General features: G+C 53.3%; 53 protein-coding genes and 1 other RNA gene (2 of these 54 cut by a window edge). 9 read left to right on the top strand and 45 right to left on the bottom strand.

The genetic code is table 11. The features are described from left to right. From F605_RS0107335 to F605_RS0107325, 3 genes are all read left to right on the top strand, one after another. A protein-coding gene (locus F605_RS0107335; protein WP_022865237.1) for a ribulokinase crosses the window boundary here: on the top strand, positions 1-322 show its 3' end. It extends 1,343 nt beyond the left edge of the window; only the last 322 of its 1,665 coding nucleotides appear in the window; its start codon lies beyond the left edge, outside the window; the stop codon is at positions 320-322. Positions 323-332: 10 nt separating this feature from the next. Beyond that, the gene (locus tag F605_RS0107330) at positions 333-1,043 is read left to right on the top strand and encodes an L-ribulose-5-phosphate 4-epimerase (protein WP_022865236.1); all 711 of its coding nucleotides are present in this window, start codon (positions 333-335) and stop codon (positions 1,041-1,043) included. Positions 1,044-1,159: 116 nt separating this feature from the next. Next, positions 1,160-1,522, top strand: a complete 363-nt coding sequence (locus tag F605_RS0107325; protein WP_022865235.1) for an RNA polymerase-binding protein RbpA — start codon at positions 1,160-1,162, stop codon at positions 1,520-1,522. A 99-nt stretch (positions 1,523-1,621) separates the two neighbouring features. Here the strand turns inward: F605_RS0107325 and F605_RS0107320 are convergent, their stop codons facing one another. Genes F605_RS0107320 through F605_RS10480 form a run of 4 tightly spaced genes read right to left on the bottom strand, consistent with a single transcriptional unit; the run spans position 1,622 to position 7,078 of the window. Next, on the bottom strand, positions 1,622-2,359 hold the full coding sequence (locus F605_RS0107320; RefSeq protein WP_022865234.1) for a polyprenol monophosphomannose synthase: 738 nt from the start codon (positions 2,357-2,359) through the stop codon (positions 1,622-1,624). 16 nt (positions 2,360-2,375) lie between these two features. Then, the gene (lnt, locus tag F605_RS0107315; protein ID WP_027723693.1) at positions 2,376-3,968 is read right to left on the bottom strand and encodes an apolipoprotein N-acyltransferase; all 1,593 of its coding nucleotides are present in this window, start codon (positions 3,966-3,968) and stop codon (positions 2,376-2,378) included. Beyond that, positions 3,953-6,751: a DEAD/DEAH box helicase gene (locus F605_RS0107310; protein ID WP_027723692.1), complete on the bottom strand. Its 2,799-nt coding sequence runs from the start codon at positions 6,749-6,751 to the stop codon at positions 3,953-3,955. The genes lnt and F605_RS0107310 overlap by 16 nt, the downstream gene beginning before the upstream one ends. Beyond that, complete coding sequence (locus F605_RS10480; protein ID WP_040765434.1) at positions 6,752-7,078, bottom strand: hypothetical protein; 327 nt, start codon at positions 7,076-7,078, stop codon at positions 6,752-6,754. 64 nt (positions 7,079-7,142) lie between these two features. Between F605_RS10480 and F605_RS10475 the strand changes: the two genes are divergently transcribed. Next, positions 7,143-8,273 carry a DUF3866 family protein gene (locus tag F605_RS10475; RefSeq protein WP_051132142.1) on the top strand — a complete coding sequence of 377 codons (1,131 nt, stop codon included), beginning with the start codon at positions 7,143-7,145 and terminating at the stop codon, positions 8,271-8,273. A gap of 86 nt (positions 8,274-8,359) precedes the next feature. Here the strand turns inward: F605_RS10475 and hisG are convergent, their stop codons facing one another. From hisG to F605_RS0107165, 27 genes are all read right to left on the bottom strand, one after another. Continuing rightward, on the bottom strand, positions 8,360-9,205 hold the full coding sequence (hisG, locus tag F605_RS0107295; protein WP_022865233.1) for an ATP phosphoribosyltransferase: 846 nt from the start codon (positions 9,203-9,205) through the stop codon (positions 8,360-8,362). Positions 9,206-9,213: 8 nt separating this feature from the next. Further along, positions 9,214-9,477 carry a phosphoribosyl-ATP diphosphatase gene (locus tag F605_RS0107290; protein ID WP_022865232.1) on the bottom strand — a complete coding sequence of 88 codons (264 nt, stop codon included), beginning with the start codon at positions 9,475-9,477 and terminating at the stop codon, positions 9,214-9,216. Between the two features lie 141 nt (positions 9,478-9,618). Further along, the gene (rpe, locus tag F605_RS0107285) at positions 9,619-10,278 is read right to left on the bottom strand and encodes a ribulose-phosphate 3-epimerase (RefSeq protein WP_022865231.1); all 660 of its coding nucleotides are present in this window, start codon (positions 10,276-10,278) and stop codon (positions 9,619-9,621) included. Positions 10,279-10,292: 14 nt separating this feature from the next. Further along, the gene (locus F605_RS10470) at positions 10,293-11,807 is read right to left on the bottom strand and encodes an RsmB/NOP family class I SAM-dependent RNA methyltransferase (protein WP_022865230.1); all 1,515 of its coding nucleotides are present in this window, start codon (positions 11,805-11,807) and stop codon (positions 10,293-10,295) included. Further along, positions 11,807-12,760: a methionyl-tRNA formyltransferase gene (gene fmt, locus F605_RS10465; protein WP_022865229.1), complete on the bottom strand. Its 954-nt coding sequence runs from the start codon at positions 12,758-12,760 to the stop codon at positions 11,807-11,809. Before fmt ends, F605_RS10470 begins: the two co-directional genes overlap by 1 nt. A gap of 42 nt (positions 12,761-12,802) precedes the next feature. Beyond that, positions 12,803-14,881: a primosomal protein N' family DNA-binding protein gene (locus F605_RS0107270; RefSeq protein ID WP_022865228.1), complete on the bottom strand. Its 2,079-nt coding sequence runs from the start codon at positions 14,879-14,881 to the stop codon at positions 12,803-12,805. Continuing rightward, on the bottom strand, positions 14,878-16,089 hold the full coding sequence (gene coaBC, locus F605_RS0107265) for a bifunctional phosphopantothenoylcysteine decarboxylase/phosphopantothenate--cysteine ligase CoaBC (RefSeq protein WP_022865227.1): 1,212 nt from the start codon (positions 16,087-16,089) through the stop codon (positions 14,878-14,880). The genes F605_RS0107270 and coaBC overlap by 4 nt, the downstream gene beginning before the upstream one ends. A gap of 7 nt (positions 16,090-16,096) precedes the next feature. Further along, complete coding sequence (rpoZ, locus tag F605_RS0107260) at positions 16,097-16,372, bottom strand: DNA-directed RNA polymerase subunit omega (protein ID WP_022865226.1); 276 nt, start codon at positions 16,370-16,372, stop codon at positions 16,097-16,099. Between the two features lie 55 nt (positions 16,373-16,427). Continuing rightward, the gene (gmk, locus tag F605_RS0107255; protein ID WP_022865225.1) at positions 16,428-16,979 is read right to left on the bottom strand and encodes a guanylate kinase; all 552 of its coding nucleotides are present in this window, start codon (positions 16,977-16,979) and stop codon (positions 16,428-16,430) included. An 89-nt stretch (positions 16,980-17,068) separates the two neighbouring features. Then, complete coding sequence (gene mihF, locus F605_RS0107250) at positions 17,069-17,380, bottom strand: integration host factor, actinobacterial type (protein ID WP_022865224.1); 312 nt, start codon at positions 17,378-17,380, stop codon at positions 17,069-17,071. A 99-nt stretch (positions 17,381-17,479) separates the two neighbouring features. Next, entirely contained in the window at positions 17,480-18,334 is an 855-nt protein-coding gene (gene pyrF, locus F605_RS10460; RefSeq protein ID WP_022865223.1) for an orotidine-5'-phosphate decarboxylase, read from the bottom strand. A 9-nt stretch (positions 18,335-18,343) separates the two neighbouring features. Continuing rightward, positions 18,344-19,642 (bottom strand): dihydroorotase, encoded by a 1,299-nt coding sequence (locus F605_RS0107240; protein ID WP_022865222.1) that lies wholly within the window; start codon positions 19,640-19,642, stop codon positions 18,344-18,346. 71 nt (positions 19,643-19,713) lie between these two features. Continuing rightward, entirely contained in the window at positions 19,714-20,163 is a 450-nt protein-coding gene (nusB, locus tag F605_RS0107235) for a transcription antitermination factor NusB (RefSeq protein ID WP_022865221.1), read from the bottom strand. A gap of 6 nt (positions 20,164-20,169) precedes the next feature. Next, the gene (gene efp, locus F605_RS0107230) at positions 20,170-20,733 is read right to left on the bottom strand and encodes an elongation factor P (protein WP_022865220.1); all 564 of its coding nucleotides are present in this window, start codon (positions 20,731-20,733) and stop codon (positions 20,170-20,172) included. 71 nt (positions 20,734-20,804) lie between these two features. Next, positions 20,805-21,344, bottom strand: a complete 540-nt coding sequence (locus tag F605_RS11100; protein ID WP_022865219.1) for a shikimate kinase — start codon at positions 21,342-21,344, stop codon at positions 20,805-20,807. Between the two features lie 4 nt (positions 21,345-21,348). Next, entirely contained in the window at positions 21,349-23,043 is a 1,695-nt protein-coding gene (gene aroB, locus F605_RS10450) for a 3-dehydroquinate synthase (protein ID WP_022865218.1), read from the bottom strand. Continuing rightward, positions 23,040-24,251 carry a chorismate synthase gene (aroC, locus tag F605_RS0107215; RefSeq protein WP_022865217.1) on the bottom strand — a complete coding sequence of 404 codons (1,212 nt, stop codon included), beginning with the start codon at positions 24,249-24,251 and terminating at the stop codon, positions 23,040-23,042. Before aroC ends, aroB begins: the two co-directional genes overlap by 4 nt. An 89-nt stretch (positions 24,252-24,340) precedes the next feature. After that, the gene (locus tag F605_RS0107210) at positions 24,341-24,991 is read right to left on the bottom strand and encodes a prepilin peptidase (protein ID WP_022865216.1); all 651 of its coding nucleotides are present in this window, start codon (positions 24,989-24,991) and stop codon (positions 24,341-24,343) included. A 4-nt stretch (positions 24,992-24,995) separates the two neighbouring features. Continuing rightward, positions 24,996-25,829 (bottom strand): shikimate dehydrogenase, encoded by an 834-nt coding sequence (locus F605_RS0107205; protein ID WP_022865215.1) that lies wholly within the window; start codon positions 25,827-25,829, stop codon positions 24,996-24,998. Next, positions 25,817-27,073 (bottom strand): endolytic transglycosylase MltG, encoded by a 1,257-nt coding sequence (gene mltG, locus F605_RS10445; RefSeq protein ID WP_022865214.1) that lies wholly within the window; start codon positions 27,071-27,073, stop codon positions 25,817-25,819. The genes F605_RS0107205 and mltG overlap by 13 nt, the downstream gene beginning before the upstream one ends. Next, complete coding sequence (ruvX, locus tag F605_RS0107195; RefSeq protein ID WP_022865213.1) at positions 27,073-27,549, bottom strand: Holliday junction resolvase RuvX; 477 nt, start codon at positions 27,547-27,549, stop codon at positions 27,073-27,075. Before ruvX ends, mltG begins: the two co-directional genes overlap by 1 nt. Further along, entirely contained in the window at positions 27,549-30,230 is a 2,682-nt protein-coding gene (gene alaS / locus F605_RS0107190; RefSeq protein ID WP_022865212.1) for an alanine--tRNA ligase, read from the bottom strand. The genes ruvX and alaS overlap by 1 nt, the downstream gene beginning before the upstream one ends. A gap of 53 nt (positions 30,231-30,283) precedes the next feature. Then, positions 30,284-30,460: a hypothetical protein gene (locus tag F605_RS11425; RefSeq protein WP_022865211.1), complete on the bottom strand. Its 177-nt coding sequence runs from the start codon at positions 30,458-30,460 to the stop codon at positions 30,284-30,286. Further along, complete coding sequence (locus F605_RS0107180) at positions 30,460-30,813, bottom strand: DUF948 domain-containing protein (protein ID WP_022865210.1); 354 nt, start codon at positions 30,811-30,813, stop codon at positions 30,460-30,462. The genes F605_RS11425 and F605_RS0107180 overlap by 1 nt, the downstream gene beginning before the upstream one ends. 129 nt (positions 30,814-30,942) lie before the next feature. After that, positions 30,943-31,566: a 30S ribosomal protein S4 gene (rpsD, locus tag F605_RS0107175; protein ID WP_022865209.1), complete on the bottom strand. Its 624-nt coding sequence runs from the start codon at positions 31,564-31,566 to the stop codon at positions 30,943-30,945. Positions 31,567-31,678: 112 nt separating this feature from the next. Then, a complete protein-coding gene (locus tag F605_RS0107170; RefSeq protein WP_022865208.1) occupies positions 31,679-33,031 on the bottom strand; it encodes a replication-associated recombination protein A in 1,353 nt (450 codons plus the stop codon). Continuing rightward, on the bottom strand, positions 33,031-33,654 hold the full coding sequence (locus F605_RS0107165) for an L-threonylcarbamoyladenylate synthase (protein ID WP_022865207.1): 624 nt from the start codon (positions 33,652-33,654) through the stop codon (positions 33,031-33,033). The genes F605_RS0107170 and F605_RS0107165 overlap by 1 nt, the downstream gene beginning before the upstream one ends. A 114-nt stretch (positions 33,655-33,768) precedes the next feature. Between F605_RS0107165 and rnpB the strand changes: the two genes are divergently transcribed. Continuing rightward, positions 33,769-34,119, top strand: an RNA gene (rnpB, locus tag F605_RS11120) — RNase P RNA component class A. Between the two features lie 51 nt (positions 34,120-34,170). Here rnpB and F605_RS0107155 read toward each other — a convergent pair. The 3 genes from F605_RS0107155 to F605_RS0107145 form a co-directional block, all read right to left on the bottom strand. Beyond that, complete coding sequence (locus F605_RS0107155; protein ID WP_022865206.1) at positions 34,171-35,988, bottom strand: AMP-dependent synthetase/ligase; 1,818 nt, start codon at positions 35,986-35,988, stop codon at positions 34,171-34,173. Positions 35,989-36,113: 125 nt separating this feature from the next. Next, a complete protein-coding gene (gene uvrA / locus F605_RS0107150; RefSeq protein WP_022865205.1) occupies positions 36,114-38,948 on the bottom strand; it encodes an excinuclease ABC subunit UvrA in 2,835 nt (944 codons plus the stop codon). A 47-nt stretch (positions 38,949-38,995) separates the two neighbouring features. Continuing rightward, the gene (locus F605_RS0107145; RefSeq protein WP_022865204.1) at positions 38,996-40,342 is read right to left on the bottom strand and encodes a DUF5692 family protein; all 1,347 of its coding nucleotides are present in this window, start codon (positions 40,340-40,342) and stop codon (positions 38,996-38,998) included. Between the two features lie 217 nt (positions 40,343-40,559). On the opposite strand from F605_RS0107145, the gene F605_RS0107140 reads away from it, so the two are divergent. The 4 genes from F605_RS0107140 to F605_RS10435 all read left to right on the top strand — a co-directional run bounded on the left by F605_RS0107140 (position 40,560) and on the right by F605_RS10435 (position 47,444). Further along, complete coding sequence (locus F605_RS0107140) at positions 40,560-41,606, top strand: hypothetical protein (protein WP_022865203.1); 1,047 nt, start codon at positions 40,560-40,562, stop codon at positions 41,604-41,606. A gap of 3 nt (positions 41,607-41,609) precedes the next feature. Beyond that, the gene (locus F605_RS10440) at positions 41,610-42,569 is read left to right on the top strand and encodes a DUF5692 family protein (protein ID WP_022865202.1); all 960 of its coding nucleotides are present in this window, start codon (positions 41,610-41,612) and stop codon (positions 42,567-42,569) included. A gap of 254 nt (positions 42,570-42,823) precedes the next feature. Further along, entirely contained in the window at positions 42,824-45,511 is a 2,688-nt protein-coding gene (valS, locus tag F605_RS0107130) for a valine--tRNA ligase (protein WP_022865201.1), read from the top strand. A gap of 46 nt (positions 45,512-45,557) precedes the next feature. After that, complete coding sequence (locus F605_RS10435; RefSeq protein WP_231725768.1) at positions 45,558-47,444, top strand: AMP-dependent synthetase/ligase; 1,887 nt, start codon at positions 45,558-45,560, stop codon at positions 47,442-47,444. A 52-nt stretch (positions 47,445-47,496) separates the two neighbouring features. Here the strand turns inward: F605_RS10435 and F605_RS0107120 are convergent, their stop codons facing one another. From F605_RS0107120 to whiA, 11 genes are all read right to left on the bottom strand, one after another. Then, the gene (locus F605_RS0107120; protein ID WP_022865199.1) at positions 47,497-47,817 is read right to left on the bottom strand and encodes a chorismate mutase; all 321 of its coding nucleotides are present in this window, start codon (positions 47,815-47,817) and stop codon (positions 47,497-47,499) included. Positions 47,818-47,951: 134 nt separating this feature from the next. Beyond that, positions 47,952-49,193, bottom strand: a complete 1,242-nt coding sequence (gene clpX, locus F605_RS0107115) for an ATP-dependent Clp protease ATP-binding subunit ClpX (RefSeq protein WP_022865198.1) — start codon at positions 49,191-49,193, stop codon at positions 47,952-47,954. 85 nt (positions 49,194-49,278) lie between these two features. Continuing rightward, a complete protein-coding gene (locus F605_RS0107110; RefSeq protein ID WP_022865197.1) occupies positions 49,279-49,944 on the bottom strand; it encodes an ATP-dependent Clp protease proteolytic subunit in 666 nt (221 codons plus the stop codon). Positions 49,945-49,949: 5 nt separating this feature from the next. Continuing rightward, the gene (locus tag F605_RS0107105) at positions 49,950-50,645 is read right to left on the bottom strand and encodes an ATP-dependent Clp protease proteolytic subunit (RefSeq protein WP_022865196.1); all 696 of its coding nucleotides are present in this window, start codon (positions 50,643-50,645) and stop codon (positions 49,950-49,952) included. 178 nt (positions 50,646-50,823) lie between these two features. Beyond that, entirely contained in the window at positions 50,824-52,158 is a 1,335-nt protein-coding gene (gene tig / locus F605_RS0107100; protein WP_022865195.1) for a trigger factor, read from the bottom strand. Positions 52,159-52,360: 202 nt separating this feature from the next. Further along, the gene (locus F605_RS10430; protein WP_022865194.1) at positions 52,361-53,680 is read right to left on the bottom strand and encodes a CapA family protein; all 1,320 of its coding nucleotides are present in this window, start codon (positions 53,678-53,680) and stop codon (positions 52,361-52,363) included. Between the two features lie 50 nt (positions 53,681-53,730). Further along, on the bottom strand, positions 53,731-53,979 hold the full coding sequence (secG, locus tag F605_RS0107090) for a preprotein translocase subunit SecG (RefSeq protein ID WP_022865193.1): 249 nt from the start codon (positions 53,977-53,979) through the stop codon (positions 53,731-53,733). Between the two features lie 129 nt (positions 53,980-54,108). Beyond that, positions 54,109-54,882, bottom strand: a complete 774-nt coding sequence (gene tpiA / locus F605_RS0107085; RefSeq protein ID WP_022865192.1) for a triose-phosphate isomerase — start codon at positions 54,880-54,882, stop codon at positions 54,109-54,111. A gap of 4 nt (positions 54,883-54,886) precedes the next feature. After that, entirely contained in the window at positions 54,887-56,077 is a 1,191-nt protein-coding gene (locus tag F605_RS0107080; protein WP_027723686.1) for a phosphoglycerate kinase, read from the bottom strand. A 114-nt stretch (positions 56,078-56,191) separates the two neighbouring features. Continuing rightward, positions 56,192-57,199 (bottom strand): type I glyceraldehyde-3-phosphate dehydrogenase, encoded by a 1,008-nt coding sequence (gene gap, locus F605_RS0107075; RefSeq protein WP_022865190.1) that lies wholly within the window; start codon positions 57,197-57,199, stop codon positions 56,192-56,194. A 221-nt stretch (positions 57,200-57,420) separates the two neighbouring features. Beyond that, positions 57,421-57,671: the 3' end of a DNA-binding protein WhiA gene (gene whiA / locus F605_RS0107070; RefSeq protein ID WP_022865189.1), read on the bottom strand. It continues 727 nt past the right edge of the window; only the last 251 of its 978 coding nucleotides appear in the window; the start codon falls outside the window, past its right edge — the gene reads right to left on this strand; it ends in the stop codon at positions 57,421-57,423.

The raw sequence follows: 57,671 nt of genomic DNA, 5'->3' as shown, positions 1-57,671 counted from the left end.
CCTAAAGAATAAGTTGTACATGCAGATGTACGCGGATATTACCGGACTGCCGATTTCCATTTCTGCCACTGACCAAGCGGGCGCCTTGGGCTCCGCGGTATTCGCGGCGGTTGCCGATGGACAATACCCAGATATTTTTGCGGCTTCCGCGGCCATGGGTAAGAAGATTTCCCATGCCTACGAGCCGATCCCTGAAAATGTGGAAGCCTATCGTGAACTCTATGCCGCCTTTAAAGAAATGCATGACTTCTTCGGCCGGGGCGGCACTAAAGTGATGCGCAACTTGAAAGCGATTAGAGCGCAGGTACACCGCGGAAACTAAAGGAGAAAATATGCCTCACGTAAATGAACTACCCGCGGAGATTCGTCAGCAGGTAGCAGCTACCCGCGAAGTAGTTGCCGCTTTACACGCGGAACTGCCCGCCAATGACCTGGTGGTTTGGACTGCTGGGAATGTTTCGCAGCGGGTGGAGGGCGCCGATTTATTCGTAATCAAACCTTCGGGGGTACGTTACGATGAGCTATCGGCCGCTACCATGGTGGTCTGCGATCTAGAGGGTAACAAGCTGGATGATGACACCTCCGGGGAGCTGCAGCCTTCTTCAGATACTGCGGCTCACGCCTATGTTTATCGGCATATGAATGAAGTAGGGGGCGTGGTTCATACCCACTCCCCCTACGCTACGGCATTTGCTGCCGTGCAGCAGCCGGTTCCCTGTGTGCTAACCATGATGGGTGACGAGTTCGGCGGGGAAGTCCCGGTCGGTCCCTTCGCGATCATCGGGGATGATTCCATCGGACGCGGGATTGTTGAAACCTTGAAAGATTCCCGCTCTCCCGCAGTTTTAATGGCCAACCACGGGCCGTTCACTATTGGTAAGGATGCTAAAGCTGCAGTCAAGGCTGCAGTCATGGTAGAAGAAGTAGCCAAGACAGTAGCGATTGCCCGGTCTCTGGGTGAGCTATGTCCGATTGAATCGCGTCATATCGATTCGTTGTACGAGCGTTACCAAAACGTCTACGGTCAGCCTCCCGTTAAATAGTTTTAGTTTCGCCGGTGGGCAAAAGAGCATGCTAGCTTTTTTGCCCATCGGCTGAGCTGTTAGAATAGGGCGGTATTAGCTGGGTAGCGAGCACAGGCAGCAAAGAGAGGTTAACTATGGCAGAGCGGGCACTACGCGGAACGAGTATCGGGTCAAAAAGCCTAGAAACAGAGGACGGCGTAGTATTCGCAGAACGCCGCGAAAGCCTCTACATTTGCCCTAATGGTCACCGTTTCCACATGACTTTTGCCGCCGAGGTCGCCGCGCCCGCCGAATGGGAATGCAAATGCGGGGAAACCGGTGAACTGCAATACGAAGAACCCGCAGAAGAAGAAGATTCTAAGCCTTTACGTCCGCAGCGTACCCACTGGGATATGCTCATGGAGCGTCGCAGTGAAGAAGAACTGCAGCAACTGCTAAAAGAACAGCTGGAAGTCCTGCATTCAGGGGCACTAATGGACGGGGTGCATTACCGCTAGTCAAATCCCCTGCTTTAACTAAACTATGCGGTGCTGCAAACCCGCACCTGGGGCGGGTATCTAGAATATCAATTCCCTGCTGGGGTTGCTTCCTAGGCGTTAGCTGCGCGCAGCTGGCGCCTTAAATAGGTCAGCTAGTCCCCAACGGGTCACTTTTGCCAGGGCTTCCAAGATAATAGCGCTAGACATTTTGGAGGCTCCGGCCGCGCGTTCTTGGAAAGTGATGGGTACTTCCACAATATTTCCTCCGGCTTTTACTGCCCGTCGGGTCATATCTATTTGGAAGCAATACCCGCGGGAATCTAGATCCTCTAGTCCCAGACGACTAAGAAAATCTAGCCGATAAACCCGAAAACCGGCGGTTGCATCCCTGATCCCCAGACGCAATAGTGCCCCAATATAGGCATTACCGGCTCGCGAAAGCGCCTCCCGTAACTTTGACCAACCCTGGAGGCGACCTCCTCTTATCCAACGCGAACCAATCACCAGATCCGGCTCACTCGGGCACAACCGGCGGGCTAGCAGTTTTTTCAGGTCGCGTACCCGATGAGAACCATCTGCATCCATCTGCACTACCCAGGAGTATCCAGCCTCATGTGCCCAAGAGAAAGCCTCCAAATATGCCGGGCCTAACCCGGCTTTTTCCCTCCGGTGCAGTACCTTCACTCCCCTATCTTTACTTGCTAGCTCCTCCGCCAGCTGCCCGGTGCCGTCGGGAGAATTATCGTCCACAATCACCAGGTCCGCTTGCGGAATTTCGCGACGTAGTTTTGCCACCTGCCGGGGCAGAGTTTCTAATTCGTTGTAGGTAGGAATCGCGATTACGGTATCTGTCATTTCTTTTCTGGTCCTTTCAAAAAGTTTTTTCTGTTTCCTCTGCTCTGCTCTTATTCACCGCTATTTTGCGTCCTCTTCCAGGGGAAAACTTAGCGCCTTGAAAGCTGCGTTTTTGTATTTTTAAGAAAATCAGGGCTGCTCCCACCAATGCCAGCCCAATTAGAATTCCGAAACGGAAAATGCTGTTCACCGCGGCCCCAATACGTGCCTGCCAGGTGAGAGTATCCCGCAAAGGCAGCGCCGCTTTTAAAGTATCTGCCCGGAAAAGCCCGGATTGGGATACTACCTGACCTTCCGGATTGATCAGAGCGCTCACTCCCCCCACTGCGACCTGCACAGATGAACGATCATATTCTAGGGCGCGGAAGCGGGCAATCTGGAGCTGTTGCCGGGACTGGTAGGAGTAGCCAAAAGAAGAATTATTAGTGGGGAAATAAAGTAGATTCGCGCCCGCATGCACCGTATCGCGCACCAGCGCATCAACCGCCACTTCGAAACAGATGTTTGCCCCCACTTGCGCATCACCAATGGGAGTAACTCCCGGAGACTTTCCCGGTACCATATCGCGCGGCAGCATTTTTACCTGTTCGGGGAAAAGCTTAGAGATCAGGGGGCGAGCTGGGAGGAACTCCCCAAAAGGCACCGGTTCCCGCTTGGTATAGATCTGCGAAAATTTGCCGTCCTCCAGTTTTACTACCCGGTTAGAGGTGGTTTTTTCCTCATAAACTAAGGTGCCAAAGATAATGGGAATCCGCAGATTTTCCTGCCAGGAGCGTAGTTCCTCCGCCCACTGAGCATCAGAGCGCAGATCGATATCTGCCGCCTGTTCCCCCCATAAAACCACTTGGGTGCCGTGCAAATCACTGGCTCGCGCTCGCGCCATATGTCCAGACAAGATGGTGCCGGGATGCGCATAGGTAGGGCCAATCGGCCAAGAGACGCCCCCTTGCATGGCCGCCACCTTTATCCGGGGAGAATCTTGCGAGTTGGGTAGAGAAGGCAAACCCACCCCCGAAAAAATGATTAGCACCAGCGCCAGACCGGCAACAGCCAGATTGGGCATCGAGATTTTCCAATTCACGCTAACTAGCGCCGCCACTATCCCCACCATAAGGAAGGCCATCCCGTTTTCGCCCAGGAGTGGAATCCATCCCTTCATAGGGCTATCTACCTGCGAAAATCCTAGCATCCCCCAGGGCATTCCCGTCCAGGGAAAGCATGCTCGCCAAGCTTCAATACCGGCAAAAGAAAAGGCCGTCCAAAAAGTCCATAGCGGGCTGGTCAGTTTACGGGTAGCCAGAACTAATACCGCCCACAGGGTGGGAAATAGAGTTTCAAAAAGAGCCAGCGCAATCCAGGGTGTAGCAAAGGTAAGTGAGATCGCCACCCAGCGGAATAACACCAAGAAAAATAGCAAAGAAGCCAGACTAGAGATCACTAGGGCGTATCTGCGGCGCGCCCGGCGCAGAATTAATAGCCATAGTCCGAGAGCTAACCAGGCGCCTAGCCAATGGGATCCCCAGGCCGAAGGGAAAGCCAAGAGCATACCTGCTGCAATGGCTATGGCAGCCAGAAGCGCCCAAAAACCATTTATTAAATATCTGACCATGCCACCACTCCGCGCAAAATCAACTTTTGAGCTTTACGGGCGGTAGCCGAGGTTTCCACACTGCCCACCATTTCCAGCTGCCGTAGCACATCTAGCAGCTGTTTCATCGCGCGCACAAAATCCCCGGCCTCGATAGGGGCGGCCTCTAAGGCCACCGACAGTGGTTTGCCCTGAGCCCAGGCGTAAGTCGCTGCCACCAGCGCCGAGGACGATTGCGGCAGCTGAGGGGCTTGCAGTTCGGTTTGCACCTGGCGCAAATCCGCCGCCAACTCTTCGATCTGATTAACCACCGATTTCAAGGCCGCTGGTACCGGAGCTCCTGCTTCTTCCCGCCGCGCCTCATAACTAGCAGCCGAACAGGCTGCCGCTAGTTGCGCCGGATTAAGCCCCGCAAAAATATTTTTTAGGGCGCATTGCGCCAGGAGTAGATCATATTCGCTATATATTCGGCACAGCACCGCCCCAGATTCGGTCACTTGTCCCTGCGGATCTAGATACCCCAACTCGCTTAGGACGCTAACTACCCGGTCAAAGGTATCAACCAGCGCTCCCTCCGAAACATCGACTTGGCGTCGCAAGCGGGCAGCCTGCCGTTCTAGACGCGCCCACCGGGAGGCCTTCTTAAGATGGCTATCTAACTGGGGACAACTGGCCGCGGGGTGGCGCGCCAGCAGCTCGCTCAGTTCCAGTTCGCTCAGTTCTGCTAGCTCCCGGCCATTAATTTCCGGTACCGGAGAGGAACTTTTCAGACTTGATACTGCTGTCTTTGCGGGGGTAGCCGCCTCTTCCTCACTAGGTTTAGCAGGCTCCGGATCGGTAAATATCCCCTCTCGCACCGCGGTGCGGAGCTTGGACGCGAGGCGTTGGCGGTCGCGCGGTTTACGTTCCGAGTAATCTTTCACCCACATCTGCCCCACCAGGGCTAATCCGCCAACAAAGCCATTACTGGAAAACTCACGTAGCTTGGCGTTATCAGCCAGTACTGTCAAAGTGGTTTCCCCGGTACGGGTCCCCGATTTTTTCATCACAATCCCGTGCCGCGGGCGGCGACCATCTTTATAAGCCAATACATCCCCGCGTTTTAGGGAACTAAATAGTTCCCAGCGGCGCCGCGCCTGCTCGCGAGCGAGCAGCTGAGCGTGGCGGGCATCGCGAGCCTCAAGCTCGCTCTTAATCCTTACGTATTCGTATATATCCCCATAGGAGCATTCCAAGGACTTTCCCGCAACAATTTCATCGGCTTCCCGTTGCTTTTCGGCTGCCTGCTGTGCTTTTCCCACTACTGCCCGGTCTGCCTGGAATTGTGCAAAAGAGCGTCGCAAAACATCCCGAGTCCCTTCCAAGGTTCCTTGCTCCAGCAGGTTAACCGCCATATTGTAGGTGGGACTGAAAGCTGATTTCAGCGGGTAGGTACGTTTTGAGGCGAGTGCGGCGACCGTAGCTGGTTCCATGCCGGGACGAAATATTACGATCCCGTGCCCCAAAGTATCGATCCCGCGCCTGCCGGCTCTCCCGGTAAGCTGGGTATATTGCCCGGCCGAGAGCATTACGAATTCATGGCCATCCCATTTGCGAAGGGATTCGATCACCACTGAACGCGCCGGCATATTGATTCCCAGCGCCAAAGTTTCGGTAGCCAGCACCACTTTCAGTAGTCCGGCAGCGAACATCTTCTCTACTGCTTCTTTAAGTACCGGAAGTAGGCCCGCATGGTGCACCGCGATTCCTCGCCTCAGTCCCTCGAAAAGGGTATCCAATCCCAAGGCGAGGACATCACCGGGAGGAATATTTTCACTGATTTCCTCCAGCCGCTTAGAGATTTGGCGTTTCTCCGCGGGACTAGTTAGATCTATTCCCGCTGCTACCAGCTGTTTTTGTCCTTCTTGGCAGCGGGCGCGAGAAAAAATAAAGATGATCGCTGGCAGTAGACCTCTGGTGTTTAACTCCCCAACTGCTGCGGGCAATGAGGTATGTTGGCCGCGGCGGGACTCCCCTAGAGAGCGACGGGTCACTGCCAGCAACGCCGGGTTAAGTTTGGTTTTGCCACCAGAAGACTTCACTTCCAGGTCGAAAAGTCGCCCTCCTACCAGCATATGCTGGTAAAGCGGTACTGGACGTTTCTCCGAAACCACAATTTCGACATCCCCGCGCACTTGGCGTAGCCACTGTCCAAACTCTTCAGCATTCGACACCGTGGCCGACAAGGCGATTACTTTCACTTGCGCGCCCAGATGCAAAATGACTTCTTCCCACACTGGCCCGCGATAACGGTCAGCAAGATAATGCACCTCATCGAGAACCACAAACCCTAAATCATCCAGGCGCCCATCTTCGCGGTAGAGCATATTGCGTAGTACTTCAGTGGTCATCACCACCAGAGGAGCTGAGGGGTTAACGGAGATATCTCCGGTCAGTAGTCCCACATTTTCACTGCCGTAGGTGGCAGAAAAATCCCTAAATTTTTGATTAGAAAGCGCCTTGATCGGGGTGGTATAAAAAGCTCTCACCCCGCGTTTTAACGCCAAGAACAGGGAGAACTCCCCCACTAAGGTTTTACCGGAACCGGTAGGGGCAGCCACCAGTACAGATTTATTACTCTCGAGGGCGCGAAGGGCACGAACTTGGAAATCATCAAAGGGAAAATCAAAACGGGCAGCGAAACTAGCAGCTTCTCCCTTTATCTGGGTACGTTTGAAAGTGGCTAACTTTTCAGCCGCGCTAAGAGAATCCCAGTCTCCCGCACCTGGAGGAGCAGGTTTTTTTCGTTTACGCCTACGCGGCACCTACACCAGCCCCAATTTCTCCCAGCGAGCTTTGGCTGCTGCTAGACGGGCGTAGCGACGAGCACGCCGAGTGGCCGCTATTTCCGCGCGCACTGCGCGCGCCTGCGCTAATACTTGGGGATCTCCGCTGGCTCCGGCCGGGCGGAGTGCCGGAAGCTCCGCGGCCTCTTGCAAGTTCTCTAGCGGGGAACTTACCTGCTGAACTTGTTCCCCGAAAACATTTAAAGTGGCATTGGCTTTGCGGAATAGCCAGATAAACATGACGATCGGACAAATTATTGCCGCGAGAATCCCCAGCGTCCACAGCGCTACTAAAAACCCATGCATACCCTAAGCCTACCTGTTTCCGACGCTGGCGGTCACTCCGACAAAGACCACTAGAATATAAAACATGATGTTACGGGAAGGACAGGTGGCAGCTGTCCGCAACTTTAAAGCCACGCAAGAACTCACGCTCAAGATTTGCGCTCATCCTAGTGGAGCGCAACAGTTTTTAACCGGGCATACTCTCCGGGCCTTAAACTATCCGGCCTTAAACGGGGAAGTTAAAGCGGGAGACACGGTACGCTGCGATTGTTCTCCCCTACAGAAGAACTTAGGAACCGGCGGGTTCGCACTGGTAACCGCACTTTGTGACCGTCTACCGGAAGACGTATTGCCTGCTAATGAAGGTCACATTATGAAGGCGCGTTATACCCCTAGCCAGTACATGGTTTCCGCGGTTGAGGAACAAGAATCGCCTTATCACCAGCAGATGCGGCAGGCGGAAAACCTGCAGGGAATGCCGGTAGTAGGGATTGATTTGCATTCCCAGCTTCCCGCAGTGATCGCCGGGGTCAGGGCAGAAAATCCGGCAGCGAAAATCGTTTATGTGTACACCGAGGGCGGGGCGCTCCCGGCATTTTTCTCCCGTAACATTACCTCACTGCGCGAAAATGGCTGGCTATCGGCGGTGATCACCGCTGGCCAGGCATTTGGGGGTGATCTGGAAGCGATCAATACTTTTTCGGCGCTATTGGCAGCCCGGCAGGTGTTAGTAGCCGATATCGCGATTGTGGGACAAGGCCCAGGGAATGCCGGTAGCGGCACCCCCTACGGTTACTCCGGTTTTGATCTTTCTGCGTTCCTGACCCAGGCGGCTGCAGGAGGGGGAAAAGCTATTTGTGCCCTGCGGATGTCAGCAGCTGATCCCCGGCCGCGCCACCAGGGAATCTCGCATCATAGTTTGCGAATTCTGTCCGACTTTACGCCCATACCCCTTACCGTGGCACTACCGGAGTTCACCTACGAAGGCGAAGGGCAAAAACCTCTCCTAAACAGTGAATTCACTAAATTGGTGGACTCCCAACTGGCACTGATTAGTTCCCGGCACCGGGTGCAGAAATGTCCAACCGCCGGACTCTATCAGGTCTTAAGTAACTGCCCGGTGAAACTGTCGACAATGCGACGAGGCCTGGAGGAAGATGCGGCTCCCTTCCTAGCTGCTGCCGCAGCCGGACGCCTCGCCGCGCAGCTTGCCTAGCCTAAAGTTTCAGGGGAATCCTTCGGGAAAACCCAAGGTAACAAAGTACCAGTTAAGAGTAGTCCATCCCCGCGGCGCGGCTCCAGCTAGATCCGAGCCGATAGTAGCTGGGTAACCAGAATTCCTTCTGCGCCCAGGGCGTGGAGCTGATCAACCACCGCGTGAACTTCGGAGCGTTTACACAGTGCCCGCACCGCTAGCCAGTGGCTATCTTGTAGGGAAGATATGGTGGGGGAAGAAATTCCGGGAGTGTAATTGACGGCTTTATCCAACAGATCTCGGTGAACGTTGTAGTCCACCAACACATAGTTGCGAGCATTGAGCACCCCCTGGAGGCGCTGCTGAAGAACTTGCAGACCCGCGCTTCCGGTAGCCTGCGGATTAGCGATTAATACCGCCTCTGATTGCATCAAAGGTTCGCCAAATACTTCCAGCCCGGCTGCCCGCAGGGTGTTACCGGTTTCTACTACATCCGCGATTGCGTCCGCTACCCCGAGGCGAACAGAAGACTCGACGGCCCCATCTAGGTGTACCGTATCGGCTTTGACCTGCTGTGAAGCTAAATAGTCTTGCACAATCCGGTCAAAAGAAGTGGCAATGCGTTTACCCTTTAGATCCTGAACCGAGCTCATGGTGTCTTGGGGCGCCGCAAAACGGAAAGTAGAGGAACCAAATCCTAATGCTAGTACTTCTTCGGCTTTGACTCCCGAATCTGCTAGCAGGTCACGTCCGGTAATCCCGGCTTGGATAAAACCGGCACCTACGTATTGGGCAATATCGCGCGGACGGAGAAAAAATATTTCGACCTGGTTGCTTTGATCGGTGATATGGAGCTCTCGACCCCGGCGCCGGGTACGGTATCCAGCTTCGGAAAGAAGTCTGATGGCCGGATCTGAAAGACCACCTTTATTGGGAACAGCTATTCTTAACATTTGTTTCCTTACAGTTTGCGGTAGACGTCTTCGAGACTAACCCCTTTAGCGATCATCATCACTTGAGCGTGATAAAGCAGCTGGGAGATCTCTAAACAAAAATCGTCCTGGCTTTCGTATTCGGCGGCCATCCAAGTTTCGGCCGCCTCTTCTACGATTTTCTTCCCGATAGCGTGTACCCCGGCGTCTAGCTCTTTCACGGTGCCAGACCCCTGAGGACGGGTGGTTGCTTTTTCCTGCAACTCCGTAAATAACTCTTCAAAACTCTTCATAGCTTTAAGGTTAGTGGGTTTTGAAAAATCTTGCCTTCCGGCTCCAGTTGGCAGGAATCGGTTAGTAGGAACCTGCCGCCTGGGGCATAGGCAGAATATTTACGAGGACGCCGGCTGCTGCTGCAGAAAATCCGGTGATTATTAGCAGTGGGACTGGGCGATACGCCGCAGTTCCGCTACCTCCGCGTAGGCATCCTCAGCTTTATAAACCGCTGAACCCGCGACGAATACATCTGCGCCGGCCTCGGCAGCTACGCTAATAGTTTCACGGGTGATTCCCCCATCCACTTGCACCGATACTTGCAGGTTAGCAGCAGAAATAGCCTTACGGGTGCGGCGAACTTTCGCCATCATGGACTCTAAGAATGACTGGCCTCCAAACCCTGGTTCCACCGTCATTACCAGCAACATATCGATTTCCGGGAGAATATCGATATAGGGAGTGATGTCGGTGGCCGGGCGCAGTGCCATTCCCACCTTCGCTCCTTGACGGTGAATCTCGCGTGCCAGACGAATCGGCGCCGCCGCTGCCTCAGCATGGAATGTAACCGAGGCACACCCGGCCTCTGCATAGGTAGGAGCCCACCGGTCTGCGTCCTCAATCATCAAATGAGCGTCTACCGGTAAAATATTTTGACGGATTACTGCTTCCACCACCGGCAGCCCCCAGGAAAGATTGGGAACAAAATGATTATCCATCACATCCACATGCGCGTAATCTGCATTTTTTATCTTCTCAATTTCGCTAGCTAGATTAGCGATGTCGCAGTTAAGAATAGAAGGAGAAATAGTTACGCCCACGATTAGTTTCCTTTCTAGTTTTTACTGATCACTACCGCAAACATAGCGTCACTGGCATGAACATGCGGCCACAGTTGTAAGTATTTATCGGCACAGCCCAGACCCCCAGGCCAGGCTTCGGCATCTATTAGCTGGTTGCAGACGGGGGTGAGTTCCTTTAGTTGCCCGTCCCCGCGTTGTTTTAATACCCGCTCTACTAGGAAGGTTGTTTCTGCCGGGTGCGGTGAACAAGTGGCGTATATAACCAGGCCTCCGGGGCGGCAAACCTCTAGCGCCCGATCTAACAAACGCGCCTGTAAATCAGTGATATCAGGAATAGTTTCATTACGGGCACGGTAACGGGACTCGGGGTGACGGCGCAATGCTCCCAAGCCGGTACACGGCGCATCCACTAATACCCGGTCGTATCCGCGCTCAACGCCTGGAAACTGGGTACCGTCCTTACACACTACTTGCACATTATCGAGGGCTTTTACCGAATCTTCCACCAATTTCGCCCGATGGGGGCTGACCTCATTAGCGATAAGCTGGGCGCCGCGCTGCCTTCCTAAAGCAGCCATTAACGCTGCTTTCCCCCCGGGACCGGCACATAAATCTAGCCACTTCTGGTCCGATCCTGCTAAGGGATAGGTAGCTGCGATTCCGGCGACCAGTTGCGATCCTTGGTCTTCTACTCCTGCGCGCGCGCTAGCGACCGCTTCCAGATTGGCGGGGTCGCCTCCAGACACAATCAAACCCCAAGGACTCAGCGTCGAATAGGCAACATCTTGTCCCATATCTTCGACGGCATCGGCAAGTTCTTCCCGATCCGCCAAGCCGGGTCGCGCTACCAGGTTGATATAGGGCGCGCGGTTATTTTCTGCCAGTAAAGCCGCCAGAGAATCATCGTCACTGGGAATCTGGGCACCCAGTTTTGCTTGTTCACTTAAAGCTGCGCGGTAGGCGGCGATAATCCAAGCGGGATGAGAATATTCAATTGCCAGGCGGCGGGATTTACTGAGGGCGGAAAGCTGGGAAGCTAGTTCCCCGCTGTCTGCCAGGCGCACCGCTTGACGTAAAACCCCATTTACCAGCCCCGCGGCTCCCTCGTTGGCTTCCTGTTTCGTGAGATTTACCGATTCGCTGACCGCGGCGTGGGTGGCAACTCGCATATTTAACAGTTGATGCAAGCCCATCCGCAAAATAATCAGTACTTCTTTTTCCAAGGCAGCTACCGGGCGGGTAGAGCACTCATCGATTATCCAGTCGTAGTAGCCTTGGCTCCTCAGCGTGCCGTAGGTGAGCTCGGTAGCGAAACCAGCATCGCGTCCGGCGATATGGGCGCGGGTAAGCCTGGGTGGTAGCAGCAGGTTCGCATAAGCGTCTTTGGTCTCTACTGCCAGGAGTACCTGGAAAACCAGGGTGCGTACCCGATCGGTTTGGGGACGCCATTCCTGCTGTTGCGAACGATTTTCTCTCCGTTTTCTGCTCCGGTTCTCCCGGGGTGAGTTACCGGCGGAATATTTTTTTGAGGGACGATCCGACCGCACTAGTTTTGCTCACTTTCTCCGGGGAGACTAAAGAAAAAGTCTTCTCCATATCGTTGTCCCCGCCCCCAGGCATCGGCGGCCATCTCTTTTTTGCCAGCCGGGGTGACAAAGGTTAGTTTCACATCGTTACTGCCAGTGCCTACGGTAACTTGGTGTTTAGTAACCCGCACCTGACCAGGCTGCAGGGTATCGTGTTCTTTCATCTCGATCACGGGATAGATACTGATCCGTTTACCATCCGGCAGCTCGGTCCAGGCACCCGGCTCCGAGGTAAAACCACAAATCATATCGGCTACCTGGTGGGCTTCTTTTGCCCAAGGTATTTGGGCATCTGCCTTAGTGAGCAGGGGCGCATAGCTAGCGCCTTCGCTGGTTTGCGGGTGAGCTTTAGCATTTCGCGTCTCCAATGCCGTCAAGACATGGGGCAGCAACCTGATTCCGGTTTCCGTTAGGCGTTGTAGCAATAAATCTGCCGTGGTTTGCGGCGCTACCCGGATGGGATCAACCGCGAAAATAGGGCCAGTATCCATTCCTTCGTCGATCCGAAAAATACTGACTCCGGTAATTTCTTCCCCGGCGATGCGCGAATGCTGCACCGGAGAAGCTCCCCGCCATTTAGGCAATAGCGAATAGTGCAGGTTAATCCAGCCGTGCGGGAACACTTCTAACAAATCTTTCGGGATCAGCAATCCGTAGGCGACTACCACTGCCACCTCGGCGTCTAAAGCTGCAAAATCAGGACGCTGACTGGCATCCTTTAAAGTAGTAGGGGTAAAAACCGGCAAGCCGGCATTCTCAGCTACCTGTGCCACCGGAGAGGGAGTAAGTTTGCGACCTCTACCAGAACGAGCAGGGCGGCGGGTAAGCACCCCGACTACTTCATGCTCCGATTCGAGCAGATATTTCAGGACAGGTACCGCCGAGTCGGGAGTACCGGCAAATAAGACACGCATAGAGGAAATCTTATCAGTTAAGTGCCGCTATCTTAGGAAACATTAAAGATCTTGGGGATCCACCTGTACCTGAATCTGACCCCACTTTTTTCGAGAAGCCACCCCTTGCAAGCGGCGCAATTCATTGCGTAGCTGCTCACCTAGGTCCAAGCGGGAACGTACTAGCAGGTGGAAGTGCTCCCCCTCCCTAACCGGACCGATCACCTGGGCGTCGGGGAAACTAGATTCGGCAAGGAAGCGGCGCAAAGTGTCTTCGTGGCCGCGAATAACCGCTAAGGCGGCGGTGGGTGGGATCCCTACTTCCGCTCGCTCGGCTAACTCCTGGCTCGCCCAGTCACTAAAGGTTCGCTGTTTAAAAGTGTCGGCTAGGCGCTGCCCAGGATCACCGGTGAGCATCACCTGCCCGCCCGGGGTAACTTTAGCAGCCGTATTTGCCCAACGGCGCAGCGCTTCTTCAGCTGCCCAAATCCGATCTAGGCTCAGCAGCATCCCCGCATCGAGTATTAGAGCCGCAGCGTATCCCCCACTAGCTGCCGGTTCCTGTTCCGCAGTTGCCACGATGAGAGCTGGTTTTGCACTAATAAGGGGCAAAGAATTATCTGCGTCGCAGTTAAACACGGGCACTCGCGGGAACGCGGCCGCCAGTTCGGTTCCGATTTGTTGATGTCCGCGCACGCTAGCGCGGGTGGTTTTACCTCCACAACGCGGGCAAGAAAACTGAAAATGATGACCGCAATTATGGCAAATAAACTTTCCGCGCAGCTGCTCGACGTGTCCTAGACACTGGGGACAACGCACCGGCGCTAAGCAACTGGCGCAGCTTAGACCGCCACGCCCGCCCTTGCGGGGAGCCTGGATTAATACCGGACCGTTACTTAGTCCCCTTCGCAAAAATTGCAGGGCGGTAGAAGATAGTCCGCTTTGTCCTAGGGAAGGGTCGTCGCGATTTTCGTATTCGGGGGTAAAAACTTTAGGCAGCGGCATTTGCTGCTTTTCGGGAGCTAGTTCGCGCGCCCAGGTGGACATGATTAATGCTTGCGCTTGGGGAGAACGCGAAAAACTTCCCAAGATTAAGGAAGCTTTTTCGGCCCGACTGCGCAGCATTGCTACTTGCCGAGTATGCCAATAGGGTGCGGTTTTTTCCTGATAGGTTTCGGCCGCCTCGTCCCAAATCAGCAGCAGCGACAATTTTTCCAAGGGAGCAAAAATCGCGGAACGAGTTCCTATCACCAGCCGCGGATGGTTAAAACGACACTCCAAGAAGGTACGGTAGCGGGCATTCGCCCCCAGCTCAGAGTGATATTCCAAGGCCGAGGGCGCCCCGTCCGGAGCGTGCTCACTCCAGTAAGCAGCAAAATCCTTCGCTAACTTACTGGTGGGAAAAAGGCATAGCACTGAGCCGCTAGTACTAAGCGAAGAGGAGATCAACTGGGAAATCTGACTGAAGGGAGCGGGCAGGTCAGCTTCGGGAAGCGATTGCCAGACCACGCGGCTAGCGTGCGCTTGTGCTAAGGAGTCTAGAAGGCCTTTCCCGGCGGGATAAGAAGCAATTAGCGGATCAGCAGCGCCTGCTTCCCACGAACATTCCCCTAGCTTTGCTGCTGGGGTTACTGAGGAATCAGGGGAAAAAGACTCAAAGAAGCTTTTTTCAATATTGGCGCGACGCGGAGGAATCGCCTGGTGTAAAACGGCGGAAAAATTCCCCGCATAACGTCGAGCTACCTGCTCTGTTAACGTAAAACTGTTCTCCGATACCAAAGCATGGGGACTGAGGACGCGGCTGATTGGTCGTAAACGCTGCCGGGTGGGTTCTGCCTCGCGAAGATCTCGTACCCATCCGTGTACCAGTTTGCCGGCGATTTTTACGCTCACTAGGGATCCGGACTGTACTTTTCCTATCAGGCGGGCAGGGACCGTGTAATCGAGACCATTCGCGAGATGAAAAACGGAAACATCGGGAATTACGCGGGCAATCGGATCTTTATTTTCCCATTTGCCGTGAGGCTGTTTAGGGGCGGCCATTAGTTCCTGCTGGGTTCCTGCCGGGGCTTCTTTCTGCACCCGGGATCTAATAACGGCGAGCGGATCCGTGCCGCTCCATCGCGGCATAATGTCAGTCACTGCAGCTGCTGGCGTACCAGCGTAACTAGCTGGGGAGCCACCTGGGGTTTAGTTCCCGAAAACTGCCCAATTTTACTACCCTCGCTGTTTACTGCGCATACCTTGGTAGCGATATCTCCGAATCCGGTTTCGGCGCCCACCTGGTTAATAAAAATAATATCGGCACCTTTGCGGAGCGCTTTTTCTTTGCCTAACTGCAACACTCTTTCCCAGCTGCCAGTTTCCGCCGCGAATCCGGCTACTAGCTGACCGGGACGTTTCTTGCTGGCCAAATCCGCCAAAATATCAGCGGTGGGGCGCAGCCTTAAAGAAAACTCCCTTTGATTAGGAATTTTCTTGATCTTTTCGCTTTGAAAGTCTACTGGTTGATAGTCGGCAACCGCGGCCGCCATCACAGCCACCTGCATTTGGGGGAAATATTCCAATGCCGTCTGGTGCATCTGCCCGGCGCTGGGAGTAGCAACAATTTCTACTCCGGCAGGCAAAGATTCCAGAAGCGCTGACTCAATATTCGCTGCCAACAGGGTTACCTGCGCTCCTTGCCAAGCAAATTGCCGGGCAATCTCCACTCCGAAGCGTCCGGAGGAACGATTCCCCAGAAAACGTACGGGATCTAAGGCCTCGCGGGTACCTCCCGCGCTGACCATTACCTTTTGCCCCTGCCAATCTCCAGCGGATAAAGCTGTGATTACTTCGGCGTAGATATCTTCTTCTGCTGCCAGTCGCCCTAGCCCTTGATCGCCGCTAGATAATGCGCCTGCTACCGGACCGATAAAGCGCACTCCCCTAGCTTGCAAGGTTTGTACATTTTTCCTGGTCGCCGGATTTTCCCACATGTTGGTGTGCATCGCCGGCGCCACCAGTAGCGGACAGTCAGCCGCCAATATCACGTTGGTGAGCATATCATTAGCAATGCCATGGGCGACCCGTGCCAATAGATCAGCAGTTGCGGGAACCACCACGATGGCACTGGCCTCTCGGGCGAGTTCTATATGCCCTACCCCACTAGAGGGGGCATCTACCTGCGTATATACCGGATTACCGGAGATTGCCTGCCAGGTAATCTCCCCGATCATTTTCAACGAGGCCGGAGTGGGAATCACCCAGACGTCAAAGTTGGCTTTAACTAATGCTCGCACCACATGAGTGGCTTTATAGGCGGCGATTCCCGCCCCCACCCCGACAATAATTTGGCGGCGCTGGGACATACTTCAGTTAGTCCTGGGAAGAATCGTCATGCTCTTTCAGATTCAATACTCCCTGATCAATCTCGCGCAAAGCAATACCCAGAGCTTTGTCTTCAGGGTCAGAGTCAATCAGCGGACCGGGGGTGGAAAACATTCCTTCCGCGATCTCCAAATTATAAGTGTTGATCTGCCGTGCCCGTTTGGCCGCATAGACCACTAGGGCATATTTGGACTCTACCTTTTCCAATAGATCATCTATTGGGGGGTTGGTGATCCCCTCCGGGTTAGCAACGGTACCCGACATATTGTCCTCTCATTTCTATTCTCCGTGGCACAATGCCACCTCTTCAGGAAGAATCTTACGCTATTCCCATTAGAGCTGCTAGTTCGCTCGCTGCCTGATCAGGGTGATTGTTGATCACAATGTGCTCAAATTCTCCTGCCGCGGCCATCTCAATTTTGGCGGTTTGCAAGCGGCGCGCTACCTCGGCTTCCCCTTCGGTACCTCTTCCCCGCAAACGCTCTTGCAAGATCTGCTGACTGGGTGCTTGTAAGAATATAAAGCAGGCATCGGGGTTAGTATGGCGCACCTGCCGTGCCCCCGCGAGATCGATCTCTAGAATCACGTCCTCGTCGCGAGCAAGATACTTTGCGATTTCAGAGCGTAAAGTCCCATAGCGTGCTTGGCCGTGCACTAACGCCCACTCTACGAAGCCATCACGGTTCACCAGTTCATCGAACTGGGATTCAGTTAAAAAGTGATAGTCGACCCCGTCCCGTTCACCTGGACGAGGCGAACGCGTAGTAGCAGAGACCGCTACATTTACCTGAGGGTGGGCTTTACGCAAAGCCTTAACGACAGTTCCTTTACCTACCCCCGAAGGGCCGACCAACACATAAAGGCGAGACATGGGCTAACTTTTCACTCCAAAGTTTTCCTGAAAATAACAGTATGGGACCCAATTCTTGGGTCCCATACTGCAATAAGTTAGTGAGTTTACTAGCCGAAGCGACGAACCAGCTCAGCGCGCTGGTGCTCACCTAGACCACGAATACGACGAGACTTGGCGATGCCAATCTCCTCCATCACCGCAGCAGCAGTGGTGGCGCCTACTCGCGGCAGAGCCTCTAGCAGAGCCTGAACCTTCATCTTGCCCAAGTAAGGATCATCCTGAGCATTCTTGATTACTTCAGATAGGGTCAGTTCCCGGTTCTTCAGCTTCGCCTTAGTTTCAGCGCGAGCCTTGCGAGCTTGAGCGGCTTTTTCCAGAGCCTGTGCGCGCTGTTCGGGAGTCAAAGAAGGAAGTGCCATTTTGTATAACCTCTTCATCTAGATTTACGGGATAACAACACGAAAAACACTAGTTGTTTTTTCCCATTTAAGCCAAACTATTTATTAAGTTTTGCCAGTTCAGTTGCGAAAAATATCACTCATTTGCTCAGTTATTTGCCTTGCGGCCGCCTGCAAAGAGGATACTTTCGGGCCAGCAGAAGATATGCCTCGCGAAGTTGATGCCAGCACCCGGAAGGAGCTTTTCCCGAAGATATTTTGTATATCCGCTGGTGTAGCCCCTTGAGCGCCGATTCCCGGCGACAAAACCGACCCCGAAAATACTGAAAAATCTATTCCTAGATCTTTTGCCGCATTTCCGGTGGTAGCACCCACGACCAAACCCACATCCCCAATATGACCTTGATCACTACCGGCTTTATTTGTCTGTTCAGCCTGCGAAATTATGTCAGCTGCCACGCTTTTACCATTAATGCTTTGGGCATGCTGTACCTGGAATCCTTCCGGATTTGAAGTCAGTGCTAATACGTAGATTCCTTTTCCATTGGCCTGTGCTAACTCCAGAGCCGGCGCCAGCGAACCATATCCCAGGTAAGGAGAGAGCGTAATCGCATCTGCTGCCAGCGGGGAATCTGCGCTCAAATACGCCTGCGCGTAACCGGCCATTGTGGAGCCAATATCTCCGCGTTTAACATCCAAAATGGTGAGCAGCCCCGCCTCACGACAAGCCGCTAGCACTTCCTCCAGCACCTGGATACCGCGAGAGCCGAAACGCTCAAAGAATGCCGATTGGGGCTTTACTACCGGTACCTGCCCAGCCATCGCCTCCACCAAAGTTAAGGAAAAGGTGCGCAGACCCTGAAGATTGTCATCTAATCCCCAAGCAGCCAGCTGCGAGGAGTGAGGATCGATACCTACACAAACATTGCCTAGCTGCTCCATAGCTTGCGCTAAACGTAACCCATACCGACGCATATTTTCTCCTTAAAACTGTAGCTGTCCAGCTAAAACTGTTGGTTTTCCCCGATAACAAGTGTGGCGCACCTGCCCTAGAAGTTCCTTGCCCACAAAAGGAGTGTTATCGGAACGAGAAACTTGGGTCTCGCGGTGAACCTGCCAAGCAGTATCGGCAGATATAAAGCAAAGATTTGCCGCGGAGCCGGCCGCGATATCCTCTCCCTGATCTTTAGCTTTCCCAATTTTCGCCGGGGTAACCGACATGACTCGTGCCAGGTCGCGCCAAGTCATTCTGCCGCTCTGCACCATGGTGGTAGCCACCACTGCGAGGGCAGTTTCCAGCCCGATCATCCCAAACGCGCCGCATTCAAAATCACAGTCTTTGAGCCGGCGCGGATGGGGAGCATGATCCGTGCCCACCAGGTCAATGGTGCCGTCCGCTAATCCTGCCTGCACTGCCTCCACGTCTTTTTGCGAGCGTAGCGGCGGATTTACTTTAAATAGCGGATCCCGTCCTCTCACTTCTTCCTGGGTGAGGAACAGATGATGCGGGGTGGCCTCGGCACTTATGCGAGCACCTTGAGATTTACCCCAACGCACCAGCTCCACCGCGGTGGCGCTAGAAAGATGGCAGACGTGAACTCGGACATCCAGATAGAGAGACAGCAATATATCGCGGGCAATGATCATTTCTTCCGCGACCGTCGGCCAGCCTTTTAGCCCCAGTTCTTCCGCCAAATAGGACTCATTCATTTGTGAGTCTTGAGTCAGGCGCGGCTCTTGGGAATGTTGGGCGATAACTCCGTCAAAATCGCGGACAATCTCTAGGGCTTCACGCATCAGCAGCGGGTCAAAAACACATTTTCCATCGTCACTAAACACGTTTACCGCTGCCCGCGACTGATGCATACCCCGTAGATCAGATAGCTCTTTGCCCGCCAGGTTTTTAGTAACAGCCCCCACTGGATAGACGTCTACCCGGCCGGCCTCGCGCCCTAAATCGAGAACTTGTTCCACGACCTGCGGGCAATCTTGGGTAGGAGTAGTGTTTGCCATGGCGAAAACACAGGTATATCCGCCTTTTGCGGCCGCTGCAGTCCCCGTGTCCACGGTTTCCGCGTCACACCCACCTGGTTCACGCAAATGCGTATGCAGATCCACCAGTCCCGGCAGAGCCACCAAACCCCGGGCATCAACTTCCCTAACCCCCGAGCCGGGCTCTATAGCTATCTCCGAGCCGACCTGGCGGATTTCTTCGCCCTCCACCAAGATATCGGCGCGCTCTTCTCCCAAGATATTTGCACCGCGAAAAACTATTGCGCTCATGGCTGCCTCCTAACTTCTGAGTGCAGCCGGGCGGGCGAGGACGCAAGCGCCGGTTTTATGCCTGCGGGCTACTACTCACTTGAATTATTATCAGTGGAGCGCCCAATGGCGTCTAGCACTCCGTTAATAAAGTCTGGAGATTCCGGAGTGGAAATTGCTCGGGCGGTACCTACCGCTTCGTCAACCGCAATTTTCCAGGGAACATCGTCATTGTAAAGAATCTCCCACACGCCGCAGCGTAAAATCGCCAGATCCGGCTTGGGCATGCGATCTAGCGCCCAAGCCCGGGAATACTGGCTGAGGGTCATGTCGATATCGAAAAGATGCTCTGCCACGCCCTCAGCAATTTCGGCTGCATAATCAGGCAAGGTGGTTTGCGCGGTAGTCAAGTGTTGCCGCTGCACCACCAGCTCCCGCAAATCCTCCGGGTCTTGATCTAGACCTTTCAGATTAGCCTCATAAAGGGTATCAACCGCCCGTCGACGTGCTTTAGTACGTCGCGAAAGCCGATTTTTTGCCACTGCCGGTTATTCCTTAACCCGAGAGATGTAATCACCAGAGCGGGTATCAACCTTAATCTTCTCGCCCTCTTCCACAAACAGCGGAACCTGAACCTCATACCCGGTTTCTACCGTCGCCGGCTTGGTTCCCGCCGAAGAACGGTTGCCCTGTAGCCACGGCTCCGTATGGGTAATCTGCATAATCACCGAGGCCGGCAGCTCCAGGAACAGTACTTGATCATCGTGGAAAGCCACTACCGCGCGTTGGTTTTCGATCAGGAAGTTCTTGGCGTCGCCTACGATTTCTGCGGTGATCATAACTTGCTCATAGGTGTCGTCATCCATGAACACGAAATCAGCACCATCTTGGTACAGGTAGGTCATATCCCGGCGATCAACTGTCGCGGTCTCTACTTTTACCCCGGCATTAAAGGTACGATCAACGGTTTTACCACTTAAAACATTCTTGATCTTGGTACGCACGAAAGCCGGGCCTTTCCCCGGTTTTACATGCTGGAACTCCACAACCTGCCACAACTGGTTGTCAAGCTTTAGTACCAGACCGTTTTTCAAATCATTTGTTGTCGCCAACTTAATACCCCCAAGTAAAAATCAATCGTCTCTACTTTACTTTAATCATGCGGCGGTGGAAAATATTGCGCCTAACCGGTACTTTTATCCCCCAACCCCAAGGCCTCTGCCACTTTCTGCACGGCTTCGGCTTTAGGTAAATCTGAAACTTCCACTGTTAGGGGATCGAGTACCTGCCACCGCTGGCGTCGCTGCTGTCCCATTTGCCGCAGCCAGGCTCGAGGCATTCCCAACCCCAGGGAGCGAGGACGGTTCAGTCCGGCACGATCAGCCATAGTCGACAAGTCAATCACCAGTTCTAACACTTCCACACCGGGAAGGCCTTGCAGTTCGCTTAAAGTTTGCGGGTTGTCTAAGGCGCCGGAGCCACAATCAACAAGGGTATTTTCGCGGGGAAGATCTCGCAAGAGGTCGCGTAAAACTTCCCTTTCTGCCTCACGATAGCGTTCCTCTCCTACCGTTAGCAGCGCACTATCCGCCGCGACCTGTAATTTGGCGGCTACCTCACGATCGGTAGCCACCAACTTCCACCCCAATTCTTTTGCTAGCGCCGCCCCAATAGTAGATTTACCGCTTCCGGGCAGCCCAATTAAGAAAACTATCTTGTTCATGCGGCTACTCCTGCCCCTGACAGCGGGGATAATCTGTACCGGTAACCGCAGTGTTTATGGCATTAAAAGCGCGCTCTAATAGCTGGTAATCGGCGATTGGGGTGACCTGAATCTGTCCGTTACTGGTGGTAAGCACCATGCGGATTACTCCCCCGCGAACTTTCTTGTCCGAAGCCATAATTTTCACCAATTGCTCGAAAGAGTATTGTGGGCAAGCAATCGGCAACCCTAGCGCCGCAATCTGGCGGCGTTGACTTTCCATTTGCGAGGCCGGGAGCAGATCCATTTCCCTCGCAACCTGGGCCGCAAAAACCATTCCTATCGCCACGGCCTCCCCATGTAGCACCTGGTAGGAACTGGCTTTTTCTATCGCGTGGGCGAGGGTATGTCCATAGTTGAGACACTCCCGCATCCCCCCTTCGCGTAAATCCTGGCTAACCACCCCGGCCTTGACATTGATCGCGCGGCTAATCACTTCTTCCAGAACGGCAGGAGATCCCAGCAGATTTTCGGGACTCTGTCCGTTCAGTAACTGTAATATTTTTGGGTCCGCAATAAAACCACATTTAATGACCTCCGCCAAGCCGGCGTGCAGCTGTCGCGGCGGTAAAGTAGACAAATAATCGAGGTCACACATAACAGCGCTCGGTGGGTAAAACGATCCCACCAGATTCTTCCCCAGGGAAGTGTTGATGCCGGTCTTACCCCCGACTGCCGCATCTACCATCGCCAATAGCGACGTTGGCAGGTTGATCACTTCGATTCCCCGTAGCCAAGTAGCGGCTACGAAGCCAGCCATATCGGTAGTAGCCCCGCCTCCTAGCGCCACCACCGCGTCCTCGCGAGAAAAATGGTTTTCTCCCAGGCAGCGCCAGGCATCCTCCACAATGCGGATATTTTTGGCTCCTTCCCCGTCGGGATGCTCGAACAGTTTTACTACTTGTCCCGATTGGGTGAGGGCAGTCGCCAAGTTACGGGCGGCGCCTGAAAGTGGCGGCGGAGAGATTAGGAATACTTTCCGCGGGCGTTCTTGCAGCATCTGGCTAACCCTTACTGCTGTACCCTGCCCCACACTGACCTGGTATCCCGCACCGGAAGTCACCGGAATCACCCGAGTTTTCTCCCCATTTTGCTCCGGTAAAGTAGCCAAAGATCCCAAGTTATAACGGCGTACCGGGAGTGCCTTTTTTCTGCCTAAACCCCGCATTACTGCCGAAGAAACTTCGCTAAGACTACCGTCTGCCGGAACAATTAGGGTAGCCGCCGCCAGATAGCTGTCACGACGCGCTGCCGCTAATTGCGCTAGCTTGGCGTTGAGATTGTCAGAGTGCGCTAAAAGGGGGCGGTTAGCAGCTTTCCCCACGCGCGCCTCCGCCTGGGGAAGTGAAACGTCGAGGAAAACAACATCTTTACCGGTTAGCGCTAAGCGGGTTTCCTCCCGGGTGAGCGCGCCGCCGCCGAGGGCGATGACTGCAGTGTCGCCAGCGAGCAGTTCCGCAATAGTTTTAACTTCTAAGTCTCTAAAGCCGTCCTCACCGCGAGTGGCAAAAATCTCGGGGATCGACATTCCTGCCTGTTGGCTAAGCACCTGATCAGCGTCCCGGAAGGAACACCCTAAACGGGCGGCTACTAGCCTTCCTACCGAGGTTTTACCGCTGCCGGGCAAACCAATAAAAATTATTTGTTTTTGGCTAGTCATAGCCTCGCCTCCACGCGTTTTTGGTATGCCTGCAGATTTTCGCGCACCTGCGCCAGGGAATATCCGCCTACATGCTCTAGCAAAGCATCTGCAAGCACTAAAGCCACCTGTGCCTGGGCAATTACCGCACCGGGGACTACCGCGCAGGTATCGGAACGCTGATGAATCGCCCGACTTTCTTCCCCGTTAGCCAGATCGATACTGCGCAAAGCACGCGGCACGGTAGAGATCGGTTTGAAGGCGCAGCTGACCCGAAGTGGCTGCCCATTCGACATGCCGCCTTCGATCCCACCGGCATGGTTAGAGGCGCGAGTTATTTCTCCGTTATCTGCCCGGACAATTTCGTCGTGAGCGGCCGACCCCGGCAGATACGGCTGGGTTCCATCCCCAACTTTTACGGTTTTCACCGCCGGAATCGACATTAGCGCTGCCGCTAGTCGGGTATCTAACCGCCGATCTGCGCTCACGTGGCTGCCCAGACCTATCGGTACCCCATAGGCGGCTACCTCGACACTGCCCCCGATAGTGTCACCATTTTTCTTGGCGGCATCGATCTGAGCGATCATTTGCTCACTGACTTTCTTATCCGGACACCGTACCGGGTTTTCGGCCAGTTTTTCCTGCTCGCATAATGCCGGAATCGGGTGACTATCCGCTAGGGAAGCCTGCCCGATTTGAGTGACATAAGAGATTAGTTCAATCCCCCCGGCTTGTTTTAAGAACTCTTGGGCAAACGCCCCCAAGCCGACTCGCATCGCAGTTTCGCGGGCGCTCGCCCGCTCTAGTACCGGTCGGGCCTCCTCCAGATCGTAAGCCAGCATGCCCGCCAGATCGGCATGTCCGGGGCGAGGACGAGTTAACGGTTTGTTGCGAGCGACTTCCCGCTGGTCACCTTTGCCAGCATCAACCTTTAGCGCCTGCGGATCTACCGGATCAGGGCTCATCACCGTTTCCCATTTTGGCCATTCGCTATTCTCTATCAGCAGCGCTATAGGGGCTCCGGTAGTCTTACCTCTGATTACTCCGCCTACCAAATGGGCGCGATCCTGCTCAAACTTTTGGCGGGCTCCCCGGCCGTAACCGGCGCGCCGACTAGCTAAATATTCTCCGACTTTAGCGGTGGTGATTGCTACTCCCGCGGGCATTCCTTCGAGAATTCCCACCAGGGCGGGTCCGTGTGATTCACCGGCGCTCATCCATCTCAACATGGCTTCATTGTTTCATGGAACCATGTTTGGCGTTTTAGCTATCCACTTCTAGGAAAGCTAAACTCCCTGCCAGCAGCAACAGATTTTTCCTAGCGGGGAACCACCAGCAGAGCGATATAGGTGGCTGCTAACAACCAGGGACCGAAAGCTAAGCGGGTGGAACCGCTGGCTTTTTTCGCTATCACCAGGTAAAGCGCCCATAGGCCGCTACCTGCTACGGAGAGTATCCCCATAGCCAATAGGCAATGCCAAGAAGAGCAGGTAGCCAATGCCATTAAAAGTGGAACTAACCGCAAATCCCCCGCTCCGATACCGTGGCGAACAAAAGTGCCCGGGAGCAGTAAGATGAAGCTCCCGATCGCTACGATTAGCGCATATGCCGGTTTAACCCATTGGCCGGTAATGAAACCAGCCAGGACTACCGCCACTACCACCAAGGTCAAGAAAGTTGCCGTCATCGAGCGCGGTAGCCGGTGGGTGCCGGCATCAATAACGGTAAGCACTGTCCCCAGGGTGAAGAGCGGGAACAGTAGCAGCAAATTGATCGACCCGAAACGCCAGATTACTGCTACCAGCACTGCCAGTGCCGATACTATGCCAATTACCCAGGGCTGGTTCCAGCCCCCTCTGGCTTTCCCAGACAGGCGAAAATATTTTTCCACCTTAGGCAGCCCATATACCAAATTGCCAATTCCTGCGAATATTAGCGCGATAACTAGGACTAACAGTTGCATTTTCATGCCGTTATGCCTCCTTAAGAGCTGTTCGCATAGCTTCTAGGTTGGGAGTGCGGGAGGTAAAGAGTTTCACTTGCATCAAGGCCTGATGTAGCAGCATGACTTTACCGGAGATGATGGTGGCGCCGCTGCGGCTAGCTTGTTTAACCAATTCGCTCGGCCAGGGGTCATAAACAATATCTAATACGGTCTGTTCAGGGTTAAAGGAAATAGTTTGATAGAAATCATCCAAGACTGCGCGGGGAACGGTGGAAATAATCAAGTCTGCTGCTTGTAGGGTTTCTCGGGCTTTTTCTCCAGCCGCTAGGGGCATATATCCAGGATCGATTCCCAGCCGGGTCGCCGCCTGCACCGCGTTACCTGCCCCCGATACTCGGCGGGCCAGCAGATTAATCTGACCGGCCTGAAGTTCCCCTAAAGCTGCTAGCGCCGAGGACGCAGTAGCTCCCGATCCTACTATGACTGCTCTTTCGGGGCTAAACTCGCGGCCTTTTGCTTCTTTAATGGCTGTCACCAGCCCATAAACATCAGTGTTAAATCCCGCGGTAATTCCTCCCGGGAAGGGCACCACGGTATTGACTGCTCCCACGGCTTTTGCTAGCCCATCGACCTGGGACAGCAGGGGAATAATCACCTGTTTTAAGGGCATAGTTACCGACAACCCCACCAGTCCCTCTGGCCAGCTGGCCAAAAAGGAGCCTATCGTTTCCTTGGTAATCTCTATCCGGCGGTAGTCAATATTTAGTCCAAGATCCCGATAAGCTGCCTGGTGGAGAAAAGGAGACAGCGAATGCTGAATCGGTGATCCGATTACCGCTGCCCAGGGGGCTAGCGTTTGCATTTGCCCTGGTTTTGCTGACACCACTGCTTTAGTTCTTCCACATTCTTTTTCTGCTCATCCAAGGTGAGGGAGAACTTAGTTTCCCCACTGTCCAGGTTCACCGTAGTGAAGTAGAGCCATTTTCCTTCCGCCGGTTTCACCGCCGCTTGCAGTGCCTTTTGCCCGACCGTCCCGATGGCAGTTGGGGGCAGTCCCTTATGTTTATAGGTGTTATAAGGAGTATCTTGTTTTAGATCCTCACTATTGGGAATCCCTCCCGAGCGGCCGAGCCCGTAAACCACCGTAGAATCCATTTGCAAGAATCCGTGGGTATCCGGATTATCTTGGAGCCGATTCTCTATAACCCTGGCTACCTGGGCGTAATACTTATCAAGATTTACTTCTTTTTCTAAGATAGAAGCCTTGATGAGGACGCCAGCTCGCTGCTCAGGAGCCACTCCGGCCTCATCTAAGCGCTTAATCTGGGTATCCACCATGGTTTTTACCAGATCTTTCGCGGTCATTTTAGTGGAAACCGTATAGGTATCGGGAGCTAGCCATCCTTCGAAAGACTCTTCACTTTGCCCGGGAATACCGTAATCGGCGGGATCAGCAAAGGCCTCAGCCACCTGATCATTACTGAAACCGGCCGTTTCTTCCAGGCGGGTCTTAATTTGCTTAACGGTAAAACCGGGGGGAATAGTTACCTTAATTTCTGCTTTTGAGGCCGGATCTAACAGCATCGCCAAAGCTTCCCGGGAAGACATCCGTTTGTGCAGTCTAAACCGTCCAGCCTGCACCCCTTGGGCCAAAGAATTTTTCTTGAAAATATCGGCAAAGACGTCCGCGTCTGCGATTACTCCTTCTTTTTCCAGGATCGCGCCGATGGCTTTACCCGAGGCTCCTTCCGGGATCTCGATAATTACTTCCCCGGTACCTTTACCTTCGAAGTCTTCGCCCCCAGAAATTATTCCGCTGATTCCCCCGAGTTCTCTAGCCGCAATAACTGAGGCTCCAGTAATTAAACCGACGACTACCAGGATTACCACTACGGCAATAGTGCGTTTTTTACGGCGAGCTTTACGCCGGGCGCTCCGTCCCGTAACCGCCATGTGCGGATGGGCAGGCTCTGTCGACTCCCCTTCCCAATAGCTGTCAAGGTTAGCGGAATCTTGATTTTGCGATGCGTCCGTACCGTTTGGTTTATCGGCGCGGCGGGATGGAAAATGCCGCTTAGGCGGGATAGTTTCTTCTTCCCGGCTCATCAGGCCCCCTCGCTTTCAGATCCGTTACCCAGTGGCAATCCCGGGGCTCTCCCGGTTCGCCGTTCTATTTCTAGCGCCTGCTCCAGGATTAACACTGCCGCCTGCTGGTCTACGACGCTTTTGTGCTCACGCCCACCGAGTCCGGCAGAGCGCAATTGTTGATGGGCACTTACCGAGGTAAGACGCTCATCTACAAGTCTTATGTTACAAGTAGGTAACAGCTGTTCCAACTCGGCACCCCAAGAGCGCACATCAGCAGCGTTTTTTCCTTCTTTTCCACTGAGTAAACGGGGCAGGCCGATGATGATTTCCTTGGCATTATACTCGGCTACCAATTCCGTGATGCGAAACATTTCTTGCCCGCCCTCACGGTAAACCGTTTCCACCGGTAATGCCAAGATACCTGCCGCATCAGAGCGAGCCACCCCGATTCGTCTAGTACCCAGATCTATCGCGAATCTGACGCCAGTGCGCATCAGCTATTTGCAATCTCTCGTTCGATCGCCTGCAGAGCCTCAGCCAACTTACCTGCGTCTTTACCGCCCCCCTGTGCTAGGTCGGGTCGGCCTCCTCCGCCCCCTCCCATAGTTTGGGCAGCTACTTTAACTAGGTCACCAGCTTTGAGTCCCCCGTCGCGGGCTTGCTGCGTAGTGGCTACGATCACCAGCGGACGCTCTTTAGCGATACCGCCGATGCTAATCACTGCGCAAGTATCTTCGAGCCGCTGCCTGAGAGACTGGGCAAGGGCGCGAAGCGAGTCCGCAGAGACTTCTCCCGCGTTAAAAGTAATCACCCGGGCTCCATGAATTTCTTTCGCGGAGGCAGCGATTACCCCTACTCGAGATAAGAGCGATTCTTCTTGCAATTTTGCCAGCTTCTTTTGGGCCTGTTTCAAGCGCATCAAAGCATCATCAATCCGAGCCGGAATTTCTTCCGGTTTAGTTCCCATAATGGAAGCTATCTGCGAAACCAGGGCGTGTTCTTTAGCTTGGAATTGATTAGCTTCGTCGGCTACCAGAGCTTCGATCCGGCGTACTCCGGAACCAATGGAGTTTTCTCCCATCAACACCACTTGTCCCAGGTATCCAGTACTGGGCATATGGGTTCCGCCGCAGAATTCGCGATCCCAGCCATCACCAATATCGACTACCCGCACCAGAGAGCCATATTTTTCTCCAAACAGGGCGGTAGCACCAGACTTTTTGGCCTCTTCAATCGGCATAACCTCAGTGTTCACTTCCAGGTTATCCCGCAAGCGGTCATTAATCCGATCTGCAATCGACGTCATTTGTTCCCCACTCAAAGCGCGGGTGTGGTGGAAATCGAAACGCAAGCGGTTCTCATTGTTTTCTGAGCCGGCCTGGGTAGCCTGCGCCCCCAGGTTTTCTTGCAGGGCTTTATGCAACATATGGGTAGCGGTATGGGCGCGGGCAATAGCTTTCCTGCGTGCAGTATCGATTGCGGCCACCACCTCGTCGCCCACGGTCAGCTGCCCCTGCTCCAGGGTTCCGCGATGTACTCGCAGACCGGCAACCGGACTCTGTACATCTTCGACCTTAAACTTAGCGCCCTGGAAGGAGCGAATTACTCCGTGATCAGCGAGCTGTCCGCCCATTTCCGCATAAAACGGAGTGGCATCTAAGACGATTTCGACATTGCTTCCCTTAGAAACGGCCGGTACTGCCTGGCCATCAGCTAGCAGTCCAATTACTTTGGCATTGCAGCTGTCTTCGGTATAGCCCACGAACTCGACTTCGTGACCGAGTTCCGCTTCCAGTTCATGATAGATGCGCGCATCCACGTGCCCAGTCTTTTTAGCCCGGGCATCTTTGCGGGCACGGTTCTTTTGCTCCTGCATCAGCTGAGCGAACTTCTCTCGATCAACCTGGATACCGTGTTCCTCGGCCATCTCAATAGTCAGATCAATCGGAAAACCGTAGGTGTCATGCAAGGCGAAGGCATCTTTACCCGATAGCTGGCTTTCGTGACGTTGCTTAAGGCGGGTAACAGCCTGGTCAAAAATCAAGGTTCCCGATTCGAGAGTGCGTCTAAAGGCGTCCTCTTCTTCATAGGCCACCGTAGAAATGGTTTGCCAATCCTTGTCCAGCTCCGGATAGGAAGCGGCCATCACCTGTTTGGAAACTGGGAGCAGATCCGGGAACACCGGCTTGGTTACTCCCAGCAGTCGCATGGCGCGTACTACCCGGCGAATCAGACGGCGCAAGACGTATCCGCGCCCATCATTGCCGGGACGCACCCCGTCCCCAATCAGCATTAGGGCGCTGCGTACATGGTCAGCAACTACCCGCATCCGAATATCATTGGGGTCTTTCGAAGTTTTACCCTGGGTGTAGTGCTTGCCCGAAAGTTCCTGGGCTTTTTCAATTACCGGGAACACCTGGTCAATTTCGTACATATTGTCCTTGCCCTGTAGCAAGAACGCCAGCCGCTCCAGTCCTAGTCCGGTATCAATACACTTTTTATCCAGCTCTCCGAGCAGCGGATAGTCTTTGCCCAGGCCTTCTCCCCGTAGGTATTGGTCGAATACCAGGTTCCACAGTTCCAGGTAGCGGTCTCCGCCGGTATCTACTTCCGGTCCTCCCTCCGGGCCGTAAGCGCTACCGCGATCAAAGTGGATTTCAGCGCAAGGCCCAGCCGGTCCGGGCTGCCCGGTATCCCAAAAGATTTCTTCTCGCGGCAGTTTTTGCAGATGCATCGGATCGAGGCCGATCTGGTTTAGCCACACGTCCTCGGCCTCGGCATCTTGCTCCCAAATGGTTACCCAGAGTTTGTCTCCATCCAGGCCGTATTTACCCTCTTTAACGGAGCCGGTGAGCAGATCCCAGGCCATCTTGGAGGCACCCTGCTTAAAATAGTCGCCGAAACTAAAGTTTCCACACATCTGGAAGAAAGTGCCATGCCGAGTGGTTTTACCAACTTCGTCAATATCGTTGGTGCGGATGCATTTTTGCACGCTGGCTACTCGCGGCCAGGGTGCCGGCTCAGTACCGACAATATAGGGGATGAACGGCACCATTCCCGCAATGGTAAACAGAATCGACTTATCCGGAGAAACCAAGGGAACGGAAGGTGCTAGGTGGTGTCCCTGCTTCGCGAAATAGTCGAGCCAACGGGTACGAATCTCAGAAGTTTGCATTATGCCTCTAAATCTTAGTTAGGAGGAGCGACCTCCTAGGTGAATACGCTTAACTAACTTAAAGGAGTGGTTTCGGGCATTAGCGCCGCCCGCAACTGCCTTTCTCGAATTTCGAAATCTTTTCGAAAAGCGGTACCGGCAGCCTGGATCTGCTCACGTACTGGAGGAATCGAGTAGGCAACAACCCCCACAACCGCTATCGCGATCCCTAGTTTGACCAGTTTTTTCATCAGTCTTGCCCTTTCCGGTTAAACATTTTACGAGCCGCATAAGAGAAGGCTGAGAGTTTAATTAAAGGACCGGCGAAGGTGGAAGACACCAAGGTAGAAACCGCAGAGATATCTTGCGCGACTTGCGCAGCGGAAGTGGTAACCGCATCGACTCGCACCAGCTGGGCATTGGCATCTCGAACCGTTTGGGAAACTTCCTTAACAGTATCTCCGGTGTCGGCGGCTACCTGTTCAATTGATCCTTGCAACTGATCAAAGACTTTACCCAATTTCCATAGCGGTATCGCGAGGAACATTACTAATAGCAAAAAAGCTATAGCGGCGATTAATGAAGCAATCTCACCCACGCTCATTGTTATTCCTTCCTAAAGAATGCTTGTATGTAGCTAATTTACCCTACCGAGCGCAAAGTCCAGAACCAAGCCGAATATGCTTGATGCCCCCCGAAAAATCGGGAGGCATCAAGTAACAAGAATATTTGATTAGCGTGAGTAGTGCTCAACCACCATCTGCAGATCGCACACTACCGGGATTTCATCGCGCTCAGGCAAACGCAGATAAGTTGCCTGCAGCTGTTCCAGATTCACATCCAGATAGGGGGGCACATCCGGGAGTACATCGCGGTGAGAGCCCGCAGCTGCCACAATAAAGGGATCTTTGGTCTGGGACTTAGGGCAAATCTGAATAACTTGACCCGGCTTTACCCGATAAGAGGGACGATCAACCGGTTTGCCATCAACCAGGACGTGACGGTGAACTACCGTCTGGCGAGCCTGCGGCATAGAGCGAGCAAAGCCAGAGCGCAATACCAGGGCATCTAGACGCGACTCCAGCAGCATAATCAGGTTGTCACCGGTCATACCTTTAATCCGCCGCGCCTCTTCGAATAGGCGATGCATCTGAGCCTCGCGGATATTGTATTGGGCACGCAGACGCTGCTTTTCCTTCAAACGGATAGCGTAGTCAGATTCGCTACGACGCCGAGCCCGCCCATGTTCGCCGGGCCCATAGGGGCGGCGGTCAAAGTAACGCTGCGCCTTGGGGGTTAACGCGATTCCCAAAGCACGAGATAGACGAACCTGTTTGCGCGAACGCTTATTTCCCATTTAGTTTTCTCCTGTATGTGTTCTTCAATTTGCATTTCACCGGTCATGCCGGTGGGGTCACCACGCGGGCTAAGACCCCAGGGTTGCCGGTAGGCAACTGTTTTAGACTAGCTTATTTTGGTTCACCATCGCCATTGGCCAAAATGCCCCGGATGGTGTGTAAGCGTTTAGAAACCAAATCTTCGTAGCCGTTATCGGTCGGGTAATAATAGCGAGTACCAACTAAAGATGCAGGTAGATAAGTTTGTTTCACAATATGGTGCGGATAATCATGCGCGTATTTATATCCGGATACTCCCAGCTTCTTAGCTCCAGGGTAATGAGAATCACGCAGATGGGTAGGTACCGGGTCACTTTTTCCGGCGCGGACATCTTTGATTGCGGCTTCGATTGCCATATAGGACGCATTAGATTTCGGGGCGGTAGCTACTGTCACCGCAGCCTCGGCCAAAATAATCCGCCCCTCGGGCATTCCAATCATCTGGACTGCCTGCGCGGCAGACACCGCAATTTGTAACGCATGCGGGTCAGCCATCCCCACATCTTCGCTGGCACAAATCATGATCCGGCGCGCAATGAATCGGGGGTCCTCTCCCCCTTCAATCATGCGCGCCAAATAATGCAAGGTGGCATCCACATCGGAGCCGCGCATAGACTTAATAAAAGCACTAATCACGTCATAGTGATCATCGCGATCATATTTCACTATTGCGGTATCGGCAGCGCGGGCAATATCTTCAGTGGTCAGGGCGCTGCGTCCCGCAGAGAGCGCCCCCTCGGCGGCGGCCTCTAATAAAGTAAGCGCTTTGCGTCCATCGGCTCCCCCTAAATCCGCAAGGCGAGTTAGGGCGTCCTCGTTGGCTGTTACCTTCCCTTTCAGCCCGCGTTCATCGGTGAGGGCGCGCCGCAGCACTTCTTTCACGTCCTGCTTAGTTAGCGGGTTCAAAGTAAGGAGCAAAGAGCGCGATAGCAACGGAGATACTACTGAGAAGGAAGGGTTCTCGGTAGTGGCCGCCACCAAAATTACCCAAGAGTTTTCGACTGCTGGCAGGAGGGCGTCTTGCTGGGACTTAGAGAAGCGATGCACCTCGTCCACAAAAAGTACGGTTTGTTTCCCGGTAGCGCGTAGCTGCCCGCGCGCCTCCTTGATAACTGCTCGTACTTCTTTGACTCCAGCAGAAACCGCGCTGACCTCAACGAAGCTTCGCTGCGAGACGGTGGCTACCAGATAGGCCAGGGTGGTTTTCCCAGTTCCCGGCGGACCCCAAAAAATAATAGAGTTAACCGCGCCCGCGCTGCCCTGAGGTTCTAAAAGTCGCCTTAGGGGAGATCCCGGCTCCAGCAAATGTGCTTGCCCGACTACCTCGTCAATATTGAGTGGACGCATCCGCACCGCCAAAGGTGCGGTGTCGGAGAACGCGGGTATCCCCTGTTCGTTGAGCGCGGCCTGCTGGAAAAGATCCACTAGAGCATTACGTCCGAAAGATCACCGGCACCCTGGCGAACCACCTCGGGAACTTCTCCGGTTAGATCAATAACCGTGGTAGGACGAGCTTCTTCTACCGGCCCTTCAATTACCGCATCTAGCAGGTAACCAATTTCGTCGCGGATTTCCCAACCGTTAGCTTCTGGTACCTCTTTATCCGGCAAAATTAAAGTGGAGGACATCAGGGGCTCCCCCAATTCTTCTACCAGCGCCAAGGTGGTTAGGTGATTGGGAATCCGTGCCCCTACGGTCTTTTTCTTGGGGTTGACCATGATCCGCGGTACCGCTTTGTCACCCTTCATAATGAAGGTAAAAGGCCCGGGAGTAAGCCGATTTATTAGCTTAAACGCCGAATTGTCTACAATTACCAGCTTCCCCAGCTGCTTAAAGTCATGACAGATGAGGGTAAAGTTATGGGTTTTAGGTAGCTTGCGGATATTTTGGATCCGCTCTAGCCCCGCTTTGTTCCCGAGTTTACAGCCCAGGGCATATCCCGAATCAGTAGGGTAAGCGATCACTCCCCCATCTCGAATAATGTCAGCAGCTTTAGTGATTAACCGCGCTTGCGGATTAACTGGGTGAATATCTATATAGGCAACCATGTCTCCCAGTCTAGCAACCCTAGAAAAATCGGTTACTGCTATTTATCATTGCGGATTCATACAATCGCGCTTTGCTTTCGACCAGAGGGCGGTTTTGGGTATTATTGACCCGGATCAGTCGGCCGGGCGGCCGCGGCTAGCGATAGTCGAGGAAAGTCCGGGCTCCACAGGACAGGATGATGGCTAACAGCCACCCGGGGCGACCCGCGGGCTAGTGCCGCAGAAAACAAACCGCCACGCGCTAGCGTTGGTAAGGGTGAAAAGGCGGTGTAAGAGACCACCAGTGGTCAAGGTGACTTGACCAGCTAGGTAAACCCCATCCGGAGCAAGACCAAGCAGCAAGTTCGGTGGTCCGCCTTTAACTTGCGGGTAGGTTGCTAAAGGCGTGCGGTAATGTACGTCGTAGATAGATGGTCGCCGCTGGCATAGCCAGTACAGAACCCGGCTTATAGGCCGGCTGATCTCCCGAAACTTTCGATCGATACCCCGGGGACAGGGCGTAAAAGAGCATCGGAATTATTTCTTGTCTGTCTTGGCGTAGAGATCCTCGATTTGCTCCCCATAGGCATCCCGAATCCGATTACGTTTAATCTTTAGTGACGGGGTCAGCATCCCATTTTCAGTAGTCCACTCGGTGGTAAGTACTTTGATTTTACGGATAGATTCTGCCCGAGATACTGCCCGGTTGGTGCGCTGGACTGCCCGCTGTAAGGCCTCCAATACCCGCGGATCACGGGCGGCGCGGGTAACATCCATTTGCGCGATGCCGTGATTTTTCAGCCAGGTGGGCAACATTTCTTTATCGAGAGTGACTAAGGCCGCTACGAACGGTTTATTGTCCCCCACCACCATCACCTGCGAGATGAGGGGATGCCCCTTCAGGCGTTCTTCTAAAACCTCGGGGGCCACGTTTTTCCCCCCGGCAGTCACAATGATTTCCTTAGCGCGTCCGGTAATTTTAACGTTTCCATCCGGATCGATCTGCGCGATATCCCCGGTTTTTAGCCACCCATCCTCGGTAAAGGCTTCCCGGGTAAGTTGCTCTTCCCCGTGATAGCCGCGCATAATCGAGCCTCCGCGTGCCTGCAGCTCGCCGCCCTCACCCAGACGCACTTCATTACACAGCAACGGTTGCCCCACATATCCGGTTTTATTTCCGATCCGGTCAGACATAGTCAGAGGTCCACTAGTTTCGGTAGCGCCATATCCTTGCAAGACTTCGATTCCGCACCCGATAAAGAACCGGCCGAGCCGCTCGGCCATAGGGGCTCCCCCAGATACGATACCCTGCAGGTTACCGCCCATCAGTTTGCGAATCTTATTTAGGACTAGCCGTCGAGCCATGCGAATCTTGACTTTTTGTCCGAAAGAAATTTCTTCGCCCGATTCTTTCAGGCGCGCCCACTGCTCGGCGGTGCGGGCTGCCATCCGGAAAATCCGCAGTTTAATCCCAGAACCAGCAGTAGCATCAGCAGCGTTATAAATTTTTTCCAGCACCCGCGGTACCACTAGCAGCGCGTTCGGTTTAAAGGTCTGCATATCTTGCACAATGGTTTTCGGGTTGGGCAAAAATGCGGCGGTACCGTGTCCTACCAGCTGCTGGTATCCCAAGAAACGCGCGAGTACGTGGGCTACTGGCAGAAAATAAATAACCCGCGCCCCCGGGTTGTAAATCCAGTCGTTCCAACTGCGCCGTTCGATTACCGCGTTTAAGGGACGCAAAAAGTTTGCGTGGGTAATTTCCACCCCTTTGGGACGCCCGGTAGTCCCGGAAGTAAAAACAATAGTGCACAGGTCATCAAGTTTTATTTGTACTAAGCGTTCATCAAGTTCCGCGGGGGAAATAGCGCGTCCGTGTTCTAGCAGTCGGGTAAAACCAGAGTCATCTAGAGAAAAAACCACCGAGATTTGCCCGGCGAGTTCCGGTTCTTTATCTAGCTGACGGATCATATTGGCTTGTACCGTAGAATCGGTAATAACCGCCTTTACCTGGGCTTTTTGCGTAATCCACTTCACCTGTTCGTAGGAATCAGTTTCGTAGATAGGTACCGTTACCAGCCCCGCTGCTTGCGCCCCCAGATCCATAACCATCCACTCGTAAGAGGTGGATCCTAAAATAGAAACCGCATCTCCCGGTTCGAGTCCCAGTCCGATCCACCCTAAACCGGCTGCCCGGATCGCGTCTCCCAGAGAAGCTGCCGAGATTTTCTCCCAAGCTGCACCCAATACTGAAGGACGTTCGACCGCTATTTGCCGCGGACGCCTGCGCGCACGATCAAGGACTGCTGCAGACACCGAAGTGAATTGCAATAGATCGATAAGGGGAGCTCCCATTGGCGAATCTCCAATTCAAAATAGGTTTCTCTTTCCCGTAGATTAGCACAGCGGAAAAGACATGAGCCGTTATTCTTTCAGCTTCGGCATTACTTGTCTCATTGCTCTCTTTCTTTAAGAGAACCTCACTTCAACATTGCGCGCAGGTACTGTCCGGTGTAGGAAGCTTTGACTTTTGCTACTTGCTCCGGAGTACCTTGAGCCACTAGCCTGCCTCCGCCGTCTCCGCCCTCGGGACCTAAATCAATCACCCAATCGGCGCACTTGATCACATCCAGATTATGCTCGATCACGATTACCGAGTTGCCCTTGTCAACCAAGGACTGCAACACCAGCATTAATTTACGGATATCTTCCAGGTGCAGCCCGGTGGTGGGTTCATCGAGTACATAAATGGTGCGCCCATTGGACCGTCTCTGCAGTTCACTGGCCAGTTTGACCCGTTGGGCTTCCCCACCGGATAGGGTGGTGGCGCTTTGACCTAGCCGCAGGTATCCTAGTCCCACTTCTACTAAGGTATTCAGATGGCGCGAGATTTTATTTATGGGAGCGAAGAATTCTGCCGCTTCACTGATTGGCATATCGAGCACCTCAGCTACCGATTTGCCTCGATATTTAATCTCTAAGGTTTCCTGGTTATAGCGCGCACCCCCACACACCTCACAGGGCACATACACGTCCGGCAGGAAGTTCATCTCAATCTTGAGGGTGCCGTCCCCTTTACAAGACTCGCAGCGTCCTCCTTTCACATTGAAGGAGAAACGCCCGGGTCCATATCCGCGTAGCTGTGCTTCCGGGGTTTGCGCAAAGAGGGCGCGGACAGCATCCCACACCCCGGTATAGGTAGCCGGGTTGGAGCGAGGATTACGCCCAATCGGGCTTTGATCTACGTGCACCACCTTGTCCAGATGCTCGATGCCTGCAATCTCTTTATGGCGCCCGGGAACCACTCTTTTTCGCTGCAGCTTCGCGGCTAGCGCCTGGTACATTACCTGGTTAATCAGGGTGGATTTACCCGACCCCGACACCCCGGTTACCAGCACTAACTTACCTAGAGGAATCGAAACATCTATATTCTTGAGATTGTTTTCGCGCGCCCCAATAATTTTTAGTTGTCGCTCTTTTTCGATCTGGCGTCGTTTTTCGGGGATTGCGATTTGCTTTTTCCCCGATAAATATTGCCCCGTGAGGGAGCGCTTACAATCCGCGATCCCCGGTACTGGACCCGAATAGAGGACTTCTCCCCCGTGTTCTCCGGCTTCCGGCCCGATATCAACTATCCAGTCGCTAGCGCGAATAGTGTCCTCGTCATGCTCCACCACCAGCAGCGTATTCCCGAGATCGCGTAGCTTCTTGAGGGTTTCGATCAGCTTATGATTATCACGTTGATGCAACCCAATCGAAGGCTCATCGAGCACATAAAGTACTCCGACCAGCCCCGACCCGATCTGGGTGGCCAGGCGAATCCGCTGGGCTTCTCCCCCGGAAAGCGTGGCTGCTCCCCGCGCTAGGGTTAAATAGCCCAGACCCACATCTTGTAAGAATTGCAAGCGTACCTGCACTTCTTTCAGAATAGGTTCCGCGATTTTCTTGGCCGGTCCGGTAAGTTCCACTTCCGCTAGATATTTACCACTGGCAGCGATTGAAAGTTTTGTTAGCTCTGCGATATTTAGTTTCCCGATTTTTACCGCCAAAACTTCCGGTTTTAGACGGGCACCGTGACAGGTAGAACAAGGCACCTGGCGCATATAGCCTTCGTAGCGGGCGCGCATTACTTCGGACTCGGTTTCTTCGCGCTTGCGCATAATCCAAGGGATCGCTCCCTCGAATCCAGAAGAATAGGTGCGCATTCTTCCCCAACGATTCCGGAACTTTACTTTCACCCGATAGTCGCGCCCTCGTAACAGAGCTTTCTTTTCGGCGGCCGATAGCTCGCGGAAGGGAGTATCCAGATCGAATCCCAGTTCCTCCCCTAGCCCCGCGACCATGTGCATTAGATATTTATTTTTGGTGGACCAGGGGCGAATCGCGCCCTCGGCGATAGAAAGTTCCGGGTTGGGAACCACCAGTTCCGGATCAACCTCTAGATGCGATCCCAGGCCGGAGCAATCTGGACAAGCCCCATAGGGAGCATTGAAGGAAAATGTACGTGGCTCAATTTCCTCCAGCTGTAGGGGGTGATCATTGGGGCAGGCGCGATTTTCAGAAAAACGCCGCGACCGCTGAGGATCAGAAACATCTCGATCCACAAAATCCACCACTACTAGTCCGTCTGCTAGTTTCAGGGCGGTCTCAATCGAGTCAGAAAGTCGGGTGCGTACCCCCTCTTTCATAACTAGGCGATCGACGCGCACAAAAATATCGTGTTTGATTTTGCGTTCCAGCTTAGGTGGCTGAGTAAGACGCACGGTTTCCCCGTCGACCACTGCCGCCGAGAACCCCTGGGACACCAGGTCCGCAAACAGTTCGCTATATTCGCCTTTACGGCCGCGCACCACCGGAGCCAAAATCTGAAACCGGGTTTTTTCCGGCAGGGTTAGCAGCCGATCCACGATCTGTTGCGCGGTTTGCGCCTGGATTTTTTCCCCGCATTCCGGGCAGTAAGCCTGCCCGGCGCGGGCATAAAGTAAACGTAAGTAGTCGTAGACCTCGGTAATCGTACCGACGGTAGAACGCGGATTCCGGGAGGTAGATTTTTGGTCGATAGAAACCGCCGGAGAAAGCCCGGCAATAAAATCCACATCTGGCTTATCCAGGCGCCCCAAGAACTGGCGAGCATAAGAGGACAGAGACTCTACATAGCGGCGTTGTCCTTCCGCGAAAATGGTATCGAAAGCCAGTGAAGACTTCCCCGAACCGGACAGCCCGGTAAACACCACCATCTGATCGCGAGGAATCTCAATACCCACGTTACGCAGGTTATGTTCCCGTGCCCCTTTAACTACCAGTTTTTCATCCACGTTCCTATCCTACGAACAAACGTTCTATTTTGCATTTTTACAGGCAGTTAGACTTCCTTTCCTTTGGTAACATCCCAACTCGGATCAGACTTGATCCCTTTCTCGACCAGTTTGGGATCGACTGAAAGCGGAGTGCGCAGTTTCGGATACCGTTTATCTTCCTTCCACCAAGGCATCCACCCGATATATCCGTCTACTGGTGGCTTTGGAGATTCCGGTTCCAAACCCAGCTGGGCGGGAGTTTCGGGAATGAAGTCAGTTAGGAAGTACTTGTCTTTGTCATCTGCATAGAGCTTTACAACTTTTCTAAACGCCCCCAACTCAAAGAAGAGGCAGTTTGTCCAGGGATTACGGTGATGTTTCTTCATCTTGTAAAGCCAATAAACAAACAGCGCCACATTGGATAGCAAAGCTAACCAGGCACACACGACATTGGCCACTGGGTTCATAGTGGCGTAGTTAGTCATAATGGAGGGGCGCACTAGCAGTTCCGGGAGGATATTGTTGGCCGCAATCCAGAACATCAAAGTGAAACAACGGAACCAGATCCATTGCCCTTTTGCCCAGGTGAAGGCAGGTACCGTACAAGCTAGCAGTAACGCCAGAGTGCAGTACCAGGTATAGTCGGCAAGCGAGTTGTACAGGAAAGAATGATTCCACAGATCGTAGGCAATAATCCAAGGCCAGGCCATATCCGCCCAAATCAAGCCCTGTACCTTTCCTTTCTTTGCCGAAGAAACAAAAATTTTTCCCAGTCCGGTAATAGTAATAATGTTTAGCACCCCGGCGGCGGCCGAGAGTAGGTTCCAATAGCCACCGATGGTGCGGAACCCAGTGGCGGGGTCGATTCCTACTCCGCTGGTCTGAAAAGCCTCGGCGGCAGCTTGATACCAAGCGACAGAACCACTAGCTGCGGTGATTCCGCGAGTTTCCGGTAGTCCCTCAATCATCGAAATTGAACGGGCGGAATCGATATCCATTAGGCATTGGAAGTTGGTGGCACAGGCGCGGTAGGTGTCAGCTTCAAAATAGATGGTGAGGTCGCGAATATTGGCTTCCATGATGTTTACTGCCAGCCCGATCCAGAGGGCAACCCCAAACCAAATCGCATAACGGCGAGCTTTTAGAGGATTGCGTTTACCCCAGTGCAGCAGAAATGCCGTCATAGTAGCCGTGGCGAGCATAATAATAAATTTTCCGAAGGGAAACCACCCCACCATAGGAACCCCGTGGATGATGACATAGGGAATCAGCAAAACTCCGCCGACTGTCCAAAGGGCAAAGGCAGTCCAAGTCCAACGGCGATGCATTTCGGCCACTAGCATTTGCAGAACAAAAATTAATATCCAAAAAAGGTAGACCCATACCGGGCCTACTTCCCATAAAAATCCCATCAGAATTCCTTTTTTAACCAGGCCACGCTGCCCGATTACTTTGACCTTACTTATTAACTTTTAAAATGACACCACCTGCGGATGCGTCACCATAAAATACCTATCCAAAAGACCTTACAATCCGACAGATAATGATAGGTTAAATGTTAACGCAGGGTTAACAACGATGTTACCTGTTTTAAAAAATACCCAAAATATTCAACTACGGAGAATCTATATGTCTAGTAAATCTGGCCGTATAAAAAAGGTTTTGCGCCTGGGAGCTTTAGGGGGCAGCGTCGCCCTCGGCGGAATGTTCGGCTTCAGTCAGTTTTCGGGCAACGCTACCAAAGAAGAAAATGAGTGGCACTATCCTTCCGATGACTTAATTGACCGCTGCTACTCCAATGGTCGCTCCTCAACCTATGCCATCAATATTGATGCTCCCGCCTATGCGGTGTACCGGCACCTAAAACAGTTAGGTTGCGACAAAGCCGGATCCTATTCTTCAGAGTTCCTAGAACGCACCTTTGCCCGGCTACCTTTCTTTAATTCCTACGAAATTCAAGAACAGTGGCAAGGGCCAGATGCCTTAAAACCCGGCGATATCGCGGCGTTTGACTTCACCGGTATGTCCATGGAATGGGCGGACGTAGTTCCCGGTAAGTATCTTTCCCAATGGGTCGATACCAAACACCCGCCGCGGGCACCCGGATCATTCGCTTTCCGTTACCCCGGGATGAAGCACTACGCGGCGGCCTGGTGTTTTTACCTAATCCCCCTCCAGGGCGACCGCTGCCGGTTAATCAACCACTGGAGGATTGGATTTGAACCCGATACCAAGTTTGCGGCTGCGATTAACTGGATCAATATTGAACTAATCGGAGGGTGCATGGCGCACCTGCAGAACCTCTATGTAAAGCGGGTTGCCGAGTTCCGCAAGAAACCGCAATGGCAAGGCCGGATTAAGCGGGCAGTACTAGGGGGCAAGCTGTTCGGGTACGATACTCCCGCAGGACGTTGGGATGGCACCGAGCTTTACGAAGAGACCCATAACCAGTGGCTGCGCTACGGCCGGCAAGACCCAGCAGTAAATGAGGTACGTCCTCCAGTAACCGACAACCCCGCTTGGCCACCTACCTCCGCCAACTCCCCCTGGGCTGAAGTAGTCGATAGCGACTATTTCACCGATTGGGAAGAACCGGAGTTCTCTTGGGAGGAACAGATCCGCCAAAAGAAAGAGAAAACCTATCTGCCCGGCTGGGGCAAGAAGGCGGCGAAATAACTGATGACACCGGACTATCCGACTTTATTCTTTTTTGAGCTTGGTCAGTGGTATGACTACCTAATGCTACTGGTGGTCATCGCGGGTCTGGCGGTAATGGCCTGGCTAGCGATCCGCTATAAATGGGTGGCGATTGCGGTATTCATCGTGATCCCGGTGGCGCTGACAATTTTCTGGTGGCCCTACTCGCGTGCCGGAACCAACTCGGACGGTTGGTTCCCGATCGTGAAACAATACTCGGCGTTGATTGGATCATTATCCCTGGTCGCCTTGCAGTATTTCCCGAAGTTGCGTGATAAACGCTGGTACTTGTGTATCCCGCCTTTTATTTTGGCGATAAACATTATCGAGGCCGTGATTCGGGATTTTCAGTGCTACGGAATCCACGGGGTGGATCCCTCACAAGGCATGGTTACCTGGGGCGGTCCGTGGAACATTATGAACGGAATCGCGGGAATCCTAAATTTCCTAATGATTTCGGGCTGGATGGGAATCTACGTATCCAGAGGCAAGAACAAACAGATTATTTGGGGCGATCTGACTATCGGCTGGATTATTGCCTATGATCTGTGGAATGTTGCCTACGTCTATAACTGCTTAGCTGACCGTGCCTGGTATTCGGGGGTAGCCTTGTTAGCCTCCTGCACCATTCCGGCTTTCCTGGCCTTTGGGAAAGGAGCCTGGATTCAATACCGGGCTTATACTTTGACCTTCTGGTCGGCAATAGTGCTAACCTTCCCGCACTTTATGCAAGATTCCCTGTTTGCCCACCGCAGCGCCCACAACCCCACGGCGATGCTGCTACTTTCGGCAGCCGCCCTAGTGGCCAATGTGGCAGTGTTCGGGTATCACATTTATAAAGTACGCTCCACCAGGCGCAATCCCTTTACCCAAGAAGTTTATTGGAATACTCCCTATAACCAGCAGATTGCTCGCGAAAACGGAGGAAAAATCAAAGAATAATCATTAAATTCTGACTGTGACGCATAAGCGGAGCCTGTCACCCAGATTTCCTGAGCTTGATTCAGGTTTCTAGGTGGCAGGCTCTTGGCTTTTACCAGTCATTATAGTTATGTTACGAGGTCGAGGACGTCCGAAACATTTTGGGGTTGGCCTGCGAAACCGAGTAGTTTAGTAGGGTATGTAAACACTAGTTTCTGCGCCTAGAGAGGTGGCAGAGCCGGTAAACAGAGAAATATTGAAATAGGAGATGGCCGATGAGTAATCCCCACGATCACCGGGATTTAACCGATCTAAACTTACCCGCCCCCCAGGTACCTCAGCGAGTAAGCGTAGATGGCCTCGAAGAGCGTTGGGGGCAGGCCTGGGAAGAGCAGCAGGTCTATGCGTTTGACCGCGAAGCGCAACGCTCTGAAGTGTTCTCCATCGACACTCCCCCACCTACGGCCTCTGGATCTTTGCACGTAGGACACGTGTTTTCCTATACCCACACCGATTGCCTCGCCCGGTACCAGCGCATGCGGGGCAAAAAGGTGTTTTACCCCATGGGCTGGGACGATAATGGCTTGCCTACCGAGCGACGCGCCCAAAACTATTACGGGGTGCGTTGTGATCCCACCTTGCCCTATGACCCGAATTTTGAGCCCCCTCATCACGGGGATTCCAAATCGGTGAAAGCCCGAGATCAGGTGCCGATTTCTCGTAAAAACTTTATTGAACTTTGTGAAGAGCTAACTAAAGAGGACGAGAAGTCCTTTGAGGCGCTCTGGCGGCGTCTGGGGCTGAGCGTGGATTGGAAGCATCAGTACCAAACCATTTCTAAGGATTCCCAAAAGGTGGCGCAGGCGGCATTCTTGCGGAACCTTAAGCGCGGGGAAGCCTATCAAGCGGCAGCTCCCGGACTATGGGACGTAACTTTCCAAACCGCGGTAGCACAAGCCGAACTAGAAGCACGCGACTACCCCGGCTTCTATCATGCGCTGGCTTTCCACCTGGCAGGCGGAGAAGACGTAATAATTGAAACCACTCGTCCAGAGTTACTGGCGGCTTGCTGCTGCTTGGTGGCACACCCGGATGACCAGCGTTACCAGCATTTATTTGGCAAAACGGTAACCAGTCCCGGCTTTAACGTAGAGGTTCCGGTACTGGCGCATCCGGCAGCCGAAATGGATAAGGGCGCCGGCATCGCCATGTGCTGTACTTTCGGTGATGTCACCGACGTTCAATGGTGGCGAGACCTAGAACTACCTACCCGAGTGATTTTGGCAAAAGATGGCCGGATCACCCACGAGCCCACTGATTGGATTACCGATCCAACTGGTAAAGAACTAATGGATGCGATTCGCGGGAAGACTACTTTCTCTGCCCGACAAATCGTAGTGGATGCCCTCAAAGAGAGCGGAGAGCTGCAGGGAGAACCGCAAAAAACTATGCGGCAAACCAATTTCTTTGAAAAAGGTGACCGTCCTCTAGAGATCGTAATGTCCCGGCAATGGTATATCCGCAATGGTGGCAGCGACTACACTCTTAGCGGACACCGCGACAACCTTAATAGTGAGCTACTAGCGCGGGGTGAGGAGCTAAAGTTCCATCCCGATTTTATGAAGGTACGCTACTCCAACTGGGTACATGGCCTGCATAACGACTGGTTGGTTTCTCGCCAGCGCTTCTTTGGGGTACCGATTCCGCTTTGGTATCGCATTGACCAGAATGGTGAGGTTAGTTATGACCAGGTACTGATGCCCGCGGAAGAATCCTTACCGATTGATCCCACCAGCGATGTTCCCGCCGGATTTACCGCGGAGCAACGCGGGAAAGCCGGCGGGTTTGCCGCCGAAGTAGATATTTTGGATACTTGGGCGACCTCTTCGCTCACCCCCCAAATTGCGGGCGGCTGGCTGCGCGATGAAGACCTCTTTAAGCGGGTTTACCCCATGGATGTGCGTCCCCAGGGTCAAGACATTATCCGCACCTGGCTGTTCTCTACCGTAGTGCGCGCGCACCTGGAGTTCGGCGCCCTACCATTCAAGAACGCCGCAATTTCGGGCTGGATTCTGGACCCGGATCGCAAGAAGATGTCGAAGTCTAAAGGCAATGTAGTTACCCCCATGGGGCTGCTAGAAAAACACGGCTCAGACTCGGTGCGCTATTGGGCAGCTGCCGCTCGCCTGGGTACCGATACTGCGTTTGAGGAAGCGCAAATGAAAATCGGGCGGCGCCTGGCTATGAAACTGCTCAACGCCTCCAAATTTGCGCTTTCGATGACCGAGGACGCGGGTCTGTGTCTTGACCCCGCAAAGGTAACTACTCCCCTAGATAAAGCGGTGCTTGCCCGACTGAACGAGGTGATTATCACTGCTACCGAAGCCTTTGAACGCTACGACCATACTCGGGCCTTAGAGCAAACTGAATCATTCTTCTGGGATTTTTGTGACAACTATCTAGAGCTAGTTAAAGATCGGGCTCACAACTTCGCTGGGAGCTGGGACAGCGAGGTGCAGGATTCGGCGCGGACAGCCCTGGCAATTGTGGTCGATAACGTAACCCGCCTGCTGGCACCATTTTTACCCTATGCTGCCGAGGAAGTATGGTCCTGGTACCGCAGCGGCTCTGTGCACACCGCACCTTGGCCGCAGGTTACTCCCGCCCTGCAAGCTGCCGCAGGAGATGCGCAACTACTAAAACTGGCCGGCGACACGCTGAGCGTACTTCGGAAGGTAAAGTCAGAAGCTAAAGTTGGCCAGCGCACCCCGTTTGATCAGGTAACCATTGTTTACGCCGATGAGTGGTCCGCAGAAAATCTGTCGGCGGTACGAGCTGATTTAGATGCTGCAGCCTCGTTAACGGGGACGGTTAAAGTCCAGGTAAACAATGGATCCGACCTGCAGGTTACCACGGAAGATGCGGTGTTGGGCACCCCTCCCCCGAAGAAAGTACGGAAGTAACTTAGGGTAGGCTAAAGTCGTGATTAACTGGTTTAAGGAGAAACAAGTGGACACAGACAAGGGCATAACTTTCCCGCCAGGAACCGTAGCAGTAGCTGGGAAAACTCCCGGTACCTTGACTCAGTTCTCGATGCCGGCGACCAAGATTCGCTCCGAACACGACAATATCGTGTCGCTGTTTCGCCGCCGCGTCACCGAGGATCCTAACCAAACAGTTATCGAGCAAAAGAGCCTGCTCGGGGAACAGTGGCGCAAGGTTTCTGCCGGCGAGTTCTGGGACGAGATCAGTTCAGTCTCTCGCGGCTTACTTGGTATTGGCCTAAAACCAGGAGACCGCTTAGCGTTACACGGCCCTACTTCCTATGAGTGGACCCTGATCGATATGGCCGCGCTGGCAATCGGGATTGTTACGGTTCCCATTTACGAAACTGACTCCGCCGCACAAATCGAATGGATTTTACAGGACTCCGATATTCGTTATGCAATTGCCTCGAACCAGTCCTCTCAAGAATTAATCCAGGCGGTAGCCGCGCGGGCGGATCGTAAATGCCGCATATATTCACTGGCTGCCGGGGATTTACTGACCATTATTGAGGCGGGACGACAAATTGCTCCGGCAGTCATCGACTCCTATAACGCCCAGATTACCGGCGATACTATTGCCACCATTATTTATACTTCCGGAACCACCGGGCGTCCTAAAGGGACGCTTATTACTCAACGTAACGCCACGGCCTTGCTACCGAATCTTTTAGATTATTTGGCGGAGATCGGGATGCAGAAAACCACGCGCTGTCTACTTTTCTTGCCGGTAGCCCATGCGCTCGCGCGTCTAGTTTCCTGGGGAGCGTTACTCGGTCCCGGCGTGCTAGGGCTAGTACCCGACACCAAGAATCTACTGGCAGATCTAGCATCTTTTAAGCCCTCCTATCTGCTGGCAGTGCCACGGGTTCTGGAAAAAATTTATAACGCGGCCGACGCCTCAGCAGGAAACGGAATCAAGCTACGGTTGTTCCGGATGGCCGCTAAATCTGCTATTGACTATTCCAAGGCTCTAGATGCCCCCGAGGGACCTTCCCGGGCGCTGAAAATTCGTCGACAGGTATTTTATCAACTGGTGTTATCGCGCCTGACTAATCTTTTGGGTGGGAATGCAAAATATATTATTTCTGGGGGCGGTCCCCTATCGGTACGCTTAGGGCATTTCTTCCGCGGTATTGGGGTCACGGTTTGTGAAGGCTACGGCCTGACCGAGACGCTAGGACCGGCTACCGTGAATGTACCGACCCGCGCCAAGATCGGCTCGGTAGGACAACCAGTTCCCGGGATCGCAGTACGTATCTCTGACGAGGGCGAAGTACTGTTCAAAGGTGACGCTATGTCTCCTGGCTACCTCAATTTAGAGAAAGAAACCGCCGAGCTTTATACCGAAGACGGATGGTTACATAGCGAAGATAAAGGCTGGATTGATGATGAGGGTTTCGTATATATCACCGGTCGAATGAAAGAAATTATTGTGACCGCCGGGGGCAAAAATGTCTCTCCAGAAATATTGGAAGATGGCCTGCGCGGACACCCGCTAATCTCGAATGTGGTCGCGGTGGGAGATCGGCGCCCCTTCATTGCTGCCCTAGTTACCTTGGATGCGGAAATGCTTCCGGGCTGGCTGCGCAACCACAACTTGCCACCGATGGATATTTCTGACGCTGCTCGCCACCCCGCAGTTTTAAAGGCTCTAGAGCGGGCAGTAGCACGCACTAACCAAAAGGTTTCTCGCGCCGAATCTATCCGCAAGATCCGGGTATTAACCACTGATTTTTCTTTGGAGAACGGTATGATGACTCCTTCGCTAAAGGTAAAACGTTCCGTGGTGCTAAAGCGATTTGAAAACGAAATTAACGCGATCTACGGTGGTCCCCTGCAAGACGATTAGCGCATAGCAACCAGCTAATCCCCTGCCCTCCTTAGGTTTATCCTCTGTGGGGCTAGCTGCGCTGTTGCTCGGCAATATCGATATGGTGGCGAATAACTTCCTGCACGATAAAGTTTAAGAATTTTTCGGCAAACACCGGATCTAAGCCTGCTTCTTCAGCTAAAGCTCGCAGTCTTGCTACCTGCCGTTGTTCCCGTCCTTTATCCTCCGGATTAAGTCCCAGGCGGGCTTTAAGATAGCCGACCTTTTGAGTACATTTAAAACGCTCGGCCAAAATATGAATCAAAGCGGCATCGATATTATCGATAGTGGCGCGTGCCTGCGCCAATTCGGGCGGGATCTTAGGGGTGGAATCTTCCTGCTTAGTATCCATGGCCTAAGGATAAAGGAGAGCACGCCAGCGCGGCCAACCTGTCCACGCTAACTTAACTAATATCGCTCTCCGCAAGCATTAGTTAAGTTAGCATAGTGATCTCCAGTTACCCGAACGGAGATGGGTAACAGATTCTAGGCCGTCTTAGAGCGCGGAACCGTCTCTAGCAAAGTAGGTTTAGCGCCCTGCTGCACTACCTCTTCCGTGATTGTCACGGAACGTACATCCGGTTGCGAGGGAACCTCGAACATAGTCTCTTTTAGTACCGCCTCCATAATGGAAGAAAGCGCCCTCGCTCCAGTGCCCCGTTCCCTGGCCATCCGCGCAATTGCGTGGATGGCTCCATCGGTGAAATGTAAATCAATTCCATCCAATTCAAATAGGGAGCAATACTGGGCAACCAAGGAATTTTCCGGCTCCACCAATACCCGCACCAGATCGGATTCGGTGAGTTCCTTTACCGAAGTTAAGACTGGCAAACGCCCAATAAACTCTGGGATCAGGCCAAAACGATGCAAATCATCCGCGGTTACCTGTGCATAAAGGTCACCGTGTTCAGCAGAAGACTTTAAAGAAGAACCGAAACCGGTGGAATGTTGTCCTAGCCGCGACTTCACAATCTCATCTATGCCAGCAAAAGCGCCGGCAGCTATAAAGAGGATCGAGTTAGTATCAATCTCTAGATAGTCCTGATGAGGGTGTTTACGTCCGCCTTGCGGAGGTACCGAAGCCACGGTTCCCTCAATAATTTTTAGCAGCGCCTGCTGCACACCTTCCCCCGAGACATCCCGGGTAATCGAGGCATTCTCTGCTTTGCGGGAAATCTTATCGATCTCGTCTATATAAATTATCCCGCGTTCGGCGCGTTTTATGTCGCCATCAGCGGCATTAATTAACTTCAGCAGGATATTCTCAACGTCCTCCCCCACGTATCCGGCTTCGGTTAACGCGGTAGCATCTACGATGGCAAACGGGACGTTAAGTAGCTTGGCCAAGGAGCGCGCCAAATGAGTTTTGCCGCAACCGGTGGGACCGAGCAGCAAAATATTCGACTTGGTCAAGGACATGTCGATGTTTTGTCCTCGTTCTTTAGCCTGCACTCGCTTGTAATGGTTATAGACTGCAACCGACAGCGCCCGTTTGGCGTGGTCTTGCCCAATAACATAGTGATTTAGGAAGTCGTAGATTTCTTTAGGCTTCGGCAGAGGCTTGGCTTTGGATCCCGAATGTTTCGCGGTATCCTCTTCCATGATTTCGTTGCAAAGATCAACGCATTCATTGCAGATATAGACTGCCGGACCGGCAATTAACTTACGTACTTGCCGTTGCGTCTTGCCACAAAACGAGCATTTTAACAGCTCGGCCTCTTCATCCACTAGGATCCCTCCTAAATCAAATCCTTACCCCTAGCCTAGGGGGATTTCTCCGATTGGGCAGCGCCAACACGCTCCCCAGGGGATGCTATTGCTTTATGGGAGTTTTTCGGGACTCTAAAACTTGATCGATCAGTCCGTATTCCTTGGCGGCCTGGGCGGTCAAAATCTTATCGCGCTCGATATCTTTCCGCACTTGCTCCGAAGTCTGTCCCGAGTGCTTGGCAATCGTATCCTCAAGCCAAGTACGCATGCGGTCGATTTCTTCCGCAATAATTTCGATATCAGTTGCCTGCCCCTGTGAACCCTGCATCGAAGGTTGGTGAATCACGATTCGCGCATTGGGCAAAGCCAAACGGCTACCGGCAGAGCCTCCCGCCAACAGCACCGCCGCCGCCGAAGCCGCCTGCCCCAAGCAAACCGTTTGGATCTGCGGCTTCACATACTGCATGGTGTCATAGATAGCGGTCATGGCGGTGAAAGAGCCACCGGGAGAGTTAATGTACATGGTGATGAGAGAATCGGGGTCTTGCGATTCCAACACCAGTAGCTGCGCCATTACGTCATCCGCTGACGAATCATCTACCTGCACCCCCAGGAAGATAATGCGTTCATCAAACAACTTGGTATAGGGGTTTTGGCGTTTGAACCCGTAGGAGGTACGCTCCTCGAACTCGGGAAGTACGTAGCGATCAATCGGCATATTAGCAGCTAATCGTGGTGCCCCCGCCGGATATAGAGGTGAAAAAGCCATGGTGATTACAGTTCCTTTCCATCAGCGCCGAGGTTGCGAGCGGACTCAATAACATGGTCAATGAAGCCATATTCCAGTGCCTCTTGAGCGGTAAACCAGTGATCTCTTTCGGAATCTTCGCGAATCTTTTCAACAGATTTACCGGTGCGCTGGGCATTGATTTCCGCTAGTTCCTGTTTCATCTGCAAAATCAAGTTGGCATTAATACGAATATCCGAGGCAGTACCGCCTACTCCCCCCGAAGGCTGGTGCATCAGAATCCGGGCATGCGGAGTCGCATAACGTTTCCCCGGGGTACCGGCAGTAAGCAGCAGCTGTCCCATGGAGGCAGCCATCCCCAGAGCCACGGTTACGACCTCAGGCTGGATATATTGCATGGTGTCATAGATAGCCATACCGGCAGTCACCGATCCACCGGGCGAATTGATATATAGGAAAATCGGTTTTTCCGGATCTTGCGCCGCCAATAACATCATCTGCGCACAAATCTGGTTGGCGTTATCCTCGGCTACTTCCGAGCCCAACCAAATAATCCGTTCTTTTAACAGCTTATTGAAAACATGGTCACCCAAAGCTAGGGAGCTAGGCTGATCTCCCTCATTTTTTACTGCTGCAGTTTGCACAGGTTTTTCCTTATCTGTGGGACTAAAATGGTTCACTATCAAAATATCGTCTTTGGAAGCGGTTTTCTTCTTACACATGCCGGTTACGCTTTTAGCGCAGGAAATTGTGGGGCTGCATCCAACTTTTAGGACTTATGCCCATACAAGCTTATACCTGGCGCCTGGATACGTAGCCGCAATAGATAATGGTGGGGGCAGAAAGCTCCCGCTTCCTGCCCCCACCAAATTTGAAAGGTTAACCTACTTCTTAACCTACCTACTTCTCTTCAGCTTCACCGTCAGCTTCGGCCGCCTCGGCTGCGGCTTTGGCCGCCTGTTCGGCGCGCGCTTCGGCCGGATCTTTAGTGAACTCCGACAAATCGATTTCTGTACCGTCCTCGTCCTTTACGGTCACTTCCCGCAGAGTTGTTACTAGAGCCCGGTTACGCCGCAAATCTTGCCCCATGGCGGCCACCTGGTTTTGATCCTGCAGCATTTGCATAGGATCAACTCCATACATCTGGGCAATCTCAAAAATAGACTGGTAGAGCTCATTAGGATCAATCTCGACCTCACGGTCATTAGCGATCCGATCCACCACGATCTGTTGCTTGGCTTGCTTCTTCACCGACTCGGTAATTTCTTCGCGGTCAGCGTCTTCTTTCCCTTCTGCCAGGCGATCAACTTCGCCATCAATAAAGGCTTGCGGCAGCGGGAAATCAGTGTTGTCTACCAGGTAGTCCTGCAGCTTCTCGCGAGCCTCTAAAGCCTGCTGCTGGCGACGCATCTTTTCCACATTACCGCGGAGGTCTGCCCGCAGCTCCCCGATAGTGTCAAATTCGGAAGCCATTTGCGCAAATTCATCATCGGCTTCCGGCAATTCGCGCTCTTTGACCTTATGGAGGGTCAAAGTTACGTCAGCTTCTTCTCCCTCATGATCTCCGCCCTTTAGGGTGGACTTGAACTCCGCAGTATCTCCCGCGTTCATCCCGGTCAAAGCTTCATCCATGCCTTCGAGCATCGATTGCGAGCCAATCTGGTAAGAAACCCCAGAAACTGAATCAATTTCCTCGTCCTCAATCTTGGCAACCATGTCGATAGAGGTAAAGTCACCATCTTGAGCCGGGCGTTCGACAGTCTTTAGCGAGGCGAAGCGATCACGCAGCTGATCGAGTTCTTTTTCTACGTCCTCGTCGCTAACTTCTAGCTTGGCTACTTCTAAAGTAACCCCCTCTAGAGAGGGCAGTTCGAACTCGGGGACGATATCAACCTCGGCAGTGAACTTCAGATCCCCACCGGGTTTGCCTTCGACTGCCGGAGTTTCAACTATGTCTACTTCCGGCTGTCCCAGAGGGGTAAGCTCTGCTTCCCCAAGGGCGCGCCCATAAAAGTCGCCTAAACGCTCGTTAATGGCTTGTTCTAGTACGTAGCCACGTCCAATCCGCTGGTCAATAATCTGATTCGGGACGTGCCCTGGGCGGAAGCCAGGAATTGAAACTTGCTTCCCCAGCTGCTTGTACACCTTATCGATCTCCGGTTTGAGATCTTCATAAGGCACCTGAACGGTTAATTTCGCCCTGGTTTCTTCCAGCTTTTCCACGTCTGTTTTCACAAATACGCTCCCGTGGCTTGTATGAGGGGTTCTGCCTGCAAGTGGCAAATCTCCCCTGTTCGGATAAATTGCAACGCTGATAATCTTATGGCAATACGCGATATTCAGGAAATGATGACCCCACAGATGTGAGCTAGCGTACCTAAAAGGGCTACTGTGTGCTTCACTCTCAAATACTCACTGCCCCACGGGAGCAGGAAAGCTAGCTGTTTAGAAGTTTGATTTGCGCAGTAGAATCCGCACTAGGAGGAGCTTTTAGCTCGGTCGCCTGATCCTCGGTAACCTTGCGCAGATTATCCAAATAACGAGCGGCCGTAGCTTTACTCAAATTCGTTCCGGCGCCCTCGGGAGTCTCGTAAAGGTATCCCGGAACTATCTGCAAGGTAGCACGATCCATAATCAGGGGCACCCACCCTGCCGCAGACACATAGGGTTTACCGTTAGAAGGCAAGGTAATGGTGGGGAAAGCAATCTGGCCAGCCTGGGTACCGACTCCCTGCCGGGGATTCATCGCCGAGAGTAAGTTGCCGACGCCGTAGTATACCCACAGGCCTTTCCCATCGACTCCTCCCGGAATCTTCCTAATGGGTTGGGGCACATGCACGTGGTGACCCAGGTACAGGTCGACCTGCCCGGAATCGGCGAGCGTCTTGGCGATGCGATCTTGCTCGGCAGAGGGGGCAGATTGGTATTCCACACCCGAATGCACCGAGGCCACTACGAAATCAGCTCCCGCGCTGCGTGCCTGCCGGGCAATGTCCACAATGATTTGGCCGTCAGTGGTGAGATTAACTAGCCAGGGATTCTGTTTGTACTGCGGGATTTCTCCCTGGTTTAAGCCATAGGCAGTTGAGATATGAGCGAGTTTGAAAGACCGTCCTTCTTTGGTGATCTCGTACATTTGATAGCGCGGAGCTTCGGAGTTTTCCGCCGATCCCGTTACTCCCAGTCCCACATTCCGCAATGCCTGAATAGTATGCGCTACTCCATCCCGTCCTTGATCCAAGGTATGATTCGATGCGGTCGAGCAGCCATCGTAGCCGATTTCTTTGCTATCTTGCGCCCATCCTAACGGCGCTTTGAACACCGGATAGCCTTCAGAATCTTTGTCAGATTTACCGAAGGGAATTTCTTGATGGCAAAAAGCAATATCGGCTCCCGCAATCCAGGGGCGCAGCTTTTCTATCGCGGGTGTGTAGTGACTTCCCTTGCCGTGCTTCCAACTGTTCTGTACGACAGGGTCATGCGCCAGCACATCCCCGGTTGCCGCCAAAGTTATTTGTACTTCTTTTGGCGGGGGCGGGGTCGAAATCTTAGCGCTTGCGGTTTTAGTTGCTGTTTTGGCAACATTACTAGCTTCCGGCTGGTTAACTTTGCCCGCTTCGTACATGGAATATCCCATGACGGCGCCCACCGCCAGTAGGGCTACCAGGCAAACCGCCCCTAAAACCGCGAGAATGATCTTCCACGAAGACTTACTTTCCCGCCGATGCGCGGGCGTCCTTTTAGCTTCTTCGCTCATGGGGAAGTCTTTCTGCAGGGGCTTAACCGACTAATTATTTTGTTAGAAAGCTAAGAAAAAATTCGGGGTAACAGACCGAGAACAACCACACTGATAAACCAGATGATAGCGGTTACCACGGTAATCCGGTTCAAGTTACGCATGGCTACTCCAGAAGAGCCCGCGCTAGAGGTGAGACCCCCTCCGAACATATCGGATAGCCCACCCCCGGAACCTTTATGCATCAAAATGGTGAGAATCAGGAACAAGCTGGATAGCACTAACACTACTTGCGCGATAATCTCGATTACGGTTTCCACTAGTTTCTTCTCCCAAAAATATATGAACTGCCTTTCACTATAGCGTATTGGCGGCGGGTCACAGTAGACCCGCCGCCAATCGTTAGGAACTTCACCGCTTAGGAGCGGAAAAATTCAGTAGCTTCCTGGCTAGTCGTCGAACCGAGCAATCTTAGAGAATTCTTCGGCCTTTAGGGAGGCTCCTCCCACGAGGGCGCCATCCACATTCGGTTTCGCCATAATCTCGGCTACGTTAGCGGATTTTACCGAACCGCCGTAGAGAATCCGGATCGACTCGGCTACGTCAGCTGAATACAGCTCAGCTAGTTTTTCCCGGATAGCTCCGCAAACTTCTTCAGCGTCTTCGGGAGTAGCGGTTTCGCCGGTCCCAATTGCCCAGATCGGTTCATAAGCAACTACGGTGTTAACCGCGTCATCCGCGGAAATACCTTTGTAGGCGCCTTCGATCTGCTTAACCACATGAGCTACGTGCTGACCAGCTTTGCGCACGTCGAGGCCTTCACCGCAGCAAATAATCGGGGTCATGCCCGCTTCTAAAGCTACCTCAGCTTTCTGACCGACCAGTTCATCACTTTCGTTGTGGTATTCACGCCGTTCCGAGTGGCCAACTACCACCCAGGAGCATCCCAGCTTGGTGAGCATAGAAGCTGCGATTTCCCCCGTGTAAGCCCCAGATTCATGCACCGAAACATCCTGGGCACCATAGGTAATCTTTAGGTTGTCAGACTCTACTACAGTTTGCACCGAGCGAATGTCAGTGAACGGGGGGATCACTACGACATCATTGCGGTAGTCAAAATTGTGATCCTGCAAGTCGAGAGCCAGCTCTTGAACCAGCCGAGTTGCCTCCAGGTGGTTCATATTCATTTTCCAGTTGCCAGCTAGCAAGGGGGTACGAGTCATTTTATTAATCCTCCAATACGGCAATCCCCGGTAGGGTCTTACCTTCTAATAGTTCCAAAGAAGCTCCGCCACCGGTAGAAATATGGCTGAACTTATTTTCATCAAATCCCAGGGTGCGCACGGCAGCGGCGGAATCTCCCCCACCGATTACACTAAAACATTCCGAGTCCGCCAGAGCCTGGGCAACCGCCTTAGTGCCTTCGCTAAAGGCAGCAAATTCAAATACTCCCATCGGGCCGTTCCAAGCCACTGTCTTGGCAGCTTTAATTTTATCTGCAAACAGTTTGGCGGTCTTAGGGCCAATATCTAGTCCCATCTGGCCAGTAGGCATCTGGTCGCAGTCAACCAAAGTTGCTGGGGAATCTGCCGAAAACTCCGGAGCCACCAGGGTGTCAACCGGCAGTAACAGGTCTACCCCGCGCTCTTCAGCCTTTTCCATATAGCCTTTCACGGTTTCGATCTGCTCAGTTTCCAGCAGGGAGTTACCTACCTCGTAGCCTTTAGCCGCTAAGAAGGTGTAGGCCATGCCGCCCCCAATAGCCAGGAAATCCGCTTTTTCCAGTAGGTTCTCGATAACCCCCAGCTTGTCGGATACCTTGGAACCTCCCAGAATCACTCCGTAGGGACGTTCGGGATTATCGGTTGCCCGGCGTAAGGATTCGATTTCCTTAACTACCAAGAATCCTGCCGCGGAAGGCAACAACTTGGCGATGTCATACACGGAAGCTTGCTTACGGTGTACTACCCCAAAACCATCGGAGACAAAGAAATCGGCAAGCTGCGCGTATTCTTTAGCCAATGCTTCCCGCTCCGCGTCATCCTTGGAGTTTTCACGTCCATCGAAACGGACATTCTCCAGTAGTAAGACCTGTCCCGATTCTAGGGCAGCCGCCTGTTTCTTAGCGTCTTCGCCGACGGTGTCCTTCGCCAGGACTACTTCCTGTCCCAGCAGTTCTCCGAGCCGTTTGGCCACCGGAGCAAGGGAAAATTCGGGATTTACCTGTCCTTTCGGGCGACCGAGGTGCGCCATCACCACAACTTTCGCTTTGGCGTCTACCAGAGCTTTAAGAGTGGGCAATGCGGCACGAATCCGGCCGTCATCCGTGATCTTGCCGTCCTGCAACGGCACATTAAAGTCGGAGCGCACCAGGACTTTACGCCCTGTTAAATCTCCTAAGGACTCAATATCTCTCAGAGCCATTATTTAGTTAACCTTCCTGCCCCGGTGGGCGTAAAACGAGTAATAAGACTATGCCCGCCTGCCTGAGACAGGCAGGCGGGCATACCTTATGCATCACGTCGCATCAGTTTAGAGCTTTTCCCCTACCAGTTTGGTCAGGTTGACCAAGGAGTTGGAGTAGCCCCACTCGTTGTCGTACCAGGAAACCACTTTCACCTGGCCGTCGATTACCTTGGTCAGGCCAGAATCGAAGATCGAGGTGTGCGGATCGGTCATGATATCGGTGGAAACTAGCGGCTCGTCATCAGAGTATGCAAGAACTCCCTTGAGCTCTCCCTCAGCAGCCTTCTTCATCGCCGCATTGATCTCTTCAGCGGTGCAGGGCTTGGAGGGGGTGAAGGTCAGGTCGGTAACCGAGCCGGTAGGTACCGGTACGCGCAGAGCATAGCCGTCCAGCTTGCCCTTCAGTTCCGGTAGTACCAGAGAAACCGCCTTGGCAGCACCAGTGGTGGTGGGCACAATGTTCAGCGCGGCAGCGCGGGCGCGACGCAGATCCTTGTGCGGAGCATCGTGCAGACGCTGATCCCCGGTATAGGCGTGAATGGTGGTCATCAGGCCGCGCTCAATACCAAAGTTATCGTTTAGTACCTTGGCCATCGGAGCTAGGCAGTTGGTGGTGCAGGAAGCATTGGAAATAATGGTGTGCTTTTCGGGATCGTAATCGGTGTGGTTTACACCCATCACGAAAGTGGCATCCACGTTCTTACCGGGAGCGGAAATAATAACCTTCTTAGCTCCCCCTTCCAGGTGAGCCTTTGCCTTGGTGGCGTCAGTGAAGAAGCCGGTGGACTCGATAACGATATCGGCACCCACTTCGCTCCACGGCAGGTTAGCAGGATCGCGCTCTTCGAAAGTTACGATTTTGTGATCGCCTACGGTAATAGATTTTTCGTCGTAGCTTACCTCAGCATCAAGGCGCCCGAGAATCGAATCATATTTTAGCAGGTGAGAAAGAGTTTTATTGTCGGTGAGGTCGTTTACAGCCACAACCTCGATATCGGCGCCCTGAGCCCGAATGGCCCGGAAGAAGTTACGGCCGATACGGCCAAAGCCGTTGATTCCAACACGGATAGTCACTATTATCCTCCTGAACTGCTGGTTTACCAGCGGAGTCTATTTATTCGGTCAAGATCCATGGCCACCTAGTGAAACCAGCGGCCCCAATCTTGGGGACGACCATCTTGAGTCGTCCTCTTAGTTTTTAGTTTACACAAAATAGCGGCTTTGCGCTTAGGCCGATAGTCGTTATTTATTAAGACTTTACCCTGGAAAAATTCCCGACTGTCAGGGAGTACGGATTAATCGCTGTCCTGCTGATCAACTGCTGCTTGCGTGGAAGGTATCCCCCGCTCGTGGGCTACTTTATCTGCCATAGCTAACAGCCGCCGGATCCTGCCGGCAACCGCATCTTTCGTTAGCGGTGGATCTGCCTTATGCCCCAGTTCTTCTAGTGAAGCTTCTTTGTACTGCAAGCGCAGTTGACCAGCTTGTAAGAGGTGTTCTGGAATATCGTCCCCCAAAATCTCGAAGGCACGTTTTACGCGCGCGG

Source organism: Varibaculum cambriense DSM 15806, assembly GCF_000420065.1.
GTDB lineage: Bacteria > Actinomycetota > Actinomycetes > Actinomycetales > Actinomycetaceae > Varibaculum > Varibaculum cambriense.
This window is presented reverse-complemented; position numbering and strand designations above follow the sequence as displayed.

Bases quoted from the DNA above. Each gene is read 5' to 3' on its own strand.
- F605_RS0107330 (WP_022865236.1), top strand. From the start codon at position 333: ATGCCTCACGTAAATGAACTACCCGCGGAGATTCGTCAGCAGGTAGCA.
- F605_RS0107325 (WP_022865235.1), top strand. From the start codon at position 1,160: ATGGCAGAGCGGGCACTACGCGGAACGAGTATCGGGTCAAAAAGCCTA.
- F605_RS0107320 (WP_022865234.1), bottom strand. From the start codon at position 2,359: ATGACAGATACCGTAATCGCGATTCCTACCTACAACGAATTAGAAACT.
- lnt (WP_027723693.1), bottom strand. From the start codon at position 3,968: ATGGTCAGATATTTAATAAATGGTTTTTGGGCGCTTCTGGCTGCCATA.
- F605_RS10480 (WP_040765434.1), bottom strand. From the start codon at position 7,078: ATGCATGGGTTTTTAGTAGCGCTGTGGACGCTGGGGATTCTCGCGGCA.
- F605_RS10475 (WP_051132142.1), top strand. From the start codon at position 7,143: ATGATGTTACGGGAAGGACAGGTGGCAGCTGTCCGCAACTTTAAAGCC.
- hisG (WP_022865233.1), bottom strand. From the start codon at position 9,205: ATGTTAAGAATAGCTGTTCCCAATAAAGGTGGTCTTTCAGATCCGGCC.
- F605_RS0107290 (WP_022865232.1), bottom strand. From the start codon at position 9,477: ATGAAGAGTTTTGAAGAGTTATTTACGGAGTTGCAGGAAAAAGCAACC.
- fmt (WP_022865229.1), bottom strand. From the start codon at position 12,760: ATGCGTGTCTTATTTGCCGGTACTCCCGACTCGGCGGTACCTGTCCTG.
- coaBC (WP_022865227.1), bottom strand. From the start codon at position 16,089: ATGTCCCAGCGCCGCCAAATTATTGTCGGGGTGGGGGCGGGAATCGCC.
- rpoZ (WP_022865226.1), bottom strand. From the start codon at position 16,372: ATGTCGGGTACCGTTGCTAACCCGGAGGGGATCACCAACCCCCCAATA.
- gmk (WP_022865225.1), bottom strand. From the start codon at position 16,979: ATGTCTCGCCTTTATGTGTTGGTCGGCCCTTCGGGGGTAGGTAAAGGA.
- mihF (WP_022865224.1), bottom strand. From the start codon at position 17,380: ATGGCACTTCCTTCTTTGACTCCCGAACAGCGCGCACAGGCTCTGGAA.
- pyrF (WP_022865223.1), bottom strand. From the start codon at position 18,334: ATGCGTCGGTATGGGTTACGTTTAGCGCAAGCTATGGAGCAGCTAGGC.
- F605_RS0107240 (WP_022865222.1), bottom strand. From the start codon at position 19,642: ATGAGCGCAATAGTTTTTCGCGGTGCAAATATCTTGGGAGAAGAGCGC.
- F605_RS11100 (WP_022865219.1), bottom strand. From the start codon at position 21,344: ATGAACAAGATAGTTTTCTTAATTGGGCTGCCCGGAAGCGGTAAATCT.
- aroB (WP_022865218.1), bottom strand. From the start codon at position 23,043: ATGACTAGCCAAAAACAAATAATTTTTATTGGTTTGCCCGGCAGCGGT.
- aroC (WP_022865217.1), bottom strand. From the start codon at position 24,251: ATGTTGAGATGGATGAGCGCCGGTGAATCACACGGACCCGCCCTGGTG.
- F605_RS0107210 (WP_022865216.1), bottom strand. From the start codon at position 24,991: ATGAAAATGCAACTGTTAGTCCTAGTTATCGCGCTAATATTCGCAGGA.
- F605_RS0107205 (WP_022865215.1), bottom strand. From the start codon at position 25,829: ATGCAAACGCTAGCCCCCTGGGCAGCGGTAATCGGATCACCGATTCAG.
- mltG (WP_022865214.1), bottom strand. From the start codon at position 27,073: ATGAGCCGGGAAGAAGAAACTATCCCGCCTAAGCGGCATTTTCCATCC.
- ruvX (WP_022865213.1), bottom strand. From the start codon at position 27,549: ATGCGCACTGGCGTCAGATTCGCGATAGATCTGGGTACTAGACGAATC.
- alaS (WP_022865212.1), bottom strand. From the start codon at position 30,230: ATGCAAACTTCTGAGATTCGTACCCGTTGGCTCGACTATTTCGCGAAG.
- F605_RS11425 (WP_022865211.1), bottom strand. From the start codon at position 30,460: ATGAAAAAACTGGTCAAACTAGGGATCGCGATAGCGGTTGTGGGGGTT.
- F605_RS0107180 (WP_022865210.1), bottom strand. From the start codon at position 30,813: ATGAGCGTGGGTGAGATTGCTTCATTAATCGCCGCTATAGCTTTTTTG.
- rpsD (WP_022865209.1), bottom strand. From the start codon at position 31,566: ATGGGAAATAAGCGTTCGCGCAAACAGGTTCGTCTATCTCGTGCTTTG.
- F605_RS0107165 (WP_022865207.1), bottom strand. From the start codon at position 33,654: ATGGTTGCCTATATAGATATTCACCCAGTTAATCCGCAAGCGCGGTTA.
- F605_RS0107155 (WP_022865206.1), bottom strand. From the start codon at position 35,988: ATGGGAGCTCCCCTTATCGATCTATTGCAATTCACTTCGGTGTCTGCA.
- F605_RS0107145 (WP_022865204.1), bottom strand. From the start codon at position 40,342: ATGGGATTTTTATGGGAAGTAGGCCCGGTATGGGTCTACCTTTTTTGG.
- F605_RS0107140 (WP_022865203.1), top strand. From the start codon at position 40,560: ATGTCTAGTAAATCTGGCCGTATAAAAAAGGTTTTGCGCCTGGGAGCT.
- F605_RS10440 (WP_022865202.1), top strand. From the start codon at position 41,610: ATGACACCGGACTATCCGACTTTATTCTTTTTTGAGCTTGGTCAGTGG.
- valS (WP_022865201.1), top strand. From the start codon at position 42,824: ATGAGTAATCCCCACGATCACCGGGATTTAACCGATCTAAACTTACCC.
- F605_RS0107120 (WP_022865199.1), bottom strand. From the start codon at position 47,817: ATGGATACTAAGCAGGAAGATTCCACCCCTAAGATCCCGCCCGAATTG.
- F605_RS0107110 (WP_022865197.1), bottom strand. From the start codon at position 49,944: ATGGCTTTTTCACCTCTATATCCGGCGGGGGCACCACGATTAGCTGCT.
- F605_RS0107105 (WP_022865196.1), bottom strand. From the start codon at position 50,645: ATGTGTAAGAAGAAAACCGCTTCCAAAGACGATATTTTGATAGTGAAC.
- F605_RS10430 (WP_022865194.1), bottom strand. From the start codon at position 53,680: ATGAGCGAAGAAGCTAAAAGGACGCCCGCGCATCGGCGGGAAAGTAAG.
- tpiA (WP_022865192.1), bottom strand. From the start codon at position 54,882: ATGACTCGTACCCCCTTGCTAGCTGGCAACTGGAAAATGAATATGAAC.